The 56,381-nt window shown below is 75.3% G+C and carries 51 protein-coding genes and 4 pseudogenes (1 of these 55 running past the window's edge); 29 read left to right on the top strand and 26 right to left on the bottom strand.

Annotated features, from left to right (window positions below; all coding sequences use genetic code 11):
* Positions 1-377: the 5' portion of a UDP-glucose--hexose-1-phosphate uridylyltransferase gene (locus ACI792_RS17105; protein ID WP_456603651.1), read on the bottom strand. The gene continues 634 nt to the left of window position 1, outside the view; the window shows 377 of its 1,011 coding nt (coding positions 1-377); it begins with the start codon at positions 375-377; its stop codon lies off the left edge, out of view.
* On the opposite strand from ACI792_RS17105, the pseudogene ACI792_RS17100 reads away from it, so the two are divergent.
* Both ACI792_RS17100 and ACI792_RS17095 read left to right on the top strand, forming a co-directional pair.
* Positions 307-678, top strand: a pseudogene (locus tag ACI792_RS17100) (hypothetical protein); the annotation flags it as partial. The gene ACI792_RS17105 and the pseudogene ACI792_RS17100 overlap by 71 nt on opposite strands.
* Positions 679-892: 214 nt before the next feature.
* A complete protein-coding gene (locus tag ACI792_RS17095) occupies positions 893-1,510 on the top strand; it encodes a carboxymuconolactone decarboxylase family protein (RefSeq protein ID WP_456603650.1) in 618 nt (205 codons plus the stop codon).
* A 7-nt stretch (positions 1,511-1,517) separates the two neighbouring features.
* On the opposite strand, the gene ACI792_RS17090 is transcribed toward ACI792_RS17095, so the two are convergent.
* Together ACI792_RS17090 and ACI792_RS17085 are read right to left on the bottom strand one after the other, a co-directional pair.
* On the bottom strand, positions 1,518-2,027 hold the full coding sequence (locus ACI792_RS17090; RefSeq protein WP_456603649.1) for a phosphohydrolase: 510 nt from the start codon (positions 2,025-2,027) through the stop codon (positions 1,518-1,520).
* Between the two features lie 9 nt (positions 2,028-2,036).
* The gene (locus ACI792_RS17085; protein ID WP_456603648.1) at positions 2,037-2,999 is read right to left on the bottom strand and encodes a hypothetical protein; all 963 of its coding nucleotides are present in this window, start codon (positions 2,997-2,999) and stop codon (positions 2,037-2,039) included.
* A 228-nt stretch (positions 3,000-3,227) separates the two neighbouring features.
* On the opposite strand from ACI792_RS17085, the gene ACI792_RS17080 reads away from it, so the two are divergent.
* Positions 3,228-3,449, top strand: a complete 222-nt coding sequence (locus ACI792_RS17080; protein ID WP_456582072.1) for a hypothetical protein — start codon at positions 3,228-3,230, stop codon at positions 3,447-3,449.
* Between the two features lie 17 nt (positions 3,450-3,466).
* On the opposite strand, the gene ACI792_RS17075 is transcribed toward ACI792_RS17080, so the two are convergent.
* The 4 genes from ACI792_RS17075 to ACI792_RS17060 form a co-directional block, all read right to left on the bottom strand.
* Positions 3,467-4,105, bottom strand: coding sequence for a response regulator (locus tag ACI792_RS17075; RefSeq protein ID WP_456603647.1), 639 nt, complete (start codon positions 4,103-4,105; stop codon positions 3,467-3,469).
* Entirely contained in the window at positions 4,102-6,120 is a 2,019-nt protein-coding gene (locus ACI792_RS17070) for a sensor histidine kinase (protein WP_456603646.1), read from the bottom strand. Before ACI792_RS17070 ends, ACI792_RS17075 begins: the two co-directional genes overlap by 4 nt.
* 55 nt (positions 6,121-6,175) lie before the next feature.
* Positions 6,176-6,826 (bottom strand): hypothetical protein, encoded by a 651-nt coding sequence (locus ACI792_RS17065; RefSeq protein WP_456603645.1) that lies wholly within the window; start codon positions 6,824-6,826, stop codon positions 6,176-6,178.
* Between the two features lie 143 nt (positions 6,827-6,969).
* Positions 6,970-8,088, bottom strand: a complete 1,119-nt coding sequence (locus tag ACI792_RS17060; protein ID WP_456603644.1) for a zinc-binding dehydrogenase — start codon at positions 8,086-8,088, stop codon at positions 6,970-6,972.
* A 57-nt stretch (positions 8,089-8,145) separates the two neighbouring features.
* On the opposite strand from ACI792_RS17060, the gene serA reads away from it, so the two are divergent.
* The 7 genes and pseudogenes from serA (at position 8,146) to ACI792_RS17025 (ending at position 14,523) form a co-directional block, all read left to right on the top strand.
* Positions 8,146-9,354 carry a phosphoglycerate dehydrogenase gene (serA, locus tag ACI792_RS17055; protein WP_456603643.1) on the top strand — a complete coding sequence of 403 codons (1,209 nt, stop codon included), beginning with the start codon at positions 8,146-8,148 and terminating at the stop codon, positions 9,352-9,354.
* A gap of 55 nt (positions 9,355-9,409) precedes the next feature.
* A complete protein-coding gene (locus tag ACI792_RS17050; RefSeq protein ID WP_456603642.1) occupies positions 9,410-10,222 on the top strand; it encodes an alpha/beta hydrolase in 813 nt (270 codons plus the stop codon).
* A gap of 41 nt (positions 10,223-10,263) precedes the next feature.
* On the top strand, positions 10,264-11,661 hold the full coding sequence (locus ACI792_RS17045; protein WP_456603641.1) for a thioredoxin family protein: 1,398 nt from the start codon (positions 10,264-10,266) through the stop codon (positions 11,659-11,661).
* Positions 11,658-12,182: pseudogene (locus ACI792_RS17040) on the top strand (UGSC family (seleno)protein). The gene ACI792_RS17045 and the pseudogene ACI792_RS17040 overlap by 4 nt, the downstream one beginning before the upstream one ends.
* Before the next feature lie 31 nt (positions 12,183-12,213).
* Complete coding sequence (locus tag ACI792_RS17035; protein ID WP_456603640.1) at positions 12,214-12,825, top strand: peroxidase-related enzyme; 612 nt, start codon at positions 12,214-12,216, stop codon at positions 12,823-12,825.
* A 29-nt stretch (positions 12,826-12,854) separates the two neighbouring features.
* Positions 12,855-13,688, top strand: coding sequence for an SMP-30/gluconolactonase/LRE family protein (locus ACI792_RS17030; protein ID WP_456603639.1), 834 nt, complete (start codon positions 12,855-12,857; stop codon positions 13,686-13,688).
* Between the two features lie 97 nt (positions 13,689-13,785).
* Positions 13,786-14,523, top strand: coding sequence for an HpcH/HpaI aldolase family protein (locus ACI792_RS17025; protein ID WP_456603638.1), 738 nt, complete (start codon positions 13,786-13,788; stop codon positions 14,521-14,523).
* A 9-nt stretch (positions 14,524-14,532) separates the two neighbouring features.
* Here ACI792_RS17025 and ACI792_RS17020 read toward each other — a convergent pair whose 3' ends face one another.
* Positions 14,533-15,828 carry a D-arabinono-1,4-lactone oxidase gene (locus tag ACI792_RS17020; protein WP_456603637.1) on the bottom strand — a complete coding sequence of 432 codons (1,296 nt, stop codon included), beginning with the start codon at positions 15,826-15,828 and terminating at the stop codon, positions 14,533-14,535.
* Between the two features lie 127 nt (positions 15,829-15,955).
* On the opposite strand from ACI792_RS17020, the gene ACI792_RS17015 reads away from it, so the two are divergent.
* From ACI792_RS17015 to ACI792_RS17005, 3 genes are read left to right on the top strand one after another with little or no spacing between them, the layout of a single operon-like run.
* The gene (locus tag ACI792_RS17015) at positions 15,956-16,816 is read left to right on the top strand and encodes a patatin-like phospholipase family protein (protein WP_456603636.1); all 861 of its coding nucleotides are present in this window, start codon (positions 15,956-15,958) and stop codon (positions 16,814-16,816) included.
* A gap of 1 nt (position 16,817) precedes the next feature.
* Positions 16,818-17,900: a 1-acyl-sn-glycerol-3-phosphate acyltransferase gene (locus ACI792_RS17010; protein WP_456603635.1), complete on the top strand. Its 1,083-nt coding sequence runs from the start codon at positions 16,818-16,820 to the stop codon at positions 17,898-17,900.
* Positions 17,897-18,865, top strand: coding sequence for an MsnO8 family LLM class oxidoreductase (locus ACI792_RS17005; protein WP_456603634.1), 969 nt, complete (start codon positions 17,897-17,899; stop codon positions 18,863-18,865). The genes ACI792_RS17010 and ACI792_RS17005 overlap by 4 nt, the downstream gene beginning before the upstream one ends.
* Positions 18,866-18,885: 20 nt before the next feature.
* Here the strand turns inward: ACI792_RS17005 and ACI792_RS17000 are convergent, their stop codons facing one another.
* Positions 18,886-19,944 (bottom strand): TerC family protein, encoded by a 1,059-nt coding sequence (locus ACI792_RS17000; protein ID WP_456603633.1) that lies wholly within the window; start codon positions 19,942-19,944, stop codon positions 18,886-18,888.
* Between the two features lie 151 nt (positions 19,945-20,095).
* Here ACI792_RS17000 and ACI792_RS16995 point away from each other — a divergent pair, with 151 nt between their 5' ends.
* The 6 genes and pseudogenes from ACI792_RS16995 to ACI792_RS16970 all read left to right on the top strand — a co-directional run bounded on the left by ACI792_RS16995 (position 20,096) and on the right by ACI792_RS16970 (position 24,355).
* The gene (locus ACI792_RS16995) at positions 20,096-20,413 is read left to right on the top strand and encodes a winged helix-turn-helix domain-containing protein (RefSeq protein ID WP_456603632.1); all 318 of its coding nucleotides are present in this window, start codon (positions 20,096-20,098) and stop codon (positions 20,411-20,413) included.
* A pseudogene (locus ACI792_RS16990) lies at positions 20,410-21,072 on the top strand (sulfotransferase family protein); the annotation flags it as partial. The gene ACI792_RS16995 and the pseudogene ACI792_RS16990, both read left to right, overlap by 4 nt.
* 190 nt (positions 21,073-21,262) lie before the next feature.
* Positions 21,263-21,667 (top strand): hypothetical protein, encoded by a 405-nt coding sequence (locus ACI792_RS16985; protein ID WP_456582055.1) that lies wholly within the window; start codon positions 21,263-21,265, stop codon positions 21,665-21,667.
* 72 nt (positions 21,668-21,739) lie between these two features.
* The gene (locus ACI792_RS16980; RefSeq protein WP_456603631.1) at positions 21,740-23,299 is read left to right on the top strand and encodes a phospholipase D-like domain-containing protein; all 1,560 of its coding nucleotides are present in this window, start codon (positions 21,740-21,742) and stop codon (positions 23,297-23,299) included.
* Between the two features lie 89 nt (positions 23,300-23,388).
* A pseudogene (locus ACI792_RS16975) lies at positions 23,389-23,778 on the top strand (DUF1905 domain-containing protein); the annotation flags it as partial.
* A gap of 91 nt (positions 23,779-23,869) precedes the next feature.
* Complete coding sequence (locus tag ACI792_RS16970; protein ID WP_456603630.1) at positions 23,870-24,355, top strand: cupin domain-containing protein; 486 nt, start codon at positions 23,870-23,872, stop codon at positions 24,353-24,355.
* A gap of 83 nt (positions 24,356-24,438) precedes the next feature.
* Here the strand turns inward: ACI792_RS16970 and ACI792_RS16965 are convergent, their stop codons facing one another.
* The 4 genes from ACI792_RS16965 to ACI792_RS16950 all read right to left on the bottom strand — a co-directional run bounded on the left by ACI792_RS16965 (position 24,439) and on the right by ACI792_RS16950 (position 30,765).
* Complete coding sequence (locus ACI792_RS16965) at positions 24,439-25,110, bottom strand: hypothetical protein (protein ID WP_456603629.1); 672 nt, start codon at positions 25,108-25,110, stop codon at positions 24,439-24,441.
* A complete protein-coding gene (locus ACI792_RS16960; protein ID WP_456603628.1) occupies positions 25,107-27,107 on the bottom strand; it encodes a multicopper oxidase domain-containing protein in 2,001 nt (666 codons plus the stop codon). Before ACI792_RS16960 ends, ACI792_RS16965 begins: the two co-directional genes overlap by 4 nt.
* 501 nt (positions 27,108-27,608) lie before the next feature.
* Positions 27,609-29,210, bottom strand: a complete 1,602-nt coding sequence (locus tag ACI792_RS16955; RefSeq protein ID WP_456603627.1) for a glycosyl hydrolase family 28-related protein — start codon at positions 29,208-29,210, stop codon at positions 27,609-27,611.
* A gap of 58 nt (positions 29,211-29,268) precedes the next feature.
* Positions 29,269-30,765, bottom strand: a complete 1,497-nt coding sequence (locus tag ACI792_RS16950) for a sugar transferase (RefSeq protein WP_456603626.1) — start codon at positions 30,763-30,765, stop codon at positions 29,269-29,271.
* Between the two features lie 144 nt (positions 30,766-30,909).
* Between ACI792_RS16950 and ACI792_RS16945 the strand changes: the two genes are divergently transcribed.
* Entirely contained in the window at positions 30,910-31,833 is a 924-nt protein-coding gene (locus ACI792_RS16945; protein ID WP_456603625.1) for a sulfotransferase family protein, read from the top strand.
* Complete coding sequence (locus ACI792_RS16940) at positions 31,830-33,083, top strand: glycosyltransferase family 4 protein (protein ID WP_456603624.1); 1,254 nt, start codon at positions 31,830-31,832, stop codon at positions 33,081-33,083. The genes ACI792_RS16945 and ACI792_RS16940 overlap by 4 nt, the downstream gene beginning before the upstream one ends.
* On the opposite strand, the gene ACI792_RS16935 is transcribed toward ACI792_RS16940, so the two are convergent.
* Genes ACI792_RS16935 through ACI792_RS16920 form a run of 4 tightly spaced genes read right to left on the bottom strand, consistent with a single transcriptional unit; the run spans position 33,046 to position 37,944 of the window.
* Positions 33,046-34,263: a glycosyltransferase family 4 protein gene (locus ACI792_RS16935; protein WP_456603623.1), complete on the bottom strand. Its 1,218-nt coding sequence runs from the start codon at positions 34,261-34,263 to the stop codon at positions 33,046-33,048. The genes ACI792_RS16940 and ACI792_RS16935 overlap by 38 nt on opposite strands.
* Positions 34,224-35,150 carry a sulfotransferase family protein gene (locus tag ACI792_RS16930; RefSeq protein ID WP_456603622.1) on the bottom strand — a complete coding sequence of 309 codons (927 nt, stop codon included), beginning with the start codon at positions 35,148-35,150 and terminating at the stop codon, positions 34,224-34,226. Before ACI792_RS16930 ends, ACI792_RS16935 begins: the two co-directional genes overlap by 40 nt.
* Entirely contained in the window at positions 35,147-36,544 is a 1,398-nt protein-coding gene (locus ACI792_RS16925; RefSeq protein WP_456603621.1) for a lipopolysaccharide biosynthesis protein, read from the bottom strand. The genes ACI792_RS16930 and ACI792_RS16925 overlap by 4 nt, the downstream gene beginning before the upstream one ends.
* A complete protein-coding gene (locus ACI792_RS16920) occupies positions 36,541-37,944 on the bottom strand; it encodes a hypothetical protein (RefSeq protein WP_456603620.1) in 1,404 nt (467 codons plus the stop codon). Before ACI792_RS16920 ends, ACI792_RS16925 begins: the two co-directional genes overlap by 4 nt.
* 148 nt (positions 37,945-38,092) lie before the next feature.
* Here ACI792_RS16920 and ACI792_RS16915 point away from each other — a divergent pair, with 148 nt between their 5' ends.
* Together ACI792_RS16915 and ACI792_RS16910 are read left to right on the top strand one after the other, a co-directional pair.
* Entirely contained in the window at positions 38,093-38,965 is an 873-nt protein-coding gene (locus ACI792_RS16915) for a sulfotransferase domain-containing protein (protein WP_456603619.1), read from the top strand.
* A 54-nt stretch (positions 38,966-39,019) separates the two neighbouring features.
* Positions 39,020-39,937: a Wzz/FepE/Etk N-terminal domain-containing protein gene (locus ACI792_RS16910; protein WP_456603618.1), complete on the top strand. Its 918-nt coding sequence runs from the start codon at positions 39,020-39,022 to the stop codon at positions 39,935-39,937.
* A 61-nt stretch (positions 39,938-39,998) separates the two neighbouring features.
* Here the strand turns inward: ACI792_RS16910 and ACI792_RS16905 are convergent, their stop codons facing one another.
* The 4 genes from ACI792_RS16905 to ACI792_RS16890 form a co-directional block, all read right to left on the bottom strand.
* The gene (locus ACI792_RS16905) at positions 39,999-40,952 is read right to left on the bottom strand and encodes a UDP-glucuronic acid decarboxylase family protein (protein ID WP_456603617.1); all 954 of its coding nucleotides are present in this window, start codon (positions 40,950-40,952) and stop codon (positions 39,999-40,001) included.
* Positions 40,953-41,087: 135 nt separating this feature from the next.
* Complete coding sequence (locus tag ACI792_RS16900; protein WP_456603616.1) at positions 41,088-42,740, bottom strand: peroxidase family protein; 1,653 nt, start codon at positions 42,738-42,740, stop codon at positions 41,088-41,090.
* Positions 42,741-42,934: 194 nt separating this feature from the next.
* Positions 42,935-44,587, bottom strand: coding sequence for an ABC transporter permease (locus tag ACI792_RS16895; RefSeq protein ID WP_456603615.1), 1,653 nt, complete (start codon positions 44,585-44,587; stop codon positions 42,935-42,937).
* Positions 44,584-45,504 carry an ABC transporter ATP-binding protein gene (locus tag ACI792_RS16890; RefSeq protein WP_456603614.1) on the bottom strand — a complete coding sequence of 307 codons (921 nt, stop codon included), beginning with the start codon at positions 45,502-45,504 and terminating at the stop codon, positions 44,584-44,586. The genes ACI792_RS16895 and ACI792_RS16890 overlap by 4 nt, the downstream gene beginning before the upstream one ends.
* Before the next feature lie 75 nt (positions 45,505-45,579).
* Here ACI792_RS16890 and ACI792_RS16885 point away from each other — a divergent pair, with 75 nt between their 5' ends.
* Positions 45,580-46,074, top strand: coding sequence for a GbsR/MarR family transcriptional regulator (locus ACI792_RS16885; RefSeq protein WP_456603613.1), 495 nt, complete (start codon positions 45,580-45,582; stop codon positions 46,072-46,074).
* Between the two features lie 14 nt (positions 46,075-46,088).
* Here ACI792_RS16885 and ACI792_RS16880 read toward each other — a convergent pair whose 3' ends face one another.
* The gene (locus tag ACI792_RS16880) at positions 46,089-46,562 is read right to left on the bottom strand and encodes a hypothetical protein (protein ID WP_456603612.1); all 474 of its coding nucleotides are present in this window, start codon (positions 46,560-46,562) and stop codon (positions 46,089-46,091) included.
* A 285-nt stretch (positions 46,563-46,847) separates the two neighbouring features.
* Between ACI792_RS16880 and ACI792_RS16875 the strand changes: the two genes are divergently transcribed.
* Positions 46,848-47,780, top strand: coding sequence for a sugar phosphate isomerase/epimerase family protein (locus ACI792_RS16875; protein ID WP_456603611.1), 933 nt, complete (start codon positions 46,848-46,850; stop codon positions 47,778-47,780).
* Positions 47,781-47,865: 85 nt separating this feature from the next.
* On the opposite strand, the gene ACI792_RS16870 is transcribed toward ACI792_RS16875, so the two are convergent.
* Positions 47,866-48,465: a TetR/AcrR family transcriptional regulator gene (locus ACI792_RS16870; protein ID WP_456603610.1), complete on the bottom strand. Its 600-nt coding sequence runs from the start codon at positions 48,463-48,465 to the stop codon at positions 47,866-47,868.
* A gap of 75 nt (positions 48,466-48,540) precedes the next feature.
* On the opposite strand from ACI792_RS16870, the gene ACI792_RS16865 reads away from it, so the two are divergent.
* On the top strand, positions 48,541-49,695 hold the full coding sequence (locus ACI792_RS16865; RefSeq protein ID WP_456603609.1) for an MFS transporter: 1,155 nt from the start codon (positions 48,541-48,543) through the stop codon (positions 49,693-49,695).
* Here the strand turns inward: ACI792_RS16865 and ACI792_RS16860 are convergent.
* Both ACI792_RS16860 and ACI792_RS16855 read right to left on the bottom strand, forming a co-directional pair.
* On the bottom strand, positions 49,692-50,570 hold the full coding sequence (locus ACI792_RS16860) for a polysaccharide deacetylase family protein (protein ID WP_456603608.1): 879 nt from the start codon (positions 50,568-50,570) through the stop codon (positions 49,692-49,694). The genes ACI792_RS16865 and ACI792_RS16860 overlap by 4 nt on opposite strands.
* Positions 50,567-51,574, bottom strand: a complete 1,008-nt coding sequence (locus tag ACI792_RS16855; protein WP_456603607.1) for an asparaginase — start codon at positions 51,572-51,574, stop codon at positions 50,567-50,569. Before ACI792_RS16855 ends, ACI792_RS16860 begins: the two co-directional genes overlap by 4 nt.
* Before the next feature lie 175 nt (positions 51,575-51,749).
* Here ACI792_RS16855 and ACI792_RS16850 point away from each other — a divergent pair, with 175 nt between their 5' ends.
* Positions 51,750-52,109: a hypothetical protein gene (locus ACI792_RS16850; RefSeq protein ID WP_456603606.1), complete on the top strand. Its 360-nt coding sequence runs from the start codon at positions 51,750-51,752 to the stop codon at positions 52,107-52,109.
* 25 nt (positions 52,110-52,134) lie between these two features.
* Here the strand turns inward: ACI792_RS16850 and ACI792_RS16845 are convergent, their stop codons facing one another.
* A complete protein-coding gene (locus ACI792_RS16845) occupies positions 52,135-53,322 on the bottom strand; it encodes a transcriptional regulator (RefSeq protein ID WP_456603605.1) in 1,188 nt (395 codons plus the stop codon).
* 128 nt (positions 53,323-53,450) lie between these two features.
* Here ACI792_RS16845 and ACI792_RS16840 point away from each other — a divergent pair, with 128 nt between their 5' ends.
* Positions 53,451-55,274: a flavin-containing monooxygenase gene (locus ACI792_RS16840; RefSeq protein WP_456603604.1), complete on the top strand. Its 1,824-nt coding sequence runs from the start codon at positions 53,451-53,453 to the stop codon at positions 55,272-55,274.
* A 148-nt stretch (positions 55,275-55,422) separates the two neighbouring features.
* Positions 55,423-56,244 carry an SRPBCC family protein gene (locus ACI792_RS16835; protein ID WP_456603603.1) on the top strand — a complete coding sequence of 274 codons (822 nt, stop codon included), beginning with the start codon at positions 55,423-55,425 and terminating at the stop codon, positions 56,242-56,244.
* Positions 56,245-56,381 lie beyond the last annotated feature (137 nt).

The raw sequence follows: 56,381 nt of genomic DNA, 5'->3' as shown, positions 1-56,381 counted from the left end.
ACGACCGCGCGGACCTCCTCGACCGGCAGCCGCCCGAGCGGGAGGTCGTGCCGCGGTGAGTAGCAGACCACCCGGCAGACGCCCCGCTCGCTCTCGGCGACCAGCAGACCGTCCCGGTCCGACACCGCGGGCGCGGCGTCCGGGGTCAGCGCGGCGAAGTCGTTGTCGAAGACGAACGTCGCGTCGTAGGACGGGGTGCGGTGCCCTCCGGCGCGCTCGTTGCCCGGGCAGAGGTAGCACTGCGGGTCGTACGCGGGCAGATCGGGCACCCGCGCGTCCTCCACCTGGCCCTGCCACGGCCGAGCCGTGCGGTGCGGTGAGACGAGCACCCACTCGCCGGTGAGCCGGTTCAGCCGCCGGTGCGTCGAGTCGAACACGGGCTCAGGATGCCCGGGGCCCGTCGCGGCACGCTTGCCGGGAGGCGCCGCAGCGCGGATACCGTGCCGGTATGGCCGACGGAGGGCTGCAGCTGCAGCCGTGGGACGCCGGCACGTGGACGACCCCGCCGGCCGCCGTGCGCGAGGACGTACTGACCTGCTGGTCACCGCGGTCGAGGGCAGCGACGCCTGGCGGCACACCTCGTACGGGTTCGTGCACGACGACCAGGCCGGGCTGCTGCTGCGGGCGGCCCCGGACACGTGGGTCAAGGCCGGGGTCGAGTTCTCCGACGGGGCGCCCCAGGTCGGCGCCGTGCTCACGCTGGGGCGCCCGGACTGGTCGGTGGCCCCGGCGAGGTCGGCCGGCGTCATGCTGCGCTTGCTGGGCGGCGTCAGCGCGAACCAGCGCGGCGATCGCATCGGACAGCGCCCGCTCGGACTTGCCGAGGGCGTGTCGGCCGCCGTCTGCCAGGCCTACGCTTCGGTGCCCCGATCGCCCAGGAAAGGGACCGCTCATGTCCGACGAGCTGACCGGCCGGCCGAGGCCGCGCGGCCCTGCACGCGTCCCGCTGCTGCACCCGGCCCGGCTGGCGGGCGAGCGGGCCCGGCTGCACGCCGAGATCACCTCCGGTCCCCGGCGGGCGCAGTCCTCCGTCGTCCCGCTCACCGACGACGACGGCCGCCTGCTGGGGCCCTTCGCCCTCATGCTGCTGGCCCCGGGGATCGGATCGGCGGTCCAGGCGGTGGGGGCGGCGCTGCGCGAGGACGCCTTGCTGAGCCCGCGGTCGCGGGAGCTGGCCGTGCTCGCCGTCGCCGCCCGGCGCCGGTCGCACTTCGAGTGGCTGGCCCACGAGCAGGCCGCCCGGGCAGCGGGCGTCGCCACGGCGCAGCTGCAGGCCCTGCTGGACGGCCGGGTCCCCGAGGGACTGGACGCGGTGGACGAGGTCGTCGTCGCGACGACGTGGCGGCTGCTGGACGACGGTGAGCTCGACGACGACGGCTACGCCCGGGCCACCTCGGTCCTGGGGGCCGAAGCGCTGGCGGCGCTGGTGTGGCTGGTCGGCTACTACGCCATGCTGGCCACCGCGCTGGCCACCTTCCGGCCGGAACCGCCGGTGCCGGCAGGCGGCTGAGCCCGGTTCAGACGAGGACGCGGCGGCCGTGGATCCGGTCCGCCGCCTCCGCGGCGAGCAGGATCCGGCGGGCCGGGCGGTACCGGCCCTCGCGCAGGGTGCGGGCCTTGTCCGGGTCGGTTCCGGCGAGCTCCTCGCTGGCGGCGAGGTCGAGGGAGTTGTTCGCAAGCATGACCAGCCGGCCCAGGGGATCGGCGGCGGCGCGGCGGATCGAGCCACCCATGTAGGGCTCGCCGGGGCGCGGGGTGACCGCGTCGACGGCGGCCACCACCACCTCGGGGACCGCGAGAACCCGGAGCCGGGCGACGTCGTAGCGCCGCGCGGGATCCCGGTGGTCCCGGGTCAGGGCCACCACGTCCCGCAGCACGCCGGCCATCTCCGCCTCGGGGCCGTAGGGCCGGAGCATCTCGGCGAGCGGCCGCAGGTGGGCGAGGTAGTGGTCGTGGCCATCCCGGTCCACCTGGCCCTCGTGCGCCGCGAGCGCCAGCAGGTGCGCGTCGGGGACGGTGAAGGCCACGCTCCGAGGCTAGGCGCTGGCGGCCGGTGGTCGCCGGGTGCGACGCGGTGCCCGGCCGAGGAGGCGCAGCCCCGACGTCGCGGGCCGCACCTCCTCCGACGGCGGCACCGCGCCGGCCGCCCGCTCGACCTGCGCGTCGAGCTCCGCCCGCCGGCGGTCGAGGGACGCCACCTCCTCGAGCAGCGCGGCGCGGCGGTCGGCGGCCTGGCGGTCGAGGTGGTCCCGCAGCGCCGCGGCCTCGGCGTCCGCGCGGCACCGCTCGTCCCGGCCGGTGGCCAGCAGCCGGAGCACCTCCGCCCGGCCGGCCAGCCGGGCCGCGGCGACCTCGGCCGCCGCCTGCTCCCCGAGCCGGGCGGCCCGCTCCGCGGCGCGCTGCTCCACCTCCTGCGCCTCCGCGGCGCGCCGCTCCGCCTCGGCGGTGGCCTCCTCACGGATCCGCTCGGCGGCGTCGAGGGTCCGGCCGGCGACGGCGAGCACCATCTCCGCCTGCGCCACGGCGGCGGCGATCGTCTCCCGCGCCCGGTCCCGTGCGCCGGCCAGCTCGCGGGCGGCGCGGGCCCGGAGCTGCTCGGCCTCGGTCCGGGCCGCCGCGCGCAGCTGCTCGGCCTCGGCCGTCATGCCCTGGGCCTGGTCGGCCGCGGCGGCCAGCAGCTGCCCGATGCGGTCGGACAGCCGCAGCAGCTCACCGCCGCCGGCGGAGTGGTCGAGCAGCTGCCGGGCCTCGTCGAGGGCGGTCTGGGTCTGCAGGCACCGGGCCAGCAGGTGCTCCCGCTCCCGGTCCGCCGTGGCCAGCTCGTCCTCGGCCCACTGCACGTAGGTGTCGACCTGGAAGCGGTCGTAGCCGGCCAGCGCCCGGCCGAACATCGGCGCCGCCCGGAACATCGTGGGCAGGTCGCCGGAGACGTTCGGCGGCGTGCGCGGCGCGACGTCGATGACCTCGGCCGCGCTCTCCTGCTGGGTCGCAGCGCTCATCCGGCGTGCCTCCTCCCGTGCCCCTGGGGCACCCGTCGTGCCGACGCTAGGTGCCGGAACGGGACGGCCGCGCGCCGAGGAGCGGGCCCGTCACCCGGCCGGGTGGGGTGCCCCACCCGCTCCGGTCGCGCCCCCCGGCCGGTGTCGCCCCGGGTGACGTCCCCCGCACGGGTGAGCCGGACCAGGCGAGGGGTTCACCGCGGGCAGCGCCCGGGCACACCGTGGCCCATGGCACCGCCCAGCCCCGCGCCGGCCCCCGGCAGCATGACCGTCGCCCTGCTGTTCCAGTGGGAGGTCGTGGCCACCGTCGTGCTGGTGGCGGCCGTCCTGGCTGTCCTCGCGGTGGTGGCGCTCTCGGCGGCGCCCGGGGCCAGCGACCGCTCGGAGTGGCAGCGGTGGCTCGCCGCCCGGTCGCGCGCCGAGCCGGGCGAGCCGCGCGCGGACGGCTGACCGGCCGCGCCGCCGGGTCAGGCGCCGCCCCGGAACCGCAGCACCGCCTCGACCCGGCTGCGGGCCTCGAGCTTGGTGAGCAGGCGGGAGACGTGGTTCTGCACCGTCTTGACCGACAGCCCGAGCCGCCGGGCGATGCCAGCGTTGTCGAGGCCCTCGGCCATCAACCGGAGGACCTCGTTCTCGCGGTCGCTGAGCCCGGGCGCCGCGGGCGGCGCGACCTCCCGCACCTCGCTGAGCCGGGCGAGGAGCCGCGGGGCCAGCGACCGCCCGAAGACGGCGGAGCCGTGGTGCACCGCCCGCACCGCCGCCAGGAGCTCCTCCTGGCCAGCCCCCTTGAGCACGTAGCCGCGTGCCCCCGCATCGAGGGCGGCGACGATCGCGTCGTCGTCCTCGACCATCGTGATCACCAGCACGGCCGTCGAGGGACTCGCGCGCAGCACGAGCTGGGTCGCCGCGGCACCGGACATCCCCGGCAGGTTCAGGTCCATGAGCACGACGTCCGGCCGGTGCACGGTCGCCAGCCGGACGGCGTCCTCGCCGGTGCCCGCCTCGCCGAGGACCTCGGTGTCCGCGACCGACTCGAGCAGTCCGCGCAGCCCCCGCCGGAACATCGGGTGGTCGTCGACGAGGACGATGCCGATCGGGCCGCTCACCGGGGGCCTCCGGTCGGGGCGCCCGTCGGCAGCGCGGCGACGACCACCGTGCCGCCGCCGACGCGGTCGGTGACGACCAGCTCGCCGCCCAGCTCCTCCGCCCACTCCCGCATGGTCGAGAGCCCGTTGCCCGGGCGGCCCGGGGCGGGCGCCGCGGCCCGGCCGCGCCCGTCGTCCTCGACCGATACCAGCATGCTCCGCCCGGCCTCCGCGCGGAGCAGCACCCGCACGCACGTGGCCCACGGCCCGGCGTGCCGGACCGCGTTGGTCACCGCCTCCTGGGCGATCCGGTAGGCGGCCACCTCGGTCGCGGCGGGGAGCGCGGGCACGGTGGGGCAGCCCTCGACGACGACCGGGAGGCGGCTGCTGCTCATCCGCCGGGCGAGGGCGTGCAGCGCGCCGGGCAACCCCAGGTCGTCGAGCGCGGCCGGGCGGAGGTCCTCCACCACCCGGCGCACGTCGGCGACCGCCTCCTGGACGTCGTCGCGCAGCTCGAGCAGCGCCCGGTCGACGGCCGGGTCGCCGCCCACGGTGTTGCGTGCGGTGTCCACCCGCAGCGTCAGCCCGGCGAGCGCCGGACCGAGCCCGTCGTGGAGGTCGCGGCGCAAGCGGCGCCGCTCCTCCTCGCGGGAGAGGACCAGCCGCTCGCGGGACGCCTGGAGCTGGTGGGACAGCTCCAGTGCCCGCACGACCGGCGCCAGCTGGTGCGCCAGCGCCGTCAGCACCGGGACCGTGGTGGCGCTCCTCCGGACGCCGGCCAGCCGCAGGGCGCCGACCTCGACCCGCTCGTGCACCAGCGGGACCTGCTGCTCGGGCGGCCCGGGGCGGCCACGGGACGCCAGGACGGCGCCGTCGGCGCCCAGGACGGCCACGTACGGCAGCCGCAGCGACTCGGCGAGCGCGTCGACCACCGCCGGGAGCGTGTGCTCCGGCGCCGCGGCGTCGGCCAGCCGGTCACCGAGGCGCCGGGCGACCTCCACCGGTTCGTCCCACACGCCCAGGGTCAGCCGGTTCACCGCCCGCTGCACGCGCTCCCGGACCGGCTGGAAGGCCACCGCGACGACGGCCGCGGCGACGACCGGCGCCCATCCGGGGTCACCGGAGCGGAGCACCGCGCCGACCCCGCCGACCACCACGACGTACACGGCGACGACCCCCGCCGTGAGCACCCCGTAGACGAGCGTGCGGTTGGCCGCGAGGCGCAGGTCGTAGAGGTCGTGCTGCAGGACCGCCACGCCGACGGCGACGGGGAGTGCCGCGACCGCGAGGGGGAAGGCCATCGCGCCGCGGCTCTGGTCGACCACGATCCAGAGGCCGACGACCAGGGAGACGGCGGCGGCCACCAGCAGGGCGCCGACCTGCTGCCGCACGAGCGGGCTCCCCCTGCGCCGGCGCACGGCGACCGCGCACAGCCCGACCAGCGCGCTCACCGCCACCAGCGCGAGGCCGGTCAGCGGCAGGAGGTCCACGGCAGGTCGCCAGTCGAGGGGGAGCCCGAGCGGGTTGCGCATCCCGGCCAGGCGGTAGTCGAGCGGTTCGGGGGCGGTGAGCACCGCGCCCGTGAAGAGCGCGAGCGAGCAGAGCGCCAGGACGGCCGCGGGGCGCCAGCGTGCCGACGGCAGCCGTCCGTCCGGGAAGAGCAGCGGGAGCAGGACGACGATCGTGATCCACCCGGCCCCCCGCACCGCCAGCGCCAGCACCGCGACCACGGCCCACCCCGGCTGGTCGGCGCCCCCGACCAGTCGGGCGACCGCCACCTCCAGGGGCAGGGAGGACAGGCCCCACAGGGCACCGCCGGCCCACAGGACGAGCCCGATCCGGTGGCCCGGGCGGTGCACCAGCACCACCGCACCGGCGACGACGAACAGCAGGACGACGACGGCGTCCGCCCATCGGGCGCCGGCTTGCGGGAGGGCGTTGCCGTGCGCGACGGCGGCGGCCCCGGCTGCCGAGGCCACGGCGGCCGACGACGCGAGCCACAGCCCAGCGGCGCCTGCCCGTCCCATGGCGGTCATGGTGCGGCTCCGGTGCCCCGTGCGGGAGGTCCCCGGTCGCGGCGGGTCGCCGTCGCTACCGGCCGAGCCGGGTGCCTTCCTCCGCCACGGAGCGCCGGGGGAGGACGGCGGCCGCCACGAGGACCCACAGGGGGAAGGCGAGCGTCAGCAGGAAGGACAGCGGGGTCACGAGGCCGACCGTCGCGAGAGCCGCGCACGTCCAGCCGAACCACCGGGGGAACGCCGCCGTGCGGAGGACGGCCACCGCCGTGCCGGCCAGCAGCACGGTGAGCCCCACGGGAGCGGCCAGCCCCGACAGCGCCAGCCCGCCGTCGTAGAAGACGACGGCGGACTCCGGTGCCAGGCCGGCGGGGCTCCCCGCCCGCAGGGCCCCGGCGGAGACGAGGGCGAACCCGCCGGCGAGCAGGCCGGTCGCCGCGGCACCGCCGAGGGCCGCCACCCGGGCGGGCCACGGATCCCCGGACGCGGCGTCGTCGAGCGCGCGGACGAGCGCTGCGAGGAAGCAGGCGAGCGGGACCAGGGCGATCAGGGAGAGCGTCATCGCGACGGCGATCCGGTCCGGTGCCGCGGCGTAGAAGCGCAGCACCGCCTCGGGCTCCGCGTGCGGCGCCGGGGTGCCGCCCTGCAGGGCGTTGCCGGCGACGGCGAGCGCGGCGAAACCGGCGGCGGCGGCGAGCGGGGTGCGTGCGGACGTGGAGACGGGCATGGTCGACCTCGTGGGGGCGGGAGGTGGCCCGCGAGCCGGGCGCCGTACCCCAGCCTCGGCGGTGCGTGGACCGGACCACGGTCGCGCCCGGGAGTTCCCGTCGTCATCGGGCGCATTCCCGCACGGCCGGGAAGTCCTCCCGGTCAGGCCGTGTCGAGGACGATCTTGTACTGGCCGGGCCGGGGCTGGATCGCCGCGGAGAAGGCTGCCTGGACCCGGTCGACCGGGTGGACGTCGCTGACGTAGACGTCGCGGAGCCGGGGGTGGGCGGCGAGGTAGTCGCCCGCGTCCCGCAGCACCCGCGCCCGCTCGAGGGTGACACCGGCGCGCAGCGTCAGGTTCTTCCGCAGGAACGTGATCATGTCCATGGGGTACACCGGGTCGTCGGGGATGCCGAAGTAGAGGACGTCCCCACCCGGCGCGACGCCGGCCAGGCAGTCCTGCAGCGTCGTCACCTGGTGGCCCACGGCCTCGACCACGACGGCCGGGCGGTCGGCGTCCGCGAGGGTCGCCGCCCACCGGCTCGCGCTGGCCGTGACGGTCTCGTGCACCCCGAAGACGTCGGCCGCGGCGGTGCGGTCCACCCGGTCGACGCCGACGACCCGGCGGGCGCCGCGCTGCCCGAGCACGTGGCTGAAGAGCAGGCCGATGGGGCCCTGCCCGATGACGGCGACCGACTTCCCGCTCAGGTCCCCGAGCTGCTCCGCGGCGTAGAGGACGCAGGCGAGCGGCTGCAGCATCACGGCGGTGGTCGGGGGGAGCGAGGTGTCGTAGCCGGCCAGCCCGTTGCCGTCGGTGACCACCAGCTCGGCGATCCCGTCGAAGGCGGACGCCCAGCCGACGACCCGGTCCCCCGCGGAGTGGGCCGGGTGCCGGCTGGCGACCACGTCGCCGACCACCTCGTGCAGGGGGAAGCCGGGAACCGGTGTCGCCGTCCGGTCCGCCGGGTTCGGGGCGTACAGGAAGGGCGCGCCCTTGAAAAAGGGCAGGTCGCTGCCGCAGATCCCACCCGCCCGCGTGGCGATCAGCACCTGGCCCTCGGCCAGGTCCTCGGCGCGCGGTGCGGGCACCTCGACCTGCTCGAAGGTGAACGGTCCGCTCAGCCGCTGGGCCCACACGTCGCGCCGCCTCCCGTCTCCGCGGCCGCCCGTGCGGCCGTCCGCGAAGTAGACCAGCGCCCGGCTCCGGGCGCAGCGGGACCCCCGGGGGAGCCCGTCGCAGAGCGCCCCGGCGCCGACGGGATACTGGTCCGCGTCGCGCACGCCCGGCGACGCGCCGGCGCGCCGGGCCGGCGGTCCCACGGTCGAGGAGGTCTGGACGTGCCCAGAGCGCTGCTGCTGGAGAACATCGACCCGGTCGCGACCGAGATCCTCGGTGCGGCGGGCTACGAGGTCGAGTCGCTGCGCGGGGCGCTGGACGAGGCCGACCTGGTCGCCGCGCTCGACGGTGTGGACCTGCTCGGCATCCGCTCGAAGACCCAGGTGACCGCGGAGGTGCTGCGCAGCCGTCCCGACCTGCAGGCGGTGGGCGCGTTCTGCATCGGCACCAACCAGATCGACCTGACCGCGGCCGCGGCCGCGGGTGTGGCGGTGTTCAACGCGCCGTTCTCGAACACCCGCAGCGTGGTGGAGATGGCGATCGCCGAGATCATCATCCTGGCCCGGCGGCTGGTCGACCGCGACCGATCGCTGCACGCCGGCACCTGGGACAAGTCGGCCGCGGGCAGCCACGAGATCCGCGGGCGGACCCTCGGCATCGTCGGCTACGGCAACATCGGCAGCCAGCTGTCGGTGCTCGCCGAGGCGCTCGGCATGCGGGTGCTCTTCTACGACCTCGAGGACAAGCTGGCGCTCGGCAACGCCCAGCGCTGCGACTCCCTGGAGGAACTGCTGGAGCGGGCGGAGACCGTCACGCTGCACGTGGACGGCCGGGCCGGGAACGCGGGGCTGTTCGGCGCCGAGCAGTTCGCCCGCATGCGGCCGCGCAGCATCTTCCTCAACCTCTCCCGCGGGTTCGTCCTGGACCACGAGGCGCTGCGCGACAGCATCCTCAGCGGCCACGTCGCCGGGGCGGCGGTCGACGTCTTCCCGCACGAGCCCCGGGAGCAGGGCGACGAGTTCACCTCGGTGCTGCGCGGGCTGCCCAACGTCATCCTCACCCCGCACATCGGCGGCTCGACCCAGGAGGCGCAGCACGACATCGGGCGGTTCGTGGCCGGCAAGCTCGTCGACTACACCGGCACGGGCACCACGACGCTGAGCGTCAACCTGCCCACCGTCGTCCTGCACAGCTCCTCGACCGACCGCTTCGCCCTGCTGCACCGCAACGTGCCGGGCGTCCTGGCGCGGGTCGACGCCCTCGTCGGCGAGCACGGGCTCAACGTCGACGCCCAGGTGCTGGCCACGCGCGGGGAGTACGGGTACGCGGTCACCGACGTCGGCGCCCCGCTGCCCGCGGACCTGCTGGCGGCGCTCCGCACCCTGCCGGAGGCCGTCCGCCTGATGAGGTTCGGGCCCCGGGTCGACTGACGCGCGCATCCCGCCGGACCGGGCGTCCCCGCCGGCGGGGCGTCATGCTGGTGCGGTGGCGGAGGACCGCTCGGCCGGAGCGCGGCGCACCCGCCGGTGGTTCCTCGCGGGCGCCGCCGGCGCCCTCCTCGCCGGGGCGGCGCCGGGCTGCGGGGTCCGGCCGGAGGGAGCGACGCCGGAGCCGGCCGAGCGCCCGCCGGCGTCCCTCGCGGCCCGTCCGGGGGAGCCCACCGAGCCGTTCCCGGGCCCCGGCACCCACCCGCTGGACCTCGGGGAGGAGGGTGACGCGCTGCTGCACGTGCCGCCGGGCCTCACCGCCGGCGAGCCGGCGCCGCTGGTCCTGACGCTGCACGGGGCCGGCGGTGACGCCGCGGGCGGGCTGGCGCTGCTGCAGGCCGAGGCCGACGAGCGCGGCCTGCTCCTGCTGGCGCCGAGCTCCCGGGGCCCCACCTGGGACGCCGTGCGCGGTGGCTTCGGGCCCGATCTCCGGGTCGTCGACCGGGCGCTCCGGCGGACTTTCGGCGCGGTGCCGGTCGACGGCGGGCGGATCGCCGTCGCCGGCTTCTCCGACGGCGCCTCCTACGCGCTGGGCCTGGGACTGGCCAACGGGGAGCTCTTCGACGCCGTCCTGGCGTTCTCGCCGGGGTTCGTCCCGGAGACGTCGTGGCACCGGCCGCCGCGGGTGTTCGTCAGCCACGGCACCGGCGACGACGTGCTGCCGGTGGACCGGACCAGCCGGCGGATCGTCCCGGCCCTGCGCGAGGAGGGGGTCGAGGTGACCTACCGGGAGTTCCCCGGGCCGCACGCGCTGCCGCCCGAGATCGCCCGGGAGGCGCTGGACCTGCTGGGCTGGGGAGCCCCGGGGTGACCGCCGTCACGGCCGGCCGGCCGGGTGGGTACGGTCACGGCGTGCGGCTCCCGGACGGTCTCGTGGCGGTGGTGAAGCGTGACTGCCCCACCTGCGTCCTGGTCGAGCCGGTGCTGCGGCGGCTCGGCGCCGCGGTCTGGTGCCAGGACGACGCCGGCTGGTTCGACGGCGACGACACCGAGCTCGAGCTCTCCTACCGGCTCGGCATCGAGACCGTGCCGACGCTGCTCCGCGTGGTGGACGGCGCCGAGACCGCGCGGGTCGTCGGGTGGAGCCAGGAGCAGTGGGCGGAGCTGACCGGCGTGCCCGACGTCGGCGAGGGGTTGCCCGAGCACCGGCCGGGGTGCGGCTCGCTGTCGGTGGACCCGTTCCGCGTCGATGCGCTGGAGGCGCGCTTCGGCGGGAGCGGGCTGGCCAGCCGGCGGGTCGAGCTCGCCGAGCTCGAGGACGAGCACGAGGCGCTGTTCGACCGGGGCTGGACCGACGGGCTCCCCGTCGTGCCGCCGACGCCCGAGCGCGTGCTGCGGATGCTGCGCGGCACGACGCGGGACCCGCAGGACGTGGTGGCCGTCGTGCCGCCGCACCTCGTCGAGTGCACCGTGGAGAAGGTGGCCGTCAACGCGGTGCTGGCCGGGTGCCTGCCCGAGCACCTGCCGGTGGTCCTTGCCGCGCTGGAGGCGGCGGCCGCCGAGGAGTTCGCCCTGCACGGCCTGCTGGCGACGACGTACTTCTCCGGCCCCGTCGTGGTGGTCAACGGCCCGGTCGCCGGCCGGATCGGGATGAACAGCGGGGTCAACGCGCTCGGGCAGGGCAACCGGGCCAACGCCACGATCGGCCGGGCCCTGCAGCTCGTGGTGCGCAACGTCGGCGGCGGCCGCCCCGGCGAGGTCGACCGGGCGACCCTGGGCAACCCCGGCAAGTTCACCTTCTGCTTCGCCGAGCGGGAGCAGGACAGCCCCTTCGCCCCGCTCGCCGCCGACCGCGGGGTGGTCGGTGACGCGGTGACCGTCTTCGCCGGATCGGGTGTGCAGCCGGTCGTCGACCAGCTCAGCCGCGACCCGCGCTCCCTGGCGCGCACCTTCGCCGCCTGCCTCCGCGTCAACGCCCACCCCAAGCTCCCCATGGCGTTCGACGCGATGCTCGTCGTCTCGCCGGAGCACGGCCGGGTGTTCCGCGAGGCCGGTTGGGACCGCGCCCGCCTGCTGGCCGAGCTCGACGAGCTGCTCACCCTGCCCGGCGACGAGCTGGTGCGCGGGGCCGGTGGCATGGCCGAGGGGGTGCCCTCCCGGCTGGCCGGGGCCGATCTGCCGAAGTTCCGGCCCGGTGGTCTGCTGGTGGCGCACGCCGGCGGCGACGCCGGGCTGTTCAGCGCGATCGTGGGCGGCTGGGTGGCCGGCGAGACCGGGAGCGCCCCGGTGACGAGAGAGGTGCGCGCATGAGGACCGTCCTGGACCCGACCGGCGAACGGCAGGCGTCCGCCCGGGAGCTGCTGCCCCGGCCGGCCTCGCTGCGCGGCCGCAGCGTGGCGCTGCTCGACACCAGCAAGGCGCGCGGCGACGTCGTCCTCGACCGGCTCGCGGAGCTGCTCGCCGCGGACGGCGCGCTCGTGCGGCGCTACCGCAAGCCGACCTTCGCCCGCACCGCGCCGGTGGACCTGCGGCACGAGATCGCCGAGCAGTGCGAGGTGGTCATCGAGGCGCTCGCCGATTAGGGCTCCTGCACGTCGTGCAGTGTGCACGACATCGCCGACCTCGAGCGCCGCGGCGTCGTCGGGGTGTTCCTCGCCAGCGAGGCCTTCGCCGAGGCCGCCCGCGCGCAGGGCACGGCTCTGGGGTTCCCCGCGCCGTGCGTGCTCGTCCCGCACCCGGTGCAGGACCGCACCGACGCGGAGCTGCGGTCGGCCGCCGAGGCGGCGTACCCGGCGGTGGTCGCCGCCGTCACGGCGACTCCCGGTGGATGACGCCGACGGCGCGCGCTGCCAGGGTGGGCCGATGACCGAGATGCCGATCAGCCGCTTCCCGCTCCGGCCCGCCGGCGAGCTGCCCCCCGACCTCGCCGAGCGCTACGCGGAGGTCCAGGAGAGGTCCGGCTTCCTGCCCAACGTCTTCGCGGCGCTGGCCTGGCGGCCGGACGAGGCGCGGGCGTTCTTCGCGATGCACGACGCGCTCATGGACAAGGACACCCCGGGCCTGTCCAAGGCCGACCGCGAGCTGATCGTCGTCGCCACCAGCGCCGGCAACGACTGCCTGTACTGCGTCGTCGCGCACGGCGCCGTGGCACGCATCCGCACCAAGGACCCCCACATCGCCGACCACGTCGCCGTGGACTGGCGCAAGGCACCGCTGTCCCCGCGGATGCGCGCCGTGCTCGCGGTCGCCACCCGCCTGGCGGCCGACCCGGCCTCGGTCACCGCCGAGGAGCTGGGCGCCCTCGCCGACCACGGCCTGACCCAGGACGACGTCTGGGACGTCGGCATGATCACGTCGTTCTTCGCGCTCTCCAACCGGCTGGCGCACTTCGCGGCGATCACGCCCAACCCCGAGTTCTTCCTGATGGGCCGGCTGCCGCGCGGTGCCGGAGAGGCGCCCGCGCCGCCCGCCTGACGCGGGGCCGCTCGCGCTACGGTCCGCCGGTGACCGCTCCGACGACGACCGTGCTCGCCGACGACCTGGGCTTCCCGGAAGGGCCGCGCTGGCACGACGGCCGGCTGTGGTTCTCCGACTTCCACGACCGCGTGGTGCGCCGGATGCCCGCCGACGGGGGCCCCGCGGTGGTGCTGGAGCTCGACGACAGCCCCTCGGGGCTCGGCTGGCTGCCCGGCGGCGACCTGCTCGTCGTCTCCATGGTCCGGCGGGCCCTGCTGCGGGTGGCCGACGGCGGCACCGGCGTGCACGCCGACCTCGCCGGCGCGACGCGGTTCCGGGCCAATGACCTGGTCGTCGACGCGGCGGGGCGCGCCTACGTCAGCAGCTTCGGCTTCGACCTCGAGGCGGGCGCGGAGCCGGAGCCGGCCGACCTCGTCCGCGTGGACCCCGACGGCACGGTCTCCGTCGCCGCGGCGGGCCTCGTCTTCCCCAACGGGATGGTGCTGAGCCCCGACGGCCGCACGCTCGTCGTCGCGGAGACCTACGGGGCGCGGCTCACCGCGTTCGACGTCGCGGCGGACGGGTCGCTGTCCGGCCGGCGGGTGTTCGCCGAGCTGCCCGGCATCGCCCCCGACGGCATCTGCCTGGACGCCGAGGGGCAGGTGTGGGTGGCCACCGCCCGAACCCCGGAGGTGCTCCGGGTGCGCGACGGCGGCGAGGTGACCGCCCGGGTCGCGGTGGGCAGCGGCTCGCTCTCCTACGCCTGCGCGCTGGGCGGGGACGACGGTCGCACCCTGTTCGTCTGCACCGCGCCGAGCTGGCGCCCCGGGCCACGCGTCGGCCGCATCGAGGCCGTCCGGGTCGACGTGGGCGCGGCCTGAGCATGCGCACCGCACACCTCTCGGTCGCGGGCGCGGCACCCTGCGCGCAGGATCGGCGGGGCGGCATCGGGCTGGTCGACGACGAGGGAGGGCCGGGATGGCGGGCAGCGAGGCGGAGCTGCGGCGGCGGTGGTCGGAGGGTCGGCCCTGCCACGGGCTGTGGAGCGTGCTGCCCGGGGTGGTGACCGGTGAGCTGCTCGCGCGCACCGGCGCCGACTACGTGGTCGTCGACCTCCAGCACGGGGCGACGGCCGAGGCGGACCTCCCCGGCACCTGCGCGGCCATCACGGCCGCGGGCTCGGTGCCGTTGGTCCGCACCCGCAGCTCCCTGTTCCCCGACATCGGGCGGCCGCTGGACCTCGGCGCCCGCGGTGTGATCGTGCCCAACGTCCGCGACGCCGGCCACGCCCGCGAGATCGTCGCCGCCTGCCGGTACGCACCCGCCGGTGGGCGGTCGATCGGCCGGCTCTCCGGCGGGGCCGACGAGCCGCTGGTGGTCCCGATGGTGGAGACGGCGTCCATGCTCGACGACCTGGACGCGGTCCTCGGCGTCGAGGGCCTGGACGGGCTGTACGTCGGCCCCGCCGACCTCGCGCTGTCCCTGGAGCTGACCGGGGACGCCCACCGGACCGAGCTCGGCTCGGTGCTCTCCTCGATCATCGCCCGCGCGCGGGCCGCGGGCGTGCCCGTGGGGGTGCACGCCCGCAGCGGCGAGGAGGCGGCCGGCTTCGCCGCGGAGGGCGCCACGGTGGTGACGGTGGCCGTCGACGCCGTTCTGGTGGCCGAGGCCGCCGGCCACCACCTCGGCGTCGCACGGGACCGCGCCACCGGCTGACGGCGCCGGTCAGGTGAAGGCGTCGACGGTCCGGTCGAGGTAGTCGTTGCGGAAGGCCCCGCGCGGGTCCAGCCGCCGGACGAGCGCGCGGAACTCCGGCATCCGCGGGTACAGCGCGGCAAGCTCCTCGGCGCCGGTGGTGAACACCTTGCCCCAGTGCGGTCGCGCCCCGTACGGGCGCAGCGCCGCCTCGATCTCGGGCAGGAGCGCGCGCACCCGGGCCTCCTCGGGCAGCCAGGTGAAGTGCAGCGCCAGGACGTCCCCGCCGTACGCCGGGCTCAGCCAGAGGTCGTCCGCCGCCACGGTGCGCAGCTCGCTGACCTGGAGCAGCGGGGCGATGCGGGACGCGAGGGAGCGCAGCGCGTCGCAGGCCTCCCGCCCGTGCCGCCGCGGCACGAAGTACTCCGTCTGCAGCTCCTCGCCGCTGCTGGGGGTGAAGCCGGTGCGGAAGTGCGGCAGCCGCTCGTGCCACTCCCCGGGGAGGCCCAGCTGGTCGGTGAGGTTCTCGACCGGCGTGCCCGGCAGCATGTGGGTGGGCTCCGTCGCGGCCCGCGCGCCGAAGAACTCCTCCGGCGCGACCTCGTGCTCGTCGGGGCGCGCCTTCACCCACACCTGGGTCACCTCCCGCCAGTCGGTGAACACGCTGACGCTGTAGGCGGCGTCGGCGACGGCGTCGAAGTCGGCGAACAGCCGCTCCCAGGTCAGCCCGACGTAGACGTCGGTGCGCACCTGGAACGCCGGCTGGACCCGCAAGCCGATCCGGGTCACCACGCCGAGCGCGCCCAGGTGCACGACGGCGCCGGCGAAGTCGGGGTCCCCGTGCGTCAGCGTCTCCAGCTCGCCGTCGCCACGTACGAGCTCGAGCGCCGCCACGGCGGTGCTCAGCGACCCGTTCCGGTTGCCCGACCCGTGGGTGCCGGTGGCCGTGGCGCCCGCGACGGTGATGTGCGGCAGGGAGGCGAGGTTGTGCAGCGCGAACCCCTGCTCGGCGATACGCGGCACCACCTCGCTGTAGCGGGCGCCGCCGGGGATCCAGGCGAGGCCCGCGCCGTCGGGGCGGCGCTCCACCTCGACCTCGCCGGGCAGCCGGTCGAGGGAGACCAGGTCGGCGGTGGTGTCGGCGATGTCGTTGAAGCAGTGCCGGGAGCCCAGGACCTTGACCCGGTCGCTGCCGGCCACGAGGGCCTGCAGCTCGGCGAGGCTCGCGGGCCGGTGCAGCCGCGCCGCCCGGTAGGCGACGTTGCCGGCCCAGTTGGTCCCCGGCTCCGCCGCGTCCGCGGGTGTGGTGGACGACGTCTGCTGCATGCTGGCTCGCGTTCTCCTCCGGGTGACGGTCCCGCGGACTACCGGGGGGCCGATGATCCCCGATGGCGGCAGCCGCCCGCGGCCCGCCTGCCCTGCCCGGCCCGCGCCCGGGTGACACGATGCCGGCATGGCATCGCCGGGGGCCGCGGCCGGGCAGGGCAGGACGGCGTTCGTCCTCGGGGGCGGCGGGGTGCTGGGCGCGGCCGAGGTGGGCATGCTGCAGGCCCTGGCCGAGGCCGGCATCCGGCCCGACCTGGTGGTGGGGACGTCGGTGGGGGCGATCAACGGCGCGCTCGTGGCCGCCGACCCGGCCCCGGACGCGGTGGGCCGGCTGCGCGCGGTGTGGGAGGACCTGGCCGAGCGCGGGGTGTTCGCGGGCTCGGTGCTCGCCCGGCTCGGCACCCTGGTGCGCACCCGCACGCACCTGCACCCGCGCGAGCCGCTCCGCGACCTGCTGGAGGCCCACCTCCCGGTGCGGACCTTCGCCGAGCTCCGCATCCCCTTCCAGTGCGTCGCCTCGAGCATCGAGCGGGCCGCCGAGCACTGGTTCACCGACGGCCCCCTGGTCGAGGCGGTCCTCGCGTCGTGCGCCGTCCCCGGGCTGCTGCCCGCGGTCGAGATCGACGGCCAGCACTACCTCGACGGCGGCCTGGTGCACAGCATCCCGGTCGGCCGGGCGGTCGCCCTCGGGGCCGAGACGATCTACGTGATGCACGTCGGCCGGATCGACCGGCCGCTGCGCCCGCCGTCCCGCCCGTGGGAGGTCGGGCTCGTGGCCTTCGAGATCGCCCGCCGGCACCGGTTCGCGGCCGATCTGGCCGCGCTGCCGGCGGGGGTGGCGGTGCACGTGCTGCCCTCGGGCGGTGCCCCTGCGCCGGGAGCCGGGGACCTGCGCTACCGCGATTTCTCCGGCGTCCCCGACCGGATCGACCGGGCGCACAGGGCGGCGCGGGACTACCTGGGGCGCTCCGGCGCCGGGGCGGGCTGACGTGCTGCCCCCGCGGCGGGTGCGCCGGTTCACCGGCCCCCTGCTGGTCGTGGCGCTCGTGGCCGCGGTCCTGCTGCTGCCCGTGCTGGTCCTGGTGGCGGCCGTCGTCTCCGTGTGGCTGCCGGGGCACTGGCGCGGTCTCCGGCTGCTCTGCTTCGCGCTGCTCTACCTCGCGCTGCAGGTGGCCGGGCTGGTCGCGGCGGGGGCGCTGTGGGTGCTCAGCGGATTCGGTCGCCGGCTGACCTCGCCGAGATCCCGCGCGGCCCACTACACGGTGCTGCGGCTGCTGCTGGACGCGCTGATGCGGGCCGCCCAGCGGCTCTTCGCCCTCCGGCTGGTCACCGACGGAGCCTCGTGGTCGCCGCTGGACGACGGGCTCCCCGGCTCGACCAACGCCATGGTCGTGCTCTCCCGGCACGCCGGCCCCGGCGACTCGTTCCTGCTGGTGCACACGCTGATGGACCGCGACCACCTGCGCCGGCCGCGGATCGTGCTCAAGGACGTGCTGCAGCTGGACCCGATGATCGACGTCTACCTCAACCGGCTGCCCAATCACTTCCTCCCGTCGGGGCCCGCGGACGGGTACAGCTCGGAGGAGGCGATCGCCGACCTGGCCCGCGACCTGGGGGAGGAGGACGCGCTGCTCATCTTCCCGGAGGGGGCGAACTTCACCACCCGGCGGCGCACCCGGGCCATCCAGCGGCTCCGCGACCGGGGCCTCCTGGCGGCGGTGCGCCGCGCGGAGGAGATGCGGCACGTGCTGCCGCCCCGCCCCGCCGGGGTGGCCGCGGCCCTGGGCGCCGCGCCGCACGCCGACGTGGTGTTCGTGGCCCACACCGGGCTCGAGCACCTGAACACGCCCCGCGACGTCTGGCGCGGTCTGCCCATGGACAAGACCCTGCACCTGCGCTGGTGGTTCGTGCCCGCCGCCGAGGTCCCGCGCGACCCGGCCGAGCAGGTCGACTGGCTCTACCGGTGGTGGGAGACGATCGACACCTGGGTGTCCACGACGTCCGCGGCCGAGGACGCGGCACGGGGCCAGCCGGAAGCCGGGCGGTCGGCGCCCGGTTGCACCCCCGCGTGAGGCTCTCGCTGCTCGACCGCTCCCGCACCCGCGCCGGTCACCCCGAGGCGGTGGCCCTGCGGCACACGGTGGAGCGGGCGGTCGCGGCGGAACGGCTGGGCTACGACCGGTTCTGGGTGGCGGAGCACCACGGGGTGCCGGGCATCGCGTCGGGCGCGCCCGCGGTGCTCCTGGCGGCCGTCGGTGCGCACACGGGGACGATCCGGCTGGGGTCGGGCGGGGTGATGCTGCCCAACCACCAGCCCCTCGTGGTGGCGGAGCAGTTCCTGGTGCTGGCCGCGCTCCACCCCGGTCGGGTCGACCTCGGGGTGGGCCGCTCCCTCGGTTTCACCGCGCCCGTGCGCCGGGCCCTCCGCCGCACGGGCGAGGAGCCCGACGCGTTCGCCTCCGACGTCGGCGAGCTCCGGGGGTACCTGGAGCGGACGGCCGGGGTGACCGCCCGCCCCGTCGTCGAGGAGCCGGTCCCGCTGTCCGTCCTGGCCACGGCGACGGGGGCCGGCGTCGCCGCCGGGCTCGGGCTCCCGCTCGTGCTCGGCGGCCCGGTGCTGGACCGGCCCGAGCTCGGCGGCGTGCTGGCGGGCTACCGGCGCGATTTCCGCCCGCACCGTGGCAGCCGCCCGCACGTCACCGTCTCGCTGGACGTCCTGGTCGCCGACACCGACGACGAGGCCCGCGAGCTGGCGTTGCCCGAGGTCTGGGCGATGGCCCGTTCCCGGCGCACGGGCGTGTTCGACGCGCTGGAGCCGGTGGCGGCCATCCGGGACCGTCGGTGGGACGACCTGGACGCGCGCCGGGTGGAGCAGGGGCTCGCCGCCGTGACCGCCGGCCGGCCGGCGACCGTGCGCCGCCGCCTCGAGCAGCTCGCCGAGCGCACCGGCGCCGACGAGCTGCTCGCGAGCGGCTCGACCCATGACCGCGCGGCGCTCGCCGCCTCCGATGCCGCCCTCGCCTCCCTGCTGCGCTGACGGCGTTCCCGGCCGCCGGGTCAGGTGCGCAGCGACTCGTCGGTGCGCTCCTGCTCCGCCGCGGCGGAGGTGCGGCGGCGGCGCCACACCGGCTCCAGCGCGGCGTCCTCCTCCGGCGTCGCGACCGCGAACGGCGGGACGGCCGGCGCCGGCAGTGCCTGCCGCCCCTGGCCGCGGGTGGCGCGGAGGCTGAGCCAGATCGAGGTACCGATGATCGTCGCCACGACGGCCAGGCTGATCGTGGTGGGGATGTAGAAGACATCGATCTTCAGCAGCATCTTGATGCCGACCCACACGAGCACCAGGGCCAGCCCGGTCTTGAGGTACACGAAGCGGTGGATCAGGTCGGCGAGCAGGAAGTACATGGCCCGCAGCCCGAGGATGGCGAAGGCGTTGGCCGTGAAGACGAGGAACGGCTCGTCGGTGACCGCGAAGATCGCCGGGATCGAGTCGACGGCGAAGACGACGTCGGTGACCTCGACGAGCACCAGGACGGCCAGCAGCGGGGTGGCCAGCAGCCGTCCGCCGCGGCGGACGAGGAAACGCTGACCGTGGTAGACGTCGGTCATCGGCACCCAGCGGCGGAAGAGCCGCAGCGTCCGCGACGTCGCGGGGTCCAGGTGCTCGTTCCGCTGCCGGAGCATCCGGTAGCCGGTGAAGAGCAGGAACGCGGCGAACAGGTAGAGCACCCAGCCGAAGCTGGCGATCAGCACCGAGCCGCCGGCGATGAACAGGCCGCGGAAGACCAGCGCCCCGAGCACGCCGAGGAAGAGCACCCGGTGCTGGTACTCCCGGGGGACGGCGAAGTAGGTGAAGAGGATGGCCCAGACGAAGACGTTGTCCACGGCCAGCGACTTCTCGATCAGGTAGCCGGCGTAGTACTGCTGCCCGAGCTCGGCCCCGTAGGACCACCACACCCAGGCGCCGAAGCCGACGCCGATGGCGACCCACACGGCCGACCAGGCCGCCGCCTCCCGGACGCCGATGACGTGGGCGCGGCGGTGGGCGAACAGGTCGACGGCGAGCATCGCGAGCACGAGGCCGAGCACGGCGGCCCAGAGCCACAGGGGGACGTCCACGAGCGTTCTCCTCCGGTCGGTGAACCAACCGGAGGTCTCTCCCGGCTCCTGCCGGAGCCCACCTCGCCGGGAGCCCACGGGGACCCGTACTGACGACGAGGTGCTGGGGGGGTACTCCCCTCCGCGACAAGAGTGAAGCACACTTCATGCGATGAGCACCAGCGCGGATTCTCCGGGGCGTCGGCCCTGGACCTTCCTCACCAACCACGGGCACGTCCTCCTCGCCGTCGCGGCGGACCCCGACGCGCGGGTGGAGGAGGTGGCGGCGACCGTGGGCATCAGCTCCCGGGGCGTGCTGGCCATCCTGCGGGACCTCGAGGAGGCGGGTTACCTGACCCGGACCCGGCGCGGCCGGAGGACGCACTACGAGCTGAGGCCGCACCAGCACTTCCGGCATCCCGCGACCGCCGGTCACGAGGTCGACGAGCTGCTGCGCATCTTCGTCCCGGGAGCCGGCCCGGCGGGATGAGTGCTGCCGGCGTCGCCCGGGGCCGGCCGGTGGACCTGGATGGGTCGGGGCCGTCGACGGCTCGCCGACCACCCGCCCGCGGGGTCGGCACGCATCCGGGAGGTGTGGTGCGCCGGATCTTCGTCGTGGGCTGCCCGCGGTCGGGCACCACGTCCCTGCAGTCGTTCCTGGCGGCGCACCCGCAGGTCCACTCCTTCCCGGAGACCCACTTCTTCCACCAGCTGCGGCCACCGCGCGGTCTCCGGCACGCGGTGGGGCTGGCGGCGAGCGGGACGGCCCAGCGGCTCGACGACGTCGCCGGCTCTCCCCGTCGCCGGCGGCCCGCGCTGCCGACGGTGCGGGGCTACGGTGCGGCGTCCGGCTGGGTCGAGAAGACGCCGGCGAACATCTACGCCCTCGACCTCATCGAGCAACGGGTGCCCGATGCGCGGGTGGTGCACATCGTGCGGGACGGCGTCGACGTCGTCGCCGGCCTGTGCGCCGCCGCGGCGGGCTGGGGCACGACCTGCACCGTGGACACCGCCGTCGACCAGTGGGCGGAGTGCGTCGCGCCCACCGACCGGCACCGGGGCCGGGAGCGGCACTCCGTCGTCGGCTACGACGGCCTCGTGCAGGACCCCGAGGCCACCCTCTCCGTGCTCTGCGGCGAGCTCGGCCTGCCGTACGCGGACGAGATGGTGACCGGGCGCGCCACGGCGGCCCGGGGCCTGGTCAAGGACTTCGAGCACTGGAAGGCCGACAACGCCGGGCCGCTGCACGACGGGGCGGAGCAACGGTCTCGGGCCGGGGCGCCGGTCGCGCCGCGCGACCGCCGCCACGACGGGGGGAACGGCCCTACAGTGCGGCAGCATGGCGCGCCGGTCGACGCTCGTGGTGGTCTCCTCCGTCCAGCTCGCCGCGCAGCTCGCCGGCCACGTGCTCGCCCTGCGGCGGCGCCGGCACTTCGACGTCCCGCTGATGACGGGCAGCCCCGAGCACGTCGGCCGGGACTGGTGGTGGTTCGGCACGGCCTTCAGCGCGCCCTCGTACCTGGTGGCGATGCAGACGTGGGCGGTGCTCCGGCTGCTCCGCGGCCCGGACGACCGCGCGCGCTGGGTGCTGCGGTGGGTCGGCGCCGGGATGACGGTCGGGTACGCCACCGAGCGGTGCGTCCGGGCGCGGGTCCGCCCGGGCGGCGCCGACCCGCTGGAGACGCCGGTGGTCGTGACCGGGTGGGGCTGCGCGGCCGGCATGGCCCTCCTCGCCCGCCGCTGACCACCCGTTCGTGCGGCCGGGTGCGCGTGGGGTCTTGGTGACCCGCGCCGAGGCGGGCACACTGCGCGTGTGATGGGCGGCGGAGAGGCGAGCACCGATCCCGGGATCAGGCTCCCCGAGCCGCACGGGACCGACGGGCGGCCGCGGCCGGGCGCGCCGCTGCTGATCCCCGGCGAGACCTGCTGGCGCATCGAGCGGGCCACCAGCTTCGCCATCTTCGTCGACGCGGCCGACTACTTCGCCACCCTCAAGCGCGCGGTGCTGCGCGCCGAGCGCCGGGTGCTGTTCATCGGGTGGGACTTCGACCCGCGCATCCGGCTGGACCCGCTCGGCGGCGGGCGGCCGGAGGACGACCGGCTGGGCGCCGTCCTCGAGCAGGCGGTGGCGGCCAACCCGGACCTGGAGATCGGCGTCCTCCAGTGGGACCTCGGCATGCTGCGCGCGCTCGGCCGCGGCCTGAAACCCATCGTGCTGCTGGACCGGAGCACCCCCGACCGCCTCACGTTCGCCGTCGACACCCACCACCCGGTGGGCGGGGCCCACCACCAGAAGATCGTGGTGATCGACGACTCGCTGGCCTTCGCCGGCGGCATCGACGTCACCGCCGACCGCTGGGACACCTCCGACCACGCCGACGACAACGTCCACCGGTGCCGGCCCGCCAACGGTCGCGTCCCGGGGCGTCCGACCGGGCCGTGGCACGACGCGACCAGCATCATGACCGGGCCGGCCGCGGAGGCCGTCGCCGAGCTCGCCCGCGAGCGGTGGGAGAGCGGGACCGGGGAGCGGCTGGAGCCCGTCCCCGGCGGGCGGGACCGGTGGCCCGAGGAGATCGAGCCGCTGTTCACCGACGTGGACGTCGCGATCTCCCGCACGCGGCCGGAACACGGTGGGACGTCACTGGTGCACGAGGTGGAGCTGCTGTGGCTGGCCGTGATCGCCGCGGCCCGGCGCTCGCTCTACATCGAGAGCCAGTACTTCGCCAGCCGACGCATCGCCGAGGCGGTCGCCGAGCGCTTGCGCGAACCCGACGGCCCGGACGTCGTCGTGGTGAACCCCTGGACGGCCGACGGGTGGCTCTCGGAGAAGGCGATGGGCACCGCGCGCGCCGTCGTGCTGGAGCTCCTCCGCGAGGCCGACGTCCACGACCGCTTCCGGCTGTACACGCCGGTGACGGAGCAGCGCGCGCACATCTACGTGCACGCCAAGGTGACCGTCGTCGACGACCGCCTGCTGCGGATCGGCTCCAGCAACGTCAACAACCGGTCGATGGGGCTGGACACCGAGTGCGACCTGGCGATCGAGGCGGTGGAGGGGGAGCCGGGGGCCGACCGCCTCGCCGCCACGATCGGCGGCTTCCGCGACAGGCTGCTCGCCGAGCACCTCGGCTGCACCCCGCAGGAGGTCGCCACCGCGATCACCGACGCCGGTTCCCTGGTGCGGGGCATCGAACGGCTGCGCCGGCCCACCGGCCGCTCGCTGGTCCCCTTCGAGCCCCCGGAGCTCGGCCCCGCCGACCGGGCCCTGGGTGAGTCCGAGGTCATGGACCCGGAGAAGACGCCGAACCGGTGGCGACGGGTGGAGCGGTTCTTCGCGCGCCGTCGGCGGCCGCGGAACCGGACCCGGGCCTGACGGCGGGGGAGGCCGGGGCGTGCACCGATGAGTCCGCGGGAGCCACGAGGTCTACCGGTCGTCAGCAACCCCGCACGGCAGGAGCTCCCATGACCGGCACCCCGACCACGTTCCGCACCACGCTCGCGGCCACCGGCGGCAGCAACGTCGGCATCGTCGTCCCCGAGGACGTGGTGCTGGGCCTCGGCCGCGGGAAGCGGGTGCCCGTGGTCGTCACCGTCGACGGCGGCCACACCTACCGCACGACCGTCGCCTCGATGGGCGGCCGGTTCCTGGTGTCGTTCAACGCCGCGACGCGGGCGGCCACCGGTCGCGGGGCGGGGGACGAGGTCGAGGTGCGGCTCGAGGTCGACGACGCGCGGCGCACGGTCACCCTCCCGCCGGCCCTCGCCGAGGCGCTCGCCGCGCACCCCGCCGCGGCGGAGGCCTGGGCCGCCCTGTCGCACAGCCGCCGGCGGGCGCACGCGGAGCAGGTCGCGGGAGCCGCACGCCGGAGACCACCGCCCGCCGCGTCGAGAAGGTGCTCGGCGCCCTCTCCTGACACCCAGCCCCGGACAGGCAGGAGCGACCGTGTCGCTGCACCGGCACTACCCACCGGACCTCTACCGCGGCACAACCGGGGAGGTGAGCGCCTGGCTGCGCCCCGCGGGCGGCCGCCCCGACACCGTCTCGGCCAACGAGGTGACCTGCGAGTTCCTGGCCACGGGCGCGGAGACCGGCGGGCGCTTCGGGCTCTACCGCTACACGTTCGGGGAGGAGGAGGCCGGGCCGGCCCCGCACTTCCACCGCTCGATCTCCGAGCAGTTCTACGTGCTCTCCGGGCAGGTGAGCCTCTACGACGGGCGGTCCTGGCAGGACGCCGGCGCCGGTGACTTCCTCTACGTGCCCGAGGGTGGCATCCACGCCTTCCGCGGCGGGGCGCACGCATCGATGCTCCTGATGTTCGCCCCCGGCGGCCCCCGCGAGGAGTACTTCGAGACCCTCGCCCGGGGCGAGCGGATGACCCCTGAGGAGCGGGCGGAGTTCATGCTCCGGCACGACACCTACTGGCTCTGAGCCGTCGGGGGGACGGCGCGGGGCCCGCCCCCGGGTGAGGACGGGCCCCGCGGCACCGCTGTGGTGCCGGGAGGACGCGGACGTCAGGCGAGGACGCCGGTGAACCACAGCCCCCAGGCGAGGAGGCCGAGGACCAGCACCGCGTCGACGGTGCGGCGGCGCCAGGCACCCGGTTGCAGGGCGGCGAGCGCCGCGAGCAGCAGGAGCTCGGCGGCGACGGCGATCTGGCCGACGAACCCCGGGGCGTGCCGGGCCGGGCCGATCTCGCCCTCCATGGCGACGGGGCCGGGGGTGTTCGCCGCCACGCCCTCGGAGAGGTCGATCCCGGTCACCGGGTCGATCCCCGGCACGTGCGACGGCCCGGCGTGGCCACCGTGCGTGCCGTCGTGGACCGCGAAGGCGTCGAGCAGGCTCGTGGTGTGGGCGACGAGGTACAGCCCGATCAGCCCGACGGTGCCGGCGAGCGCGAGCGTGACCACGCGCGGCCCCGGCCGGAAGCCCGCCCAGCTGTTCAGCAGGAGCCAGGCCGCCAGGCCGAGCTGGGCCAGTCCCGTGACCAGGAAGAACCCGACCGCGAGCTCACCGGCCTCCAGGTGGTCCACCGCGGCGACCAGGTGTAACCCGCCGGCCACCCCGGCCCCGAGCGCGCCCGCCCGGAGCCACCGGCCGACGATGCGGCCGTGCGCACGGCCGCGCGCACGGCCGGGGGGCGAGGTCACCGCGGGCTGCGCCGCGGTGACCTCCGCCGTGCTCACGGCGTACCGGCCGAGGTCGTCGTGGTGGCCGCCTCGGTGGTGGTGGCCGCCTCGGTGGTGGTGGTCGCCTCGGTGGTGGTGGTGGTCGGTTCGGTCGTGGCCGTCGGCTCCGTGGTGGCGGTCGCCTCGGTCGTGGCCGTCGGCTCCGTGGTCGCGGTGGTCTCCGTCGTCTCCGTCGTCTCCGTGGTCTCCGTCGTCTCCGTGACGACGGGCTCCTCCACCGGTGCCTCCTGGGGCACCAGATCGGGCGCGGGCAGCGGCTTCGGGGGATCGGTGCGGATGGAGTCGCAGTCGATGTCGTGGTGGCCCACCTGGTACTGGACCATCATGTCGTGGTCCTCGTGCGAGAGGTTGTGGCAGTGGATCATGTAGCGGCCGTCCTCGTGCTCGAACTTCATGAGCAGGCGCACGGTCTCGTTCTCGCCGACGTAGACGACGTCCTTGGGGCCGCGCTCCTCCGGCCGCGGCGGCTGGGTGACCCCGGTCTCGGTGTTCGTGCGGCTGAGCACCTTGAAGTCGATCAGGTGGATGTGCAGCGGGTGGAACCAGCCCCCGGAGTCGTTCTCCACGTCCCAGATCTCGACGGCGTCCCGCTCCACGGAAGCGAAGAGCAGCTCGTAGTTCGACCTCACGACGTCGTCCCACGTTCTCTCGTTGATCTGCCAGAGGCCGTTTCCCCGGTCTAGCACCATCTTCCGGACCGCCGACCGGTCGGCGGCCTTGAGCGTCATCACGGGGTGGGGCGACCCGAGGACGTTCGGGGAGAGGTTGCCGTCGAAGCTCGTCACCCCGCGGCCCACCTCGAACTGCATGATCTTGCCGGTGTGGTCGAAGTCCCGGGCGTTCTCGACGCCGTCGTTGAGCAGCTGGACCTTGGCGCCCTTGAGGTCCTTGAAGTCGAGGATGAACTCGATCCGCTCGGCCATCCCGATGGTGAACTGGGTGACCGTCTGGGCGCTCTGCATGAAGCCGCCGTCGGTCGCGATCACCTTGAACGGCATGCCGTTGCTCATCCGGAGCTTGTAGCCGCGCGCCAGTGAGCCGTTGAGCATCCGGAACCGGTACTTGCGCGGCTCGACCTTCATGTTCGGCCACGGCACGCCGTTCACCAGGATCACGTCGCCGTAGACGCCGGACTCGCTGTCGTCGTCGAACAGCAGCTGGCCGTCCTGGGTGAACATGACGTCGCTGAGGATGAGCGGGAACTCGTACTGCGGCTTGCCCTCGGCGGCCTTCTGCCGGTCCCAGCGCGGGATCCCCAGGGCCTTCTCGAGCTCCTCGTCGACGACGTGGTACTGCGCGGCCAGGCCCATGTACACGTTCTGCGCGGTGTGGTGCACGCCGTGGTCGTGGTACCAGATCGTCCGCGGGGTGCAGCTGTTCGGGTACTGGTAGTTCTTCCACTCACCCGGGTTGGTCAGGTCGCCGGCGTAGCCGTCGTACTGCGGCTTGGACGGCGAGCCGTGCAGGTGGGTCGAGGTCCAGGGGACGTAGCCGAGGGTGGGGTGCCGCTTGGGCAGCTCGTTGAGCACCTGCATGACCGTCCGCCGGGGGATCTTGCGACCGGGGTTGTCGGGGTCGGGCTGCAGGTAGGTCCGGATCGTGGGACCGGGGACCGAGCGGTTGTAGCCCCACATCTTGGTCCACATGCCGGGGATCAGCTGGACCTGCACGTTGGTCTGGGTGATGCGGTAGTAGTCGGTGCCCAGGTACTCCGAGCCCCGGATCGGCTCGCCCGGGTAGTGGCTGTTGCCCGGCACCGGCACGTAGTCGTCGGGCACGTAGCCGAAGACGTTGCTGCGGACGTCGTCCCGGACGACCGGCTCCAGCACCGCCGGCGCCTTGAAGGCCTGGGTGTACGGCTGGGGCATCTTGCTCTCGTCCAGTTCGGACGCTGAGGCCGCTGACACGACGCCCTGGAGGGGCAGCGTCAGTGCGGCGGCGCCTGCTGCGGAGAGCTTCAGGACGTCGCGTCGGTTCAGGCTGGGCGTTTCCATCGGTACCGCTCCTCGGCAGATCCGCTGTGTGCAGCAGGAATGCTCGTCGTGCGGCCCCACCTGCCACAGCCGAAGCGAGGGGGAGGCGGGTCCCACCAATTGGGGGGTCAATTCCGGAGACGCGCGCTGTAATTGACCGAACGCGGTCGCGGCCTTTCCGTGCGTGTCCTTAGTGTGGAAAGTGAGCGTGTGACCTGCACCGATCACAGCGCGCCACGGCCCGCGTCAGCCGCTGCGGGGATTACCGCCTCACTGCCGGAAAGCGCATGACGGATAGGCGTGGCGAGCCGACACGTGGCTTCTCACGCAGGGCAGGAACCGCACGAATTCGTTTCGTCCGGGGCTGCCGGCGCGGCAGCAGCCGGGCGCGCCGGGAACGTCACCACGGTGTCGGCGCTGGTCGTCGCGGCGGTCCACCGCGTGAGGCCCGGGTGCCCGCACGCCCGTGCCGCCCCGCCCCGGTGGGCACCGGGGCGGGGCGGCAGGCAGGAGGAGTGGCCGTCAGCCGCCGGTGTTGCTCCGCACGACGGTGTCGGCGGCGCGGTCGGTGACCGGCTCGGGGTGGCTGATGCCGGTGAAGTCGTTGCCCTCGATGACGACCGCGGTCGAGGTCGGCGACACCCGGATCGCCCGAGCGGTCGAGCCGGCCCCCGCTTCCTCGAAGGTGGAGCCGGCGACCAGGGCTCCGTTGACGCCGAGCAGGTCGACGGCCCAGAGGCTGTCGAGCTCGGTGAACCGGCAGTTCTCCACGGAGAGGGCGGTCACCGGGGTCGCCGGCCCGACCACCAGCAGGCGCTTGCCCGGGGCGCCGACGAACGTGCAGTCGTGGAAGCGCGGCCGGTCGGTGCCGTCCACCACGACGGTCGTCGGAGCGGCGCCCGATGGCGCGGAGAAGGTGCAGCCGTCGAAGGTCAGCCGGCTGATGTTCGGACCGCCCACCCGCACCGGGCTGTTCTTGGCGTTGGTCACGTCGGTGCGGGTGAAGGTCACGTCGCGGATGGCGCCCCGCGATGCCGGATCGGTCTGCACCCGGATCTCCTGGGTGGAGGCGTCCTCGGCTCCTGACATGTCGACGGTGCAGTCCGTGAAGATGACGCGCTCGATCGCCCCCCGGCTGTGCGTGTTCTTGACGACGATGCCCCGGTTGGCGGCCGAGCCGTGGCAGTCCTGGAACGAGCAGTCGCTCACCGAGGCGTCCATGTCGGTCGTCCCGGGCTCGCCACCGGTGAACTCGAGCAGGGCGACCAGGAACCGGCTCGCCGAGCTGGCGCCGGTGCACCCGACGAAGCGGCCGCCGGTGATGCTCTGGTTGTAGAGGGTCGGCTCGGCCTCCGGGTTGCCGATCGGCACGAACTGGAAGCAGTCGTCGCCGGACTCGACGTGGCAGCCGGTGGCGAGGAAGTCCGCGCCGCCGACCACCCGGATCCCACCGGTGCCGAACGCCGGAGCGCTGCCGCGGACGGTGACCCCGTCCATCCGGCCGCCGTCGCCGGCGAACATGATCGCCTGCCCGCCGGCGTAGGTGTCGATCGTGATGTCCGCGATCGTCACGTCGTCGCCGTAGAGGGCGAGCACCACACCGGTCCTGTCGTGGCCCCGGGCGCCGATCGTGCCGGAGCCGGTGATCTGGACGTGATTGGACTTCACGGCGAAGTCGGCGTTGCGCAGGAAGGCGTCGGTCATCCCGGGGGGTGCGGCCCAGTCCTTCACCAGACGCGCGCGCCGGTCCAGGTGCAGCCGCACGTCGGAGCGCAGCAGCAGCCCGCTCGTGCACCGGTAGGTGCCCGAGGGCACGTAGGCGACCTCGCCGCGCCGCGACGAGGCGTCGAGCAGCTGCTGCAGGGCTCGGGTGTCGTCCTCGCGGCCGTCGCCCTCGGCGCCGAAGTCGCGCGCGTTCAGGACGTCGTCCTCGTCCTTCCGCGGCACCACCGCGGTGGTGCCGACGGGGGAGGGGCCGGAGGAGGTCAGGCCCGCGAGCAGCGGGGAGGCCAGCCCGGCGCCGCCGAGCATCAGGAGCCCGCGCCGGGTCAGGGAGGGCCCGGCGGGCCGCCCGGGAGTCCCCGGGGTGCCTGCGGGTGCGGGACCGGTGTCGTGTTCGCGCATGGGTTTCTCGTCTCGGACGGTGCACCGGGAGCGACCGGTGCGGTGCGCAGGGATGGACCTAGCTGTGGGCGACCGTTCGGACCGCCGTGCGGAAGGCCTGCCTCTGCACGGCGGCCACGGTGCGGATCAGGATGACGACGTCGCGCCAGAGCGACCACTGCTCGATGTAGGCGTTGTCGAACCGGGCGCGCTCCTCGATGGAGGTGTCCCCGCGGAGGCCGTGGATCTGCGCCCAGCCGGTGAGGCCGACGGTCAGCCGGTGGCGGTCGCGGTAGCCGTGCACCGAGTCGGCGAAACGGGCGGCGTAGGTGCACTCCTCGGGACGGGGGCCGATGAGGGACATGTCGCCGCGCAGGATGTTCCACAGCTGCGGCAGCTCGTCCAGGCTGGTCCGGCGCAGCACGTTCCCGATGCGGGTCTGCCGCTGCTCGACGTCGACCTGCCGCGCGTGCATCGTGCTCCGCGTCGAGCCGGCCGCCACCGGCCCCTGCTCGCGTGCCACCCGCAGCGTGCGGAACTTGAGCATCTCGATCCGGGCGCCGTCCTGCCCGGTCCGCGGCTGCCGGAACAGGACCGGACCGGGGCTGCTCATCCGCACCGCGGCGGCGAGCAGCGCCATGACCGGGGAGAGCAGGGTCAGGGCCGCCCCGGCCACCACCACGTCGATCAGCCGCTTGACCCGCCGGGCGCCCCGGCGCAGAGCGGCCCGGCGGACGCGGTGCAGCGGGATGCCCCAGAGGTCCTCGATGTCCGGGCCGCACGGGGCCATGCCGACGTCGAAGAACCGCGGCACGACGTAGACCTCGACGTCGCGCAGCGCGGCGCTGCGGACCAGGTCGACCAGCGCGGCCTCGCGGGTGGGGCCGTAGGCGACGACGACCGTGCGCACCCCGTAGGTGTCCAGCACCAGCTCCAGGTCCTCCAGGTGGCCGAGCGGCTCCCGGTCGTCCAGCGGGCTGCCGTCGCTGAGGTAGCCGATGCCGCGAAGCCCGAGCTCGGGATGGGCCCGCATGGTGGCCAGCAGCTCCATGCCGAGCCGGCCGCCCCCGACGACCAGGGTGGGGTCCTCGACCGCCCGCCGGCGCCGGGCGGCGCGGACGGTCGCGTAGGCGAGCCCCCGGCCGGCCACCAGGCACGGCACCGCCCATGCCGCGTGCACGGCCACGCCGGTGACCGAGGGGGAGGCGACGGGCGCCACCAGCAGCAGCGCCACGCCGAGCCGGGAGAGGAGGCGGGGGGCCTCGTCGAGGACGGAGAGGGTGATCCGGGGGTGGTGGGCGCCGGTCGCGGCCAGCACCAGGAGCGCGACGACGGTGAAGGCCGCAGCGGCGGCGTCCGCGCCACCCAGCCACGCCATCGGCAGCGCCAGCGCGGCGGCGTCCACGACCAGCAGCCCGGCGCGGACCAGCGCCGTGCGGTCCCGCGCCTCCCGCTCGGGGAGGTGCAGCTGCTCGGTCGCGGAGGCGGCCGCGGGACGGCCCTGCGCCCCACCGGCGCGCGGGCGCGGCACCCGCGTCAGGCCGGCCCGGCCCTCCTGGTAGGACACCTCGGTCATCGCGGCCCCGTCTCCGTCGTCGTGCCCACAGACTCCGTGGCCGTCCGTGAGGGGGACAGGTCCACGCGTGGGGGGCGCCCACCCCCCAAATCGTGGGGTGGTGCAACGGACCGTCCGGGGTTCCGCGCCGCTACCATCCCGGCGATGGGGGCAGCCGCGAACTTCCTGGTCATCGGGGCAGCCCGGAGCGGGACCACCGCGCTCACCTCGTTCCTGGGCGAGCACCCGGACGTCTTCGTGTCCACCCCGAAGGAGCCGCACTTCCTGGCGTTCCCGGGCGGGGCCCCGGTCTTCACCGGCCTGGGTGACGACGACCTGGTCAACCGGACCGCCGTGCGCGAGGAGGAGTCGTGGCGGGCGCTGTTCGACGGCCGCGCCGAACCGCGGCTCGGGGAGGGGTCGGTGACCACGCTGGCCCACCCCGGCTCCGCGATCCCGGCCATCGAGCGGTGCTGCGCGCCCGGCTGCCGGCTGGTGGTCATGCTGCGGGACCCGGTCGACCGGGCCTTCTCCAGCTGGCTCTACCTGCGCTCGCGCGGCTACGACGCCGGGACGTTCGAGGAGTGCCTGGCCGCGGAGGAGGAGCGCACACGGGCGGGGTGGAGCCACATGTGGCAGCTCGCCCGCCTGAGCCGCTACGCCGAGCAGCTCGCACCGTTCACCGCCGCGTTCGGGGACCGCCTGCTCGTCGTCGTCCAGGAGGAGTTCAGCGCGGACCCCGCCGGTCACCTGCGGCGGGTGCTGGAGTTCCTGGAGGTGGACCCGTCGGTGCCGATCGACCCCACCCGCCGGGTCAACGCCTCGGGCCTGCCGCGCAGCCGCGCGGTCACCGCCGCCCAGAACGTGCTGCGCCGCTCACCGGCGCTGCGCCGGCTGGTCACCGCGGCGGTGCCGCAGCGCCAGCGGGAACGGGTCCGCGCGGCGAACCTGGCACCGACGACGATCGACCCCGCGACCCGCGCCGGGCTGGCCGCCTCCTTCGCCGACGACGTCGGTGCGCTGCAGGACCTGCTCGGCCGCCGGCTGACCGCGTGGCCGACCGCCGCGCTCGTGGAGGGGAGCTCGTGAGCGGCGCGCCCCGCGGGAGCGGATCGCCGTCACGGAGCGACCGGATCAAGGTGCTGCAGCTGACCGGCATCACCGTCGGCGGCTCGGCCGAGCACCTGCTCCAGTTGGCGACCCTGCTGCCCCCGGACCGGTTCGAGACCACGATCGCGCTGTCCGGCGGCGGGCCGCTGGACGCCGCGATCGGCGGCTCCGGGTTGCCGGTGCTGGACTACGCCCCGTCGCACGGCGCCGGCCACTTCAAGCAGGCGACGCCCGACGGGCCGCTGGAGCTGCTGCGCCAGTTCCGGCGGATCCGCGCCGACATCCGGCGGCACCGCTACGACGTCGTCCACACCCACACGTCGGTGGCGGGGGCGATGGGCCGGGTGGCGGCGTGGTCGGCCGGCACGCCGGTGCGGGTGCACATGCTGCACGCCTACGCGGGTCACGCCGGGGTCCCTCAGCCGAAGCGCTCGCTGTACCGGCTCGTCGAGCGCGCGCTCGGCCTGTTCACGACGCACTACGTCGCGGGTTCGGCGTTCATCCGCGACGTCGGCGTCCGTTCGCGGCTGTTCCGGCCCGGGGACTGCACGGTCATCCCGTACTCCACGCGGATGGCCGTGGGCGACGGCGCGGCGGCCGACCGGGCCCGCCTGCGGGGTGAGCTCGGGCTGCCGCCCGACGTGCCGCTGATCGCCCTCGTCGGCCGGATCGAGGAGCAGAAAGGCGTCGACCTGCTGGTCCGCGCCGTTCCCGCGGTCCTCGCGCAGGTGCCACGGGCGCACGTCGTCGTCGTCGGTGACGGCACCCGGCGGGGTGAGAGCGAGGCGCTGGCCCGCGAGCTGGGAGTCGCCGACCACGTGCACGTCACCGGCTGGCGGCACGACCTCCCCGACGTCATGCGGGCGATCGACGTGCTGGCCCTCCCGTCGCGCTGGGAGGCGTTCGGCATCGTGAACCTGGAGGCGATGGCGGCGGCCAAGCCGGTGGTCGGCTTCGCCGTCGAGGGCATCCCGGAGGTCGTCGTCCACGGGGAGACCGGGCTGCTCTCGCCGGCGGGCGACGTGGAGGGGCTCGCCCGCGACCTGGTGCGCGTGCTGACCGACCCGGAGCTGGCCGCCCGGCTGGGGGCGGCGGGACGACGGCGCTTCGTCGAGCACTTCGCCCCGGAGCGGATGGTGCAGGCGCACGTCGCGCTCTACGACGAGCTGCTGGCGCGGCGTCGCGCCCGGATCAGCCGGCTTCCAGCACCCCGCGGACGAGCCGGCTGAACGTGCGGCCGAGGTCCTCGACCCGGTAGTGGGTGCGGATCAGGGCCGCGCCCGCGGCGCCCATCGCGGCGCGATCGGCCGGGGAGAGCGCCGCCAGCTCCGCGATGCGTTGGCGGACCGACGCCGGGTCCTCGCTCACGGCCAGCAACCCGTCCCGGCCCGGCTCGAAGACCGGCGGCCGCCCCGAGCAGTCGGTGAAGACCGTCGGGCAGCCGGCGGCCATCGCCTCCATGACCGCGAGCGGCAGCGCGGGCCCCTCCCACCGGGCGGTGTGCACGTACCCGTCGGCCGCGGCCAGCAGCCGGGCGACGTCGTCCCGCCAGCCGAGGAAGGTGACGGTGCGCTGCAGGCCGAGGTCGCGGACCTGCCGGTGCAGGGACGTGGCGTAGTCCTGGGTCCGGCGGGCGGCGACGGAGTCCCCGGCCGACCCCACCAGCGCCACCCGCACCGGCGCGGACAGTCCGTCGAGGGCCGCCAGCAGGACGTCCTGACCCTTCTGCCGGTCCAGTCGGCCCACGTTGAGCAGCAGCAGGTCCTCCTCGCCGGCGCCCATCTCCGCCCGCAGCCGTTCCCGCTCCGCCGGGGTGAGCCGGACGGGCGGGGAGACGGCGATGCCGTTGGGGAGGACGACGGTGCGCCCGGGCGGGACCCCGAAGCCGGTCATCTCCTCCTGCACGACGGCGGAGGTGCAGACCGCCAGCGTGGTCGACCGGGCGACGACGGCCCGGTAGCCGCGCCGCTTCAGGGCCGCCAGCGGTCGCGGCCCCCAGAAGTGGTGCTGGTTCTGCACCATCAGCACCCCCGGGACCCCGGCGCGGGCGGCGGCGAGCAGGGCCGGGGCGCGGTCCCGCTGGTTGACGCCGATGACGCAGCGCCCGCCGTCGCTGCCCACCCGATCGGCGAGCGCGGGCACGAGCCGGGGGTCCCAGGGGCGCTCCAGGCGCCGTTCCAGGACGGTCGCGACGCCGAGGGCGGCGACGTCGGGCAGGATGCTCGGGCCGGTCCGCGGGGCGGCTCCGTGCACGAGGGTCAGGTCGAAGCCGTCGGCGCGCAGAGCCCGGGCGAACTCCAGCGCCATCTTGGCCGCACCCGTGCGGTCGGGCAGCCGGAGGGTCATGAACAGGCGTCCGGCCGGGCCGGTCACCCGGGGCCGCCCGCCGGCCGCTCGGGCGCCCGCCACGCGGCCACGTCCAGGCCGGTGACCTGCTCGAGCAGCTCGAGGTCGGGGGCGAGGTCCAACACCAGCGCGCGCCGGGTCTCCGGCCGGTAGCCGATCCGCACGATGTTGCGGGCGACGACCCGCCGCCGCAGCCCGCGGCGCAGCGACGTCGGCAGGAGCGGCGAGACCAGCTTCTTCAGCGGGTGGTGGGTGCTGACCACCCGGCCGAGGAACCGGCTGCGCGGCTCGCCGGAGCGGTGCGGGTCCGGGGTGGTGGTCCGGGGGACCGGCGGCACCCCGAGGTGCGCGTAGACCCGGGCGAGGACGGCGTCCGGGTCGGCCGTCATGTCCTCGTGCCGCAGGACCAGGAGCTGCTCGCGCGGGAAGACCTCCAGCACCCGGCGCAGCTGCTCGCCGTAGCGGCTCATGCCGACGTAGTGCCAGATGTGGTGCCAGTCCTCGGCGATCCGGCGCGGTTCGTCGGCCAGCGCCTCCTCGAAGGTCGCGCAGGGCTCCCAGCCGCGGGTGCGCATGAAGCCGTAGGCGGACAGCGCCCGGTCCACCGGATCACGCAGGAGGCAGACCAGCCGCGCGTCGGGGGCCATCTCCCGGACGCGGGCCGCGGCCCCGGGGTGGTACATCGTCGACACCGACGCCTCGCCGCGGAGCTGGTCGGGCCGGGCGTCGCGGTACAGCCGCAGGTAGGCATCCCGGTCCGGCACGGCGAGCCGGTTGATGGTCTGCCGGTCGCCGGGCCCCGTGAACGCCGGCGTCGTCCCGGCGAGCGCGAAGTAGTGCGGCTCCTTCGGCTCGGTGAGGAAGAGCCCGGGGTGCTCGGCGAGGTACTGGTACAGCGCGGTCGTCCCCGACCGGGCGGCGCCGATGACGAGGAACTGCGGTCCGGTCACCACCCACCCCCGCGCGGGAGCGCGATCGTGCGGATCCCGAGCGTCCGGTGCGCCGCCCGGGCGAGGTGCAGGTTGCGGGCGCTCATGGACACCGCCGCAGCCGCCGCCACCCCGGTGCCGCCCCAGGCTGCCCCCCACCACGTGGCGAGGCCGGCGAACGCCAGCGCCGCCGCCAGGGCGCTGAGCGCGACGGTCCGCTGCTGCCCGGCGTGGGAGAGGACGACCGAGCACGGCCCGGTCCAGGCGTTGACCAGCACGCCGGCGCTCATCACCAGGGCCGGGACCAGGGCGGCGGCGTACTCGGCCCCGAACAGGGCCGGGAGCACGACCTGCCCCGTCGCGCCGAGCAGGACGACCGCCGCGGCGGTCGCCGCGGTGGACCAGACCGCGAACCGGCGGACCGGCTCCGCCAGCGTCGCCATCCGGCCCTCGACCGACGCCGCCGCCACCCGCGGCGCGAGCGTGCGCATGCCGATGGCGGTCGGGACGGCGACCAGGACGGCGATCCGCACCGCCACCGCGAAGACGGCGACCTCCTCGACCGGGGCGACCACCGCGAGCAGCCACACGCCGGCCTGCGGCAGGGTCACCGAGGCCAGGGAGGCGACGGCGAACGCGCTGCCCGTGCGCAGCAGCCGCCACGGCGGACCGTCGCCCTTCCGGCCCTCGGTCGCGTCCGCCGGTACCTCCCCGGCCGGTCCGTCGTCCGCTGCCCGCCCGGCCGCGTGCCGGCCCGCGGGGGTCACCTCGCGGGACAGGAGCAGCAGGGCGGCGAGCACGACCGCGGTCTCGATCGCGACCGTCCACGCCACCGCGGCTCGCGCCGACAGGGTCGTGACGGCGCCGGCGGCGCCGGCCAGCAGGACCACCACGAGCACCACCCGGCGGACGTGCTCGCCGAACACCAGGGCCAGGCCGAAGCGGTTCCGCGCCCGGAGCACGTTGACCAGCACGGGGCAGAGGGCCGCCGCCGGCAGCCACAGCGCCACGAGCAGCACCAGCGACCGGTACGCCGTGGCCGGGGTGCCGGCCGCGACCGCCGCCGGGCCGACCGCCCACTGCCAGATCGCTGCGGTCACCAGGACACCGGCGGCCTGCGCCAGGACCAGCCGCCGCAGCAGGTCCGCGTGGGTGCGGCGGGCCTGCTGCGCCACGGCGATGGTGGCCACCTGGGGGAGCCCGAACTGGGCGAGGACCGCGAGGAAGGTCAGCCAGCTCAGGGCCCACGACAGGGCCCCGAACTCGGCGGTGGAGAGGACGCGCGCCCCGACCACGGCGACGAGCAGGGCGCTGACGACGGCGGCGAACTGGCCGACGGCGACCAGGACCGTGTCGCGGCGGAGGGACCGGCGCGCGCCCGCACGCCCCCTGTGACCGGTGAGCGGGGCGGTCACCGGGCGGACACCGTCCGCCCGGCGGCGGCATCCTCCCCGGCCGGCGGAGGCGTGGCCGTTCCCTCGCCGCCATCGCGCGCCCGCCGGAGGAAGAGGTTGAGCAGCACGGTGAACGCGATGATCGGCAGGCCGATGGCGACCCACTTCGGTGCCGAGGTCGCCCAGACGCCACCCGGGAAGACCCGGATCATGAAGACCAGGCTGAAACCCCACACCAGCGGATCGCGCAGGAACCGGCGGAACGCGAACTGACCGGCCCGGGCGACGAGGCCGCTCACCAGGCCGCCGAGCACGATGCCCGGGTACCCGAAGTTCACGTACCAGTCGCCGACCGGGGTCGCCGGGAAGCCGTTGTTCCGGTCGATGTAGGTCTGGGCCAGTTGCACGGCGGGGGAGACGAAGGGCTCCTGCGGGCCGGACAGCACGGAGGGCACCGCGGCGACCGAGCCGTCGACGAAGTCGGAGCCGCCGGTGAAGTCGAACCGGTCCGGCCAGTCGTCGAGGTAGAGGAGCAGCGCGTCGTAGAACGTGTTGTTCGTGGCGACCGCGACCTGCCGGACGGTGCCCTGCCCCTCGATCGTGGGCGCCAGGTCGCCCCAGAGCACCGTGTCGCGGGCGGCGCGCAGCGTGAAGGCCAACGACAGGGCCAGCACGGGCACCAGCAGGAAGCGGCGGCGCCAGCGGGGGTCGCGCAGCCACTGCCCGTCCGGGCGGCGGGCCGCGCGGCGTCCGATCCGGCCGAAGATCAGCCCACCGGCGAGCAGCGCGACGGCTGAGAGCACCGGCACGTCGCGGGCGCCCCAGGTCCAGCTCAGGTAGCCGTTCACCGCGACGAGCCCCAGGAGCAGCAGGCGCTGCGGGCCGGCGCCGCGCACCGAGAACCAGGCGGCCACGCCCAGCAGCGCGGCCAGCAGGGGAAGCGTCCGCAGCGCCCGGCTGTCGGTCAGGGACCGGTCGACCTTCGAGGCCTGCAGCAGCCCGGACGGACCGCCGTACCGGATCCACAGGGCCACGGTGACGGCCGAGGCGGCGGCGGTCAGGACGACGGCGAGGACGACCAGCATCCGCGGCGGCAGGGGTCCGCGCAGCTGCGGGAAGAGGACCGACACCGGCCGGACGAGGGGGGTGGTCAGCCGGGCGCCGGCCCACAGGGCGATCAGGAAGAGCACGACGACCGCCTGGCCGCGCAGCAGGAGCAGCTCGGTGTCCCGGTCCTGGAACAACAGCGTGGGGAACGGGCTGTCCAGCTCCGCCGCCAGCACCAGCGGGCGCCACAGCAGCTGCAGCGCCAGGTAGTAGAGGACCAGCGCCATCGCGTCGAGCGGGTGGTGCACCAGAGCGCGGTAGACCAGCGCCCAGACGACCGCGGACGCGGCCACGGCGAGCAGCGGCGCGATCACGACCGCGCCACCACGTCGTGGGAGAGACCCACCGCACCTCCGACCTGCGCCGTCCCGCGACGGCTGGTCGGCGAGGCTAACGCAGCGGAGCGGGTTGCGGGAGGTCCGCCGTTCCGCAACACCGGCCGGTTCCCCTAGCATCCGGCGGATGCGCCCGGGCCCCAGACTGATGGTCGTCGGTGCGCCGAAGAGCGGCTCGACCGCGCTGTTCCACTACCTGGCCCAGCATCCCGACGTGCGCAGCCACGTGCACCGGGAGATGCCGTTCTTCGGCCGGGACGAGGAGGTCGCCCGCGGCTGGGGGCACGCCGTCGAGAAGTACTTCCCCCCGTCGGTGGGGGACGCGCCGCTGGTCGCCAAGCACACGATGGCCATGTACGACGCGGCCGCGGTGCGCCGCATCGTCGACACCACGTCCGCGGTCGTGGTCGCCGTCCTCCGCGATCCCGTGCCGCGCGCGTACTCCCACTTCCACTACGCCCGGCTGCGCGGGTGGGAGGACGCGGCCACCTTCGAGGAGGGGCTGGCGCGGGAGGCGGGCCGGGCGGTGAGCGCACCGCCGCAGGCCCGCGACATGCAGTACGTCGGGAACGGGATCTACGCGCCGCACGTGCGGGCGCTCCTGGGGACCGTGCCGCCGGAGCGGCTCCGCGTCTACCTCTCCGACGACCTGCGAGCCGACGCAGCAGGGGTCTGCGCGGAGCTGTTCGACCTGGCCGGCCTCGCCCCGCACGCGCCGGACGCGACGGCGGGTCACAACCAGGGCAGGTCGCCCCGGTCGGCGTGGTTCGCCCGGGCCTTCCTCGCCGCGCAGCGGCCTGGGAGCCCCGCCCGCCGGCTCGTCGCCCGTGTCCCCAGCCGCACGCTGTACCGCGCCCGCCACCTGGTCAACCGGCTGAACGAGGGGCCGGCGACCTACCCGCCCATGGCGCCCGAGACCGCTGCCGGGCTGCGCGAACGCTTCGCCGCACCGAACGCCGACCTCGCCGCGGTGCTCGGCCGGTCGCTGGGCGCCTGGTGATCGTGATGCGACCGAGACCACAGGAACCCGTGAGTTGCCGGTACGTTCACCGCCGTGCTGGAGACCGCGCCTGACGGAACGTCGCACCCGACCGCGGACCGCAGTCGCGGCACCCACCGGGACGACGCCACGCGCTCCGGGCTCGTCGAGTACCTCGCCGCGCTCCGGCGCTACTGGTGGGTGGCGCTGGCCACCTTCCTCGTCGTGCTGGTGGTCGCGGTGGGCTCCCTGTTCGTCCTCGGGCCCGTGTACCGGTCGGACGCGGAGGTGCTGGTCCGGACCGAGGACAGCCGCCAGCTCTTCCCGCGCACCGGCGGCACCTCGGCGGGCGCCCTGATCCGCTCCCCGGCGGCGGAGCTCGTCTACGTGAGCGGCGACGAGTTCCAGCAGCTCGCCGCCGAGGCCGCCGGGGGAGAGGCCGAGGTCGAGGTGCGCGCCGCCGCCGAGTCCAGCTCGCTGCTGTTCGTCGCCGAGGCCGGCGCCGCGGACGCCGCCCGGGACGCGGCGCAGACGTGGGCCGAGACCTACGTGGCGACCCGTCACGCGAGCGACGTCGCGGAGACCACCGCGCTTCGAGACCTGCTGATCGCCGACCGCGACGCGCTCCAGGCGCGGCAGCAGGAGATCCTCCAGCCGGTGGCCGCGCTGGACGAGGCGGTGGCCGTGGAGACCGACCCGGTCGAGCTCTCCCGGCTGCTCAACCAGCGGCTGGCGATCCAGCGGACGCTCAGCTCGGAGCTCGACCCGGTGGAGACCGAGCTGCGCCGGCTCAACACCCAGATCGCGAGCCTGGAGGTCGACCTGCGGGTGATGGGGAACCCCGAGGCGCTCGCCTACATCAGCAGTGCGGCCGAGCTGCCGGAGGAGCGGGCGGACGGATCGCTCCGGCGCAACCTGCTGGTCGGGGTGGTCGCGGGCCTGGTGCTCGCGGGGGGCGCGGTCGCGGCGGCGCAGGCGCTGAGCCGCCGCTGAGGGGCGCTGCCCTCGCCCCCGGGCTGGGCCGACGGGCCGGGGGGCCGTTCCCCGTCACCCGTCACCGGGTGGCGCGCACGACGTCCGGATGCGTGGCGAACCAGTCGATGGTGCGCTTGAGGCCCTCGTCGAGGGAGACCTGCGGCTCCCAGCCCAGCGTCCGGCGGGCGAGGCCGATGTCGGGCTGGCGGACCGTCGGGTCGTCCTCGGGGCGGGGGATGAACTCGATCGGCGAGCCTGAACCGGTCAGCTCCCTGATGCGCCGGGCCAGGTCGATGACCGGGAACTCGTGCGGGTTGCCGATGTTCATCGGTCCCGGCTCCGACGAGAGCAGGAAGCGGACGAGCCCCTCGACGAGGTCGCTGACGTAGCAGACGGAGCGGGTCTGGTTGCCGTCACCGGCCACGGTGATCGGCTCCCCGGCCAGGGCCTGCCGGATGAACGTGGGGATGGCCCGGCCGTCCCGTGGTCGCATCCGGGGGCCGTAGGTGTTGAAGATGCGCACGATGGCCGTGTCGACGCCGTGGGTGCGCCGGTAGGCCGACGTCAGCGCCTCCGCGAACCGCTTGGCCTCGTCGTAGACCCCCCGCGGCCCCACCGGGTTGACGTTGCCCCAGTAGCTCTCCGGCTGCGGGTGGACCAGCGGGTCGCCGTAGGTCTCCGACGTGGAGGCGAGGAGGAAGCGGGCGTTCTTCTCCTTGGCCAGACCGAGCGAGTGCAGGGTGCCGATCGAGCCGACCTTCATCGTGTGGATGGGCAGCTCGGCGTAGTCGATCGGGGAGGCCGGGGAGGCGAAGTGCAGCACGTGGTCGACCGGCCCCGGGACGTGGACGAAGTCGGTGACGTCGGCCCGTACCAGCCGGAAGCCCGGTCGCTCCAGGAGGTGCTGGACGTTGGCCGGCGTGCCGGTCAGGAAGTTGTCGAGGCACAGGACCTCGATGTCGCGGTCGAGCAGCGCTTCGCAGAGGTGCGATCCGAGGAAGCCGGCCCCGCCGGTCACGACAGCACGGGACATCGGTCGGTCCTCTCCTCCTGCAGCAGGCGATCCGTGGTCGGGCACCGTAGCCCGGCCGGCGGCCCCGTGGGGCCCTGGCCGGGGTCGGCACGGCGATCGCAGGGCGGGAAGCCGCACCGCGAGCGATCCCGGACGTCAGGGGGTGAGGAGGTTCTCCGAGCCGACCGGGGAGGTCGCCTCCGGGTTGATCTCCTCCTCCGGCTCGAGCGGGAGGGCGCCGACCTCCACGACCTCGTCCTCCGGCTGGACGATCCGCGAGCGCGGGTCGAGCGCGCCGGCGAGGAGGATCAGGTCGCCGATCGTCTTCTTCTCCTGCCACTGGAAGGACGGGCGGCGGTTGAAGTACGAGTCGGGGTCCAGGGCCATGATGCCGAGGATGGTCTCGGCGACGATCCGGCCGCCGACCGGGCCCAGCCTGCGGCCGCCGTTGACCAGCTCGGCCTCCTTGAGCACGTAGTACCAGAGGGGGGCCTTGCCGTCCCAGCCCGGCTGCTTGAGCCCGAGCTCGGCGTTGGTGAGCGGGGTGACGCCCATGGCGGTGGCGACGTCCTGACCGCAGGGCAGCCCGAGCCGCTTGCCGCGCAGGAGGTTGCGCTCGGCGAGCGCGACGATCGCCTTGCTGGTGGGCGCCACGACGGTGGACGGGAGCGTGAACAGCGGCAGCGACAGCTGGGAGTCGATCAGCCGCGCCATGTTGCGGTCGTCCGGCGACGAGAGCCCCGGGATGTCGAAGAAGTAGTTCCAGTCGCACCAGAGGTTCTCGGGGATCGGCCGGTTGCCGCGCAGGTCCTCGTAGCCGTCGGCGCCGAAGATCGGGACGGTGTGGCCGTCCTGCATCTCGTACTCCGCGCGGATCATGCTGTGCCCGAACCGGTAGGCCGCCCCGGAGTACTCGATCGGCATGTAGGGGTTCAGCGGGTTCCCGGGCCGGTAGAGCGTGCCGGTGAACTTGATCGTGCCGTCGCGCTTGATCAGGCTGCTGACCAACGGCTTGCCGACGATGCGCGGCAGGTAGTCGTTCACGATCAGCCACTGGTAGTGCCAGCGGGTCTGCTGCCGGGCCTGGGCATAGGTCATGCCCTGGTCCATGAAGCTGTTGTGCAGCCGGAGGAAGACGGTGTGCAGCTGGGCGACGATGAGGTTCTCGTCGTTGCGCGGGTCGCCGAGGTAGGCGGCGCCGACGTCGTCGCGGGGCAGGTCCACCAGCCCGTCGTGCTCCCACACCCGCAGGTAGCCGTAGCGCGCGGGGTCGTAGAGCTGGGGGCTGCCCTTGATGCCCTTGCCGTAGACGCTGCCGAGGTCGAACCACGGGGTGTCGTAGTTCTTCATGGCCATCGGGTCCTGCAGCCGGTGGGTCAGCGGCGTCTTGTCCAGGGTCATGTCGTGGTCGACGAACTGGCCGAAGTAGATGTAGCCGGCCGGGATGCCGGGGTTGTCGAAGGCGACGTCGCTGTCCTTCACGTCGGAGAGCGGGGCCTTGCCGTCGTTCATGCTCGCCGCGAGCCACAGCAGCAGCCCGTCGGTGGGGGCGAAGGGCGGCAGGTCCTTGAACATCAGCCCGAACCGGGCCTCGAGGTTCCGGTCGACCCGGGCGGCGACCTCTGCGCCGCGCGGGTCGCCGACGGCGTGCGCGGCCGTCTCGGCGGGCCCCTCGGTGACCGGCGCGGTCGGGTCGGTGACCGGGTCGGTGGTCGTCAGCTCCTCGGCGCGGGCGGTGCCCCCGATCCCCCCGACGACGGGCGCGACCGCCACGGCCAGCGCACCGGCGAGGAAACCGCGCCGGGCCACCCCCCGCTCCCGGCCGGCCCCGCTGAACGGGCACCCGCCGCCCGCAACCCGGTGCTCCGTCTCCACCCTCATCGCCTCCGTGCGTGATCCGGGCCCCGCGGCCCGTGGCAGGACGAGCATCACCAGCGCGGAGGCGGCAGCGGCAGACGCGACCGTGGGGGTCGGCCGACCCCTAGATCTGGGGTGCGCCGGTGCTAGCCGGTCGCCAGGTCACGGCGGCGGAAGCCCGCGAAGCCGACGCCGAGCAGGGCCGCGGCGACGGCGAGGAGCCCGAGCACGGGGCCGGCGGTCCACGGTTCCAGGGGCATGAGCGGCACCCAGGCGACGGGGGAGAGGTCGCCGACCCAGCCCGGCCAGTCGAAGGACTCGGCGAACATCGTGATCACGAGGAAGAGCCCCACGGCGGTCCAGGCCAGCGCCGTCGCCGCCCGGGGGAGGAGGCCGAACAGCGCGACGGCGAGGCCGGCGACCACCCAGACCGCCGGCACGTACGCCACCGCCGCGGCCAGCATCCGGCCGGACGCGGCGGCCTCGCCGGTCTGGACGGCGCGCACGATCCCCGTGGTCACGCCGGAGGCCGCCATCGCCAGGGCGGAGCCGGCCAGGGCGACGGCGACGTGGCTGCCCAGCCAGGCCGCCCGGCTGGTGGCCGTCGCCAGCACCGGCTCGGCGCGGTGCTCGGACTCCTCGCTGCGCGCCCGCAGGACCGCCGACACCGCGTACGCGGCGGCCAGCAGCGCGGTGATGCTGAAGGTGGTGCCGAGGTAGGCGTCGACGAGGTCGCCGACGTCGGGGTTCCCGAACATCTCCAGGGCCTGCTCGTTGCCGGCGACCAGCGTCTCGACCGACTCGGCGAGCGCGCCGTAGACCAGGCCCAGCGCGGCCAGGCCCAGCGCCCAGGCGAGGAACGCCCCGCGCTGCAGCCGCACGGCGAGTCCCAGCGGCGAGCGCAGCGACCGCGGTGCCCCGGCGCGGCCCGGGCGCGGCTGGGTCAGCCCGGCGCCGAGGTCGCGCCGGTCGAGCAGGGCGAACCCGGCCAGGGTCAGCCCGGCGGCCACGGCTCCGCACAGCAGCAGCGGCGCGAGCGCGTTCGCGGACCACGGGTGGGTGGCCTGCGCCCAGCCGATCGGCGAGGTCCAGACGACCCAGTTGCCCTGGATGTCGCCGATGGCGCGCAGCACGAAGAACACCGCGAACGCGCCTCCCACGAGGCCGTAGACCGACCGGGTGTGCCCGGTGACCTGCACGGCGACGGCGGTGATCCCGGTGAAGACCAGCCCGCAGGCCCCGAAGGAGGCGCCGAGGACGAACGAGCCCGCGGCCGGCAGGCCGGTGACCGTGGCGCCGACCCCCACGGCGACGGCGAAGAGGGCGCAGGCGAGGGTGGAGAGCAGCACCGCGGCGAGCAGCGGCGCGTGCCGGCCGACCTGCGCGGACCGGACCAGCTCGGTGCGCCCGGCCTCCTCGTCGGCACGGGTGTGCCGGGTGACGGTGAACATCGCCATCAGGGCGGCGATCAGCATCACCGTCGCCGAGATCTCGAAGGCCACGGCGCCGGCGACCGTGTCCAGCCCGACCGGCGGCCCGCCGAGCGCGATGGTCGCGGCGTTGCTCCCCACCGAGGCGCGGTAGGCGGCCAGCGCGCCGGGGGAGTCGTAGAAGGACTGGCTGGAGACCGACTGCAGCGCCACCATCGACGCGCCGGCGGCGATCCAGACCGGCAGTCGGACGCGGTCGCGGCGGAGCGCGAAGCGGAGCAGCGCCCCCGTTCCGGCGGAGGTGGACGAGCGGCCGCTCCGTGGCGGCGCCGCGGGGCGGGCGGGGGCCTCGGACAGCTGGGTGCTCACGACCGCACCGGCTCACGCCCGGCGGTGTCCTCGGCCAGCTCGTCGCCGTAGTGCCGCAGGAAGAGCTCCTCCAGCGTCGGGGGCGTGCTCGTGAGGCTCACGACGCCGAAGCCGGTGAGGTGGCGGAGGGCGCCGTCCAGGGCGTCGGTGTCGACGTCGAACCGCAGCCGGCCGTCCTCGTGCCGCAGGTCGTGCACGCCGGCCAAGGTGTCCACACCGGTGGCCGGGCGGGCCGTCTCCACCGTGATGGCCGTGCGGGTCAGGTGGCGCAGCTCCTCGAGGCTTCCGCTCTGCACCGTCGCGCCGTGGCGGATGATGCTCACCCGGTCGCACAGGGCCTCGGCCTCGGCCAGGATGTGGCTGGACAGGAGCACGGTGCGCCCCTCGGCGCGCACCTCCCGGATGCACTCCTGGAACACCGCCTCCATCAGCGGGTCGAGGCCCGAGGTCGGCTCGTCGAGCACGAGCAGCTCGGCGTCCGAGGCCAGCGCGGCCACCAGGGCGACCTTCTGGCGGTTGCCCTTGGAGTAGGTGCGCGCCTTCTTGCGGGGGTCGAGGTCGAAGCGGTCGAGCAGCTCGGCGCGCCGGCGCGGGTCCAACCCTCCCCGGAGGCGGCCGAGGAGGTCGATCGACTCGCCGCCGGAGATGGTGGGCCACAGCGTCACGTCGCCGGGCACGTAGGCGAGGCGGCGGTGCAGCGCGACGGCGTCCCGCCACGGGTCGCCGTCCAGCAGCCGCACGCGCCCGGAGTCGGGACGCAGCAGGCCCAGCAGCACGCGGATGGTGGTGGACTTCCCCGAGCCGTTCGGGCCGAGGAAGCCGTGCACCTCACCCGTCGCCACCTCGAGGTCCAGCCCGTCCAGCGCGCGGGTCGCTCCGAAGGTCTTGACCAGTCCGGAGACCGAGATCGCTGTCATGCCGGTGAAGCTACAGATTCTTCACGAATTTGTGAACCTCATTGATCCTCCGACACGTCGGGTACTCTGGGCGGCGTGACGGTCGCGGAGAACACCGACGCGGAGCGGGCGACGCTGCTGCGCTTCGTGGAGCGGTTTGCCCTGGCGCTGCGCGAGTCCGGCATGCAGCCCATGCCGGCCCGGGTCTTCGCCTACGCGCTGGCCGACGACGCCGACCGCTACACGGCCGCCGAGCTGGCCGAAGGGCTCCAGGTCAGCCCCGCGGCGATCAGCGGGGCGGTCCGCCAGCTCGTGCAGATCGGCTTCCTCGTCCGCGAGCGGGAGCCGGGTACCCGCAGCGACCTGTACGTCCTGGACGACGCCCACCTGTGGACCCGGTTCGTCTCCGCCGAGCTGCAGGCCCTGCAGCGCTTCCAGGACGTCGTCGGGTCCGGCATCGACCTGCTCGGGACCGATCGACCGGGCGGGCGCCGGCTCGCCGAGACCCGCGAGTTCCTCGCCTTCCTGCACGGGGTCCTGGCCGACGCGGTCACGCGCTGGCCCGAGGAGCGCGAGCGCCGGCTGGGCTGACGAGCCCCTCGGGATCAGGCAGGTGGCCCGCCGTCGCTCGCGGCGTCCGTGGCCGGCGGGGGAGGGGAGAGCCGCAGCGTGCTCGCCAGCGCGCCGTACACCAGCGCCGGGCCGGCGTGCGGCCACCGCTTGCCGGCGGCTGCCCGCGCCTGCCCGCGGCGGAAGGCCCACCGCTCCCCGACCACCACGCCGGCGGTCGAGGCCGCCAGCGCGCTGACGCCGATGCCGATGAGGACCGCCTTGCTCCGCGCGGGGAGCGAGCGGAACGCCTGCGCCGGCCGGACCTCCTCGCGGACCTCGCGCACGGCCTTCCGCGCCGCCCGCAGGTCCGGTGCCGACGCGGCCAGCGAGGCGACCATCAGGGCCGCCTTCGCCCAGACGCGGCCGGGGCGGGAGGGGATGAGGTCGGGCAGGGCGTAGTACAGCGCGGTGGTGGCCCCGCCCAGCAGGGCCGGGACCATCCGGGAGCGCATCGGAGGCGTGCTCATGCCGCCATTCTGCCGCCCCCCAGCGCTCGCTCTCGCCCGCGTGACCAGCGCATTCCCGACCGGCTGCGACACCGGCGGACATCCGCCCAGGGTTGACCGGACTTCCGCTTTCCGTCGCGCAGAAGTGTTGCTAGCTTCTGTGGCGCAGCACACGGTCTTCGGCGCAGGCGTGGAGCCACCGGTGACGGTCGGGAGTCCCGAGGGGCTCCGCAGCGGGCGGCACGGGTCACGCGGACTGCGGTCGACGACGAGCGATCGCCACCCCACTCGAGAGGATCCACGACCTTGAAGAGAAGCCACCGCCCCCTGCGGGCAGTGCTGTTCGCCGCCCTGACCTCACTGCTGTTCCTCGGCCTCGTCGGCACGGCGAGTGCGGCTCCGCCCTCGACCGGAGCCCACGGGAACTCCGACTGCGTCGACCGGGCGGTGCCGGCACGCATGGTCTCCATCCAGCTGTGGACCTTCGCCGAGCACATCGGCTTCGGCACCGACGAGGCCACGCAGGCCCGGCACGAGGAGGTCCTCCGCCGGCTCAGCGAGATGGGCTACCGGAACGTCGAGCCCTTCACCCTGAGCGGCATGTCGGCGGAGGAGTACGCGGCGCTCCTGCGCGAGTACCGGCTCAAGGCCTCGGGTCGGCACGTCGACGTCGGCACCCCCGACGAGCCGGCGGACATCGAGCAGATCCTCCAGGAGAACCGCGTCCTGGGCGTGCAGTACTTCGGCTCCGGCGGCACCCCGCAGCTCGAGACCGAGGCCGAGTGGATCGCCTACGCCGAGTACCTCGACGCGGTCGGCGAGCAGGCCCGCAAGGCCGGCCAGTGGCTGATGATCCACAACCACAACTGGGAGTTCGAGACCACCTTCGGTGATCGGACCGCCTTCGACATCCTGATGCAGCACTCCGAGCGGCGGCACGTCGTCTCCCAGCTCGACCTGTACTGGGCGGTCTTCGCGGGTGTCGACCCGATCGACGTCATCCAGGAGTACGGCAACCGGATCCGGCTCTTCCACGTCAAGGACCTGAACGAGGACATGGACCGGCGGATCGAGATCGTCGGCCGCGGTGACATCGACTTCTCGGAGATCTTCCGAGCGGCCGGCGGCAGCACCCGGTACTACGTCGTCGAGCACGACCCCCGCTTCGGCGACCCGACCTACGACCCCTTCGAGGCCGCTCAGGAGGGCTTCACGTACCTCACCTGCTCCACCCGCTGACGCATCCGGCACGCACGAGAGGGGCGGCTCCGCACTCCGGGGGCCGCCCCTCTCCTGCGTCGTCGGGGCGGACGGCGGCAGCGGTTCACCGGTCGGGGAGCCGGGTCGCCAGGACCAGGCGCGCGGTGGCGCGGGCCCGGCCGAGGGGGTCGTCGCCGATCGGCCCCGGGGTGGTCGCCCGTCTCGCGAGCCCGGCCAGTGCGCCGTCGTAGAGCAGCAGGAGGTCCGCGGCGAGCTCCGCCGGCCGGTCGGCGCCGGCGGTGCCCGCGAGGTCCTGCAACCGCCCGGTGAGGAACGCGGTGTCCGCCGCCAGCCACACCTGGCCGGGATGGCCGGCCGGCAGCTCCGTGGCGGCGGCCAGGAATCCGCAGCCCCGGCGGTCACCCGACCTCTCCCGGTAACGGGCGAGCGCGTCGAACACCGACAGGAGCCGGTCGCGAGGGTCGTCCCTGTCGGCGAGGATCTCGTCCCACACCGCGCGCCACCGGTGGTGCCGCTGCTCCAGGTAGGCGGCCACGAGCGCGTCCTTGCCGGCGAAGTGGGCGTACATGGTGGCCGGGGAGACGCCGGCCCGCCGCAGCACGGCGTCGACGCCCGTCGCGGCGATGCCCGACTCGTAGAAGAGCTCCGCCGCGGCCGAGAGCAGCCGCTCGCGCGCCGTCGCGGTCGCGGGGGTCCGGGGCACGGCACTACGGTAACGAACGTTATGGCGAAACGATCGTTACGTGCGTCTGGCGGGCCCGTCCCGGTGCGGCCTGCAGTGCTGATCAGCGCCGGTCTCGCCGTCATCGCGGTCACCTACGGGCTGGCCCGGTACGGGTTCGGCCTCTACCTGCCGCAGTTCCGGACCGAGTTCGGCTTCTCGGGCGGCACCGCGGGCGCCCTCGCGGCCGGGGGTTACCTGGCCTACTGCGTCGCCGCCCTGCTGACGCCCCTCTTGGTCGCGCGCGGCCACGGGCGGGCCGCGCTGTGGGCCGCCGGTGGCAGCGCCGCGGCCGGATCCGTGGTGGTCGCCGTCGCACCGGGCACGGCGGTGCTCGCGGTCGGGGTGCTGATCGCCGGCAGTGGGGCGGGCGCCGCGACACCCGCGCTGGTGGCCGCGATCGCCGCCTCGGTCCCGCCCGCGAGCGAGGGGCGAGCCCAGGGCGTGGTCAACAGCGGCACGGGAGCAGGCGTGGTGGCCGGCGGCCTGCTGGTGCTCGCCGCCCCCGCGGCCTGGCGGGAGGCCTGGCTGGTGTTCGCCGTCCTGGCGGTGCTGGTGACCTGGACCGCCGACCGGGCGGCCCGCTGGCCGGGCCCCGGCGCGCTGCCCCACCCGGCCGGCCGGCCCTGGCGCGGGCTCGGCCGGCCCACCGTGGCCGCGGTCCTCGCGGGCGCGGGGTGCGCCGGCGTCTGGACGTTCGGGCGGGACCTGCTGACCGGGGCGGGTGAGCTGTCCGCCGGGGTGAGCGGGGCGCTGTGGTGCGTCCTGGGGGCGGCGGGGTTGCTCGGCGGGGTCAGCGGCGCGCTGGTCGAGCGGTACGGGGTGCGCGCTGCCTGGCGGGCCGCCCTGGTCCTGGCGGCGGCGGCCTCCGCACTGCTCGCCGTCCGGCCCGGCGTCCCGTGGCTCGCCGGCATCGCGCTGGCGGTCTTCGGTGGCGCCTTCGTGGCGCTCAGCGGCGTGCTGATCGCCTGGGGTGCTCGCGCCCGCCCCGACGGTGCCGCAGCCGCCGCGGCGCTCCTCTTCGTGGGCCTCACCGCCGGCCAGGCGCTCGGCGCCGTGGCGCTCGGTGCGGTGGCCGCGGGCCCCGGGCTCCCGGCGGCCATGCTGGTCGCGGCGGCGACGGTGCTCCTCGGCGCCGGCGCCGCCGCGCCCCCCGGGTGGGCGGGGGTGATCGCCGCCGGCTCGCGGGAGCCGGCCCGGAGCCGGCGTTAGCCGCGGGGCGAGCGACGGAGGAAGTCCTGCGCGATCTCGTCGAAGGTCGCCCAGCGGACGCCGTCGTGACCGTTGATGTGGTCGATGAGCCGCTCGAGCATCAGCAGCACCTGCGGGCGCCCGGAGACGTCGGGGTGGATGGTCATGGTGAACGCCGCGTAGTCCATCTCGCGGTGCACCCAGTCGAACTGGTCCCGCCACATCTGCTCGATGTCCCGCGGGTTGACGAAGCCGTGACTGTTCGGGCTGGACTTGATGAACATCATCGGCGGCAGGTCGTCGAGGTACCAGTTCGCCGGGATCTCGACGAGGTCGGTCTCCTCCCCGCGGACCAGCGGCTCCATCCAGCTCTCCGCCGGGGCGTCGTAGTCGATCTTCGTCCAGGAGTCACCGACCCGGATGTAGTAGGGCTCGAAGTCCCGGTGCATGAGCGAGTGGTCGTAGGTGATCCCCCGCTCGAGCAGCAGCTCGTTGGTGACGCCGCTGAACTCCCACCACGGGGCCACGTAGCCGGTCGGCCGGCGGCCGGCCCGCTCCTCGATCAGCGCGATGCAGCGGTCGAGCACCGCCTGCTCCTGCTCGCGGCTCATCGCGATCGGGTTCTCGTGGCTGTAGCCGTGGACGCCGATCTCGTGGCCGGCGGCGACGCAGGCGTCGAACTGTTCCGGGAACGTCTCGATCGAGTGGCCGGGCCAGAACCAGGTGGTCGGCAGCTCCCGGCGGCGGAACAGCTCCAGCAGACGCGGCACGCCGACCTCGCCGGCGAAGACCCCGCGGGAGATGTCGTCGGGGGAGTCCTCCCCGCCGTACGAGCCGAGCCAGCCACCGACGGCGTCGACGTCGACGCCGAAGGCCACGAAGATCTCCTTGCTCATCCCTGCTCTCCATCCACTCGGTCCGGTGCCGGGTCGCCGGCCGCCAGGTGGCCGGCGACGAGTGCCAGCGGGTCGTCGGGGGCGACGGCGAGCGCGGCGGCGAGCAGCAGGCGGGCCTGCCACGGGCTCAGGTCACCGGCGAGCAGCGCGCCGTCCCGGGCGAGGTCGGCGCCCCCGCCCCCGGTGTAGAGCGGGGCGACCGGGCCCGACGGGACGCGGGAGCACACCAGCACCGGCATCCCGCCGGCGGCCAGCTCCGCCACGGCGGCCGCCACCGCCGGCGTCGCGTTGCCCGCGCCGAACGCCTGCAGCACGAGGCCGGCCGCGCCGGCCGCCACCGCGGCGCGGAGCAGCACGTCGTCGGTCCCCAGGTAGAGCGGGACGACGTCCACGCGGGGGAGGTCCGCCCCCAGGTCGAGGGGGAGGGGGGCGCCGCGAACCGGACGGGCCAGCGCCGTCACCGCCTCGCCGTCCATCCGGAGCACCGGGCCGCGGCCCGGTGCGGCGAAGGCGCCGCTGCGCAGGGTCTCCACCTTGCGCACCCCGCGCGCGGCGAAGGCGAGGCCGTCGAACAGGAGCAGGACCCCCGTACCCCCGGCGGCCGGGGAGGCGGCCACGCGCAGGGCGTCGGCGAGGTTGCGCGGACCGTCGGGGGCGGGGGAGTCGAAGGGGCGCTGGGCGCCGGTGAAGACGACCGGCCGCGGGTCGTCGTGGACCAGGTCCGCGAGGAACGCGGACTCCTCCATGGTGTCGGTTCCGTGCGTGACGACGACGCCGTCGACGCCGGCCGCCAGGCAGCGGCGCACCTCCGCGACGAGCTCCCGCAGGTGCGCGGTCGTCAGCGCGAAGCTGCCCACTGTCCTCAGGTCGCTGGTCGTCACCTCGAACCCCGGCGGCGTGCCCGCGGCGGCGAGGAGGTCGGCGGCGGGGGTGACCGAGGCCAGCCCGCCCGGTCCGCGCCGGCTGGCGATCGTCCCGCCGGTGGCGAGCAGGTGGATGCGCACTCGTCCTCCCGGCAGCCTTCGTCGCGTCGACGTCCCCCCGACCCTGCCCCGGCGGCCGCCCCCGCGCGACCGGAGCCCGCCGTGCCCGCCCGTCCGCGCGGAGTGACCTGCGGCCCTGTGCCGCGGCGCCGGCGGGGTCCAGGCTGGTCGGCACCCAGCGAGGAGAGGAGCCGTCATGACCGTCCTCAGCGGAACGCCTCAGCCCCCGGGGCAGACCGGCCGGCGGCGCGGCGGGTGGGATCCGCTCCAGATGACCGAGGCGGAGAAGCGCGCCTGCGAGCGGGAGGCGCGGCACGACGTCGCCGCGCGCGGCAGCCGCCTCGCGCCGGAGAGCCTCCAGCACTACCTGGCGCACGAGCGGATCGCCCACGAGCACCGGGACCGCTCCCGGGTCGCCGCCGCCGGTGCCCGCTCCGCGGCTCGCGGCGCAGCCGTGCCGCCGGCGGCGCCCCCGGTGGCGGCCGGGTCGCCCGCACCGGTTCCGGCGCCGCGGAGGCCCGGGCTGCTCCGCCGCATCCTCGGCCGCCGCGGCTGACCGGGGCACCCCCCTCCGCAGCTCGTCAGGAGCGGACGACCGAGAGGGTGACGCCGTCGGCGAGCCGGTAGGGGGCGGTGGCCACGAGGCCGCCGACGACCCGGCGCAGCCGCGAGACCTCCGCGCGGACCGTCACGCAGTGGTCCTCGTCGCCGTAGAGGGCGGTGCTCAGCCCCGCGGCCGTCAGCCCCGAGCGACCGGCCCGCTGCAGCAGCACGAGGACCTCGGCGTGGCGCCGGGTGAGCGGTGTCCGCCACGACCCGGCGCCGGTCCGCAACCGGAGCACCGGCGGGCCGGTCAGGTGCAGCTCGGCCACGATGTCGGCGCCGGGGCCGCGCGGGCGCACCAGCCAGCCCTCGCCGATCCGCTCGGGGGTGCACAGCCCCAGCCCCGGGACGGCGACCAGCCGGTCGGGCCGCGGCACCTCGATGCGGTCGCGCACCGCGATGCCCGAGCGGTGCGCGACCCAGCCGTCGTCGTCGACCAGCAGGACGGGGCCATGGACGGTCTCCAGCGCGGCGCGGGCCGACCGGCGCAGCCGCTCCAGGCGGTGCTCGTGGTGACGCCACAGCTGGGACTCGGCCAGCTTGACGGCGGTCTCCACGAGGGCGCCGATCACCGGGTGCAGGGTGAGCGCCGGCCCGCTGACGTCCACGACGCCGAGCAGCTCCCCGCTCACGGGGTGGTGGAGCGGCGCGGCGGTGCAGTACCAGGGGTGCTGGGCCGTCTCGAAGTGCTCGGCGGAGAACAGCTGCACCGGCGCGGCCTCGGCCAGGGCGGTCCCGATCGCGTTGGTGCCGACCGCGGCCTCCGTCCAACGCGCCCCCTCGGCGAAACCGAGCGCGTCCGCCCGCACCCGCAGCCGCGCGGACCCCTCCCGCCAGAGGATCACGCCGTCCGCGTCGGTGACCACCACGAGGAAGGAGGAGGCCTCGGCGACGCTGCCCAGCACCTGCCGGAGCTCGCCGACCACCAGCGACAGGGGGCTGGCACGGCGGCGCCGTTCCACCTCCTCCAGGGGCAGCGGCTCCCGGGCGTTGGAGCGGGAGGCGTCGAGGCCCAGGCCCAGGACCCTCGACCACGAGCGCGCGACCACGCCCCGCGGGCGGACCGGCGGGCGCCCGCCCGCGATCACCGCGTCGTGCACCCGGACCAGCACCCGGGCGTGCTCCGCCAGGTCGGTCCCGGGAGCGATCGCCGAGTAGCCGGCCACGTCCACCTCCTCCGGGCGGGCGCCGCGGCCGGGGGCGTGCAACTCGCTGCAACGCTTCCCCCACGGGCCGCGGGGCGTTGTGCTGCACATCACACCACGCCGTCCGGTGCCCGGAGGAGGAGCAGCGCATGACCCAGACCCTGGACACGCCCACGCAGACCCCGGAGCAGCGGGCGCACCGCTGGCTCACCGGCTTCGAGGAGGCGCTGCGGGCCAGAGACGTGGCGCGCGCCGCCGGGATGTTCGCCGGGACGAGCTTCTGGCGCGACCTCGTCTCCTTCACCTGGAACATCACCACCGTCGAGAACCCGGCCGGCGTCGCCGACCTGCTCAGCGCGACGCTCGACGGGACCGATCCCCGGGGTTTCACCGTCGACGAGCCGCCGGAGGAGGCCGACGGGGTGACCACCGCCTGGTTCGCGTTCGAGACCGCGGTCGGCCGGGGGCGCGGGCTGGTGCGGCTGGTCGAGGAGGACGGCGAGGCGAGGGCGTGGACGCTGCTGACCACCCTGTCGGAGCTGAAGGGCCACGAGGAGCCGCGCGGCCCGGCCCGGCCGATGGGGGCCGAGCACGGGGCGAACAAGGAGCGCCGCACCTGGCTGGAGCGCCGCGAGCAGGAGGAGGCCGATCTCGGCGTCGGCGTCCAGCCCTACGTCCTCGTCATCGGCGGCGGGCAGGGCGGCATCGCTCTCGGCGCCCGGCTGCGCCAGCTCGGCGTGCCGGCGCTCGTCGTCGACAAGCACCCGCGGCCGGGGGACCAGTGGCGCGGGCGCTACAAGTCCCTCTGCCTGCACGACCCGGTCTGGTACGACCACCTGCCCTACCTGAAGTTCCCGGACAACTGGCCGGTGTTCTCGCCCAAGGACAAGATCGGCGACTGGCTGGAGAGCTACGTCAAGGTCATGGAGGTGCCCTACTGGGGCAGCACCACGGCGACGTCGGCGACCTTCGACGAGGAGAAGGGCGAGTGGACCGTCCAGGTCGAGCGCGAGGGCAAGCCGCTCACCCTGCGGCCGAAGCACGTCGTCCTGGCCACCGGGATGTCCGGGAAGCCGAACATCCCCGTCATCCCGGGGCAGGACGTCTTCCGCGGTGACCAGCAGCACTCGTCGGCGCACCCCGGGCCCGACGCCTACGCCGGCAAGAAGGTCGTCGTCATCGGCAGCAACAACTCCGCCTTCGACATCTGCGGGGCGCTGTGGGAGCACGACGCCGACGTGACCATGGTCCAGCGCTCCTCGACGCACATCGTCAAGAGCGACAGCCTCATGGAGATCGGGCTCGGCGCGCTCTACTCGGAGGAGGCGGTGGCCGCCGGGGTGACGACGGAGAAGGCGGACCTGATCTTCGCCTCGCTGCCGTACCGGATCCTGCACGAGTTCCAGATCCCGCTGTACGAGCAGATGAAGCAGAAGGACGCCGACTTCTACGACCGGCTGGAGAAGGCCGGCTTCTGGCTGGACTGGGGCGAGGACGGCTCGGGCCTGTTCATGAAGTACCTGCGCCGCGGCTCGGGCTACTACATCGACGTCGGCGCCGCGGAGCTCGTGGCCGACGGCCGGGTCAAGCTGGCGCACGGCCAGGTGGTGCGCCTCACCGAGGACGCCGTCGTCCTGGACGACGGCACCGAGCTGCCCGCCGACCTGGTCGTCTACGCCACCGGCTACGGGTCGATGAACGGCTGGGCGGCCGACCTCATCAGCCAGGAGGTCGCCGACCGGGTGGGCAAGGTGTGGGGCCTGGGCTCGGACACCACCAAGGACCCGGGGCCGTGGGAGGGCGAGCAGCGCAACATGTGGAAGCCCACCCGGCAGGAGGCGCTGTGGTTCCACGGCGGCAACCTGCACCAGTCCCGGCACTACTCCCTCTACCTGGCGCTGCAGCTCAAGGCGCGCTACGAGGGGATCCCGACGCCGGTGTACGGGCTGCCGGAGGTGCACCACGTGAGCTGACCCGGCCTGGTGGAGGGCGGCGGCGGGGCACGAACGGCGGGGTGGCCCGGCGCCGCATCTCCGGGCGTTCCGCATCAGGGGGCGTCGGCGGGCCGGAGTGCGGGTAGGCGGTGGGTGAGTGACGCAACTCACCATGGGAGGACGAACGATGACGACGAAGGCTGAGAAGTCGATCCAGGTCGACGTACCGGTGACGACCGCCTACAACCAGTGGACCCAGTTCGAGGACTTCCCGCACTTCATGGGCGGGGTCAAGGAAGTCCGACAGCACGGCGACAAGCGCCTGCACTGGGTGGCCGAGATAGCCGGCGTCCGGCGGGAGTGGGACGCCACCATCCTGGAGCAGGTTCCCGACCAGAAGGTCGCGTGGGCCGCGACGGAGGGCGCGACCAACGCCGGGGCGGTGCGCTTCCAGCCGGTGGGTGCGGGCGCCACGCTCGTGCACCTGTCGCTGGAGTACGAGCCGGAGGGGCTCGTGGAGAAGGTCGGCGACAAGCTGGGCGTCGTGGAGCGGCAGGTCGAGTCCGACCTGCGGCGGTTCAAGGAGCTGGTGGAGAGCGAGGGCTACGCCACCGGGGGCTGGCGCGGGACGATCAACCCCGGCGAGGACGTCGGCACGCCCGGGGTGAACGCCGCCTTCCCGTCCCGGGGGGACAGCGGCAAGGCCGGGGTGTCGGGCAAGGCGGTCGCCGCGGGCGCGGCCGCCGTGGCCGGGGTCGCGGCCGCCGCCGCGGGCGCCGTCGCGGCCGGGTCCAAGAGCGGCGAGCAGCCGCCGCACGAGCAGGTGCCCCCGACCCGGCCCGAGGGGGTCGCCGTGGTTCCGCAGCCTCCCGCGGACGAGGTCCGGGACGACGTGATGGTCGACGAGTCGGACCCGGGTCGCTACACCACGGGCTCCTCCACGGAGGGGGCAGAGCGGGGCACGGTCGACCGCGGCGACGATCCGATGATCGGCGGCGGCAGCCGCTGATCCGCGGGGGGGGGGGGGGGGGGGGGGGGGGGGGGGGGGGGGCGGCGCGGGCGGGGGGGGGCGGGGGGGGGGGGGGGGGGGGGGGGGGGGGGGGGGGGGGGGGGGGGGGGGGGGGGGGGGGGGGGGGGGGGGCGGGG

Source organism: Blastococcus sp. SYSU DS0669 (assembly GCF_054050895.1).
The sequence above is the reverse complement of the archived record's forward strand: the minus strand, read 5'-3'. Positions and strand labels throughout refer to the sequence as shown.

Bases quoted from the DNA above. Each gene is read 5' to 3' on its own strand.
- ACI792_RS17095 (WP_456603650.1), top strand. From the start codon at position 893: ATGTCCGACGAGCTGACCGGCCGGCCGAGGCCGCGCGGCCCTGCACGC.
- ACI792_RS17085 (WP_456603648.1), bottom strand. From the start codon at position 2,999: ATGAGCGCTGCGACCCAGCAGGAGAGCGCGGCCGAGGTCATCGACGTC.
- ACI792_RS17080 (WP_456582072.1), top strand. From the start codon at position 3,228: ATGGCACCGCCCAGCCCCGCGCCGGCCCCCGGCAGCATGACCGTCGCC.
- ACI792_RS17070 (WP_456603646.1), bottom strand. From the start codon at position 6,120: ATGACCGCCATGGGACGGGCAGGCGCCGCTGGGCTGTGGCTCGCGTCG.
- ACI792_RS17065 (WP_456603645.1), bottom strand. From the start codon at position 6,826: ATGCCCGTCTCCACGTCCGCACGCACCCCGCTCGCCGCCGCCGCCGGT.
- ACI792_RS17035 (WP_456603640.1), top strand. From the start codon at position 12,214: ATGACCGAGATGCCGATCAGCCGCTTCCCGCTCCGGCCCGCCGGCGAG.
- ACI792_RS17025 (WP_456603638.1), top strand. From the start codon at position 13,786: ATGGCGGGCAGCGAGGCGGAGCTGCGGCGGCGGTGGTCGGAGGGTCGG.
- ACI792_RS17020 (WP_456603637.1), bottom strand. From the start codon at position 15,828: ATGCAGCAGACGTCGTCCACCACACCCGCGGACGCGGCGGAGCCGGGG.
- ACI792_RS17015 (WP_456603636.1), top strand. From the start codon at position 15,956: ATGGCATCGCCGGGGGCCGCGGCCGGGCAGGGCAGGACGGCGTTCGTC.
- ACI792_RS16995 (WP_456603632.1), top strand. From the start codon at position 20,096: ATGAGCACCAGCGCGGATTCTCCGGGGCGTCGGCCCTGGACCTTCCTC.
- ACI792_RS16985 (WP_456582055.1), top strand. From the start codon at position 21,263: ATGGCGCGCCGGTCGACGCTCGTGGTGGTCTCCTCCGTCCAGCTCGCC.
- ACI792_RS16980 (WP_456603631.1), top strand. From the start codon at position 21,740: ATGGGCGGCGGAGAGGCGAGCACCGATCCCGGGATCAGGCTCCCCGAG.
- ACI792_RS16960 (WP_456603628.1), bottom strand. From the start codon at position 27,107: ATGGAAACGCCCAGCCTGAACCGACGCGACGTCCTGAAGCTCTCCGCA.
- ACI792_RS16955 (WP_456603627.1), bottom strand. From the start codon at position 29,210: ATGCGCGAACACGACACCGGTCCCGCACCCGCAGGCACCCCGGGGACT.
- ACI792_RS16950 (WP_456603626.1), bottom strand. From the start codon at position 30,765: ATGACCGAGGTGTCCTACCAGGAGGGCCGGGCCGGCCTGACGCGGGTG.
- ACI792_RS16945 (WP_456603625.1), top strand. From the start codon at position 30,910: ATGGGGGCAGCCGCGAACTTCCTGGTCATCGGGGCAGCCCGGAGCGGG.
- ACI792_RS16915 (WP_456603619.1), top strand. From the start codon at position 38,093: ATGCGCCCGGGCCCCAGACTGATGGTCGTCGGTGCGCCGAAGAGCGGC.
- ACI792_RS16905 (WP_456603617.1), bottom strand. From the start codon at position 40,952: ATGTCCCGTGCTGTCGTGACCGGCGGGGCCGGCTTCCTCGGATCGCAC.
- ACI792_RS16890 (WP_456603614.1), bottom strand. From the start codon at position 45,504: ATGACAGCGATCTCGGTCTCCGGACTGGTCAAGACCTTCGGAGCGACC.
- ACI792_RS16880 (WP_456603612.1), bottom strand. From the start codon at position 46,562: ATGAGCACGCCTCCGATGCGCTCCCGGATGGTCCCGGCCCTGCTGGGC.
- ACI792_RS16860 (WP_456603608.1), bottom strand. From the start codon at position 50,570: ATGAGCAAGGAGATCTTCGTGGCCTTCGGCGTCGACGTCGACGCCGTC.
- ACI792_RS16850 (WP_456603606.1), top strand. From the start codon at position 51,750: ATGACCGTCCTCAGCGGAACGCCTCAGCCCCCGGGGCAGACCGGCCGG.
- ACI792_RS16840 (WP_456603604.1), top strand. From the start codon at position 53,451: ATGACCCAGACCCTGGACACGCCCACGCAGACCCCGGAGCAGCGGGCG.
- ACI792_RS16835 (WP_456603603.1), top strand. From the start codon at position 55,423: ATGACGACGAAGGCTGAGAAGTCGATCCAGGTCGACGTACCGGTGACG.